General features: G+C 34.5%; 57 protein-coding genes and 1 pseudogene. 42 read left to right on the top strand and 16 right to left on the bottom strand.

Going from position 1 to position 54,427, the window contains the following annotated elements:
* Window positions 1-566: 566 nt before the first annotated feature.
* The 8 genes and pseudogenes from AC23MB_RS12800 (at window position 567) to AC23MB_RS12765 (ending at window position 5,300) form a co-directional block, all read left to right on the top strand.
* The gene (locus tag AC23MB_RS12800) at window positions 567-875 is read left to right on the top strand and encodes a cyclic nucleotide-binding domain-containing protein (RefSeq protein ID WP_312324396.1); all 309 of its coding nucleotides are present in this window, start codon (window positions 567-569) and stop codon (window positions 873-875) included.
* A gap of 92 nt (window positions 876-967) precedes the next feature.
* Window positions 968-1,294 carry a DMT family transporter gene (locus AC23MB_RS12795; protein WP_312324399.1) on the top strand — a complete coding sequence of 109 codons (327 nt, stop codon included), beginning with the start codon at window positions 968-970 and terminating at the stop codon, window positions 1,292-1,294.
* 61 nt (window positions 1,295-1,355) lie between these two features.
* On the top strand, window positions 1,356-1,787 hold the full coding sequence (locus AC23MB_RS12790; RefSeq protein ID WP_312324400.1) for a PepSY-like domain-containing protein: 432 nt from the start codon (window positions 1,356-1,358) through the stop codon (window positions 1,785-1,787).
* A gap of 294 nt (window positions 1,788-2,081) precedes the next feature.
* Window positions 2,082-2,810, top strand: a complete 729-nt coding sequence (locus tag AC23MB_RS12785) for a hypothetical protein (protein ID WP_312324401.1) — start codon at window positions 2,082-2,084, stop codon at window positions 2,808-2,810.
* Window positions 2,811-3,248: 438 nt separating this feature from the next.
* Complete coding sequence (locus tag AC23MB_RS12780) at window positions 3,249-4,007, top strand: DUF2931 family protein (RefSeq protein WP_374329151.1); 759 nt, start codon at window positions 3,249-3,251, stop codon at window positions 4,005-4,007.
* Window positions 3,994-4,203, top strand: a complete 210-nt coding sequence (locus AC23MB_RS12775) for a hypothetical protein (protein WP_312324707.1) — start codon at window positions 3,994-3,996, stop codon at window positions 4,201-4,203. The genes AC23MB_RS12780 and AC23MB_RS12775 overlap by 14 nt, the downstream gene beginning before the upstream one ends.
* Before the next feature lie 185 nt (window positions 4,204-4,388).
* Window positions 4,389-4,724 carry a hypothetical protein gene (locus AC23MB_RS12770; protein ID WP_312324708.1) on the top strand — a complete coding sequence of 112 codons (336 nt, stop codon included), beginning with the start codon at window positions 4,389-4,391 and terminating at the stop codon, window positions 4,722-4,724.
* 12 nt (window positions 4,725-4,736) lie between these two features.
* Window positions 4,737-5,300: pseudogene (locus AC23MB_RS12765) on the top strand (LemA family protein).
* A 156-nt stretch (window positions 5,301-5,456) separates the two neighbouring features.
* Here the strand turns inward: AC23MB_RS12765 and uvrC are convergent.
* Window positions 5,457-7,253, bottom strand: coding sequence for an excinuclease ABC subunit UvrC (gene uvrC / locus AC23MB_RS12760; RefSeq protein WP_374329149.1), 1,797 nt, complete (start codon window positions 7,251-7,253; stop codon window positions 5,457-5,459).
* A gap of 73 nt (window positions 7,254-7,326) precedes the next feature.
* On the opposite strand from uvrC, the gene hutH reads away from it, so the two are divergent.
* Both hutH and AC23MB_RS12750 read left to right on the top strand, forming a co-directional pair.
* Window positions 7,327-8,817: a histidine ammonia-lyase gene (gene hutH, locus AC23MB_RS12755; protein ID WP_487787464.1), complete on the top strand. Its 1,491-nt coding sequence runs from the start codon at window positions 7,327-7,329 to the stop codon at window positions 8,815-8,817.
* A gap of 1 nt (window position 8,818) precedes the next feature.
* Complete coding sequence (locus AC23MB_RS12750; RefSeq protein WP_312323818.1) at window positions 8,819-9,271, top strand: DUF2059 domain-containing protein; 453 nt, start codon at window positions 8,819-8,821, stop codon at window positions 9,269-9,271.
* A 111-nt stretch (window positions 9,272-9,382) separates the two neighbouring features.
* Here AC23MB_RS12750 and ygiD read toward each other — a convergent pair whose 3' ends face one another.
* The 3 genes from ygiD to AC23MB_RS12735 all read right to left on the bottom strand — a co-directional run bounded on the left by ygiD (window position 9,383) and on the right by AC23MB_RS12735 (window position 12,187).
* Entirely contained in the window at window positions 9,383-10,210 is an 828-nt protein-coding gene (gene ygiD, locus AC23MB_RS12745; protein ID WP_312323817.1) for a 4,5-DOPA-extradiol-dioxygenase, read from the bottom strand.
* Window positions 10,211-10,282: 72 nt separating this feature from the next.
* Window positions 10,283-10,795 (bottom strand): YceI family protein, encoded by a 513-nt coding sequence (locus tag AC23MB_RS12740; protein ID WP_313029198.1) that lies wholly within the window; start codon window positions 10,793-10,795, stop codon window positions 10,283-10,285.
* Between the two features lie 216 nt (window positions 10,796-11,011).
* Window positions 11,012-12,187 carry an MFS transporter gene (locus tag AC23MB_RS12735; protein WP_487787463.1) on the bottom strand — a complete coding sequence of 392 codons (1,176 nt, stop codon included), beginning with the start codon at window positions 12,185-12,187 and terminating at the stop codon, window positions 11,012-11,014.
* Window positions 12,188-12,456: 269 nt separating this feature from the next.
* On the opposite strand from AC23MB_RS12735, the gene AC23MB_RS12730 reads away from it, so the two are divergent.
* The 6 genes from AC23MB_RS12730 to AC23MB_RS12705 all read left to right on the top strand — a co-directional run bounded on the left by AC23MB_RS12730 (window position 12,457) and on the right by AC23MB_RS12705 (window position 16,787).
* Window positions 12,457-13,788 carry a hydroxymethylglutaryl-CoA reductase, degradative gene (locus AC23MB_RS12730; protein WP_374329145.1) on the top strand — a complete coding sequence of 444 codons (1,332 nt, stop codon included), beginning with the start codon at window positions 12,457-12,459 and terminating at the stop codon, window positions 13,786-13,788.
* A 4-nt stretch (window positions 13,789-13,792) separates the two neighbouring features.
* Window positions 13,793-13,957, top strand: coding sequence for a hypothetical protein (locus AC23MB_RS12725; RefSeq protein ID WP_313215042.1), 165 nt, complete (start codon window positions 13,793-13,795; stop codon window positions 13,955-13,957).
* Window positions 13,958-13,964: 7 nt separating this feature from the next.
* Entirely contained in the window at window positions 13,965-14,351 is a 387-nt protein-coding gene (locus tag AC23MB_RS12720; RefSeq protein WP_409508754.1) for a DUF423 domain-containing protein, read from the top strand.
* A gap of 9 nt (window positions 14,352-14,360) precedes the next feature.
* On the top strand, window positions 14,361-14,621 hold the full coding sequence (locus AC23MB_RS12715) for a zinc ribbon domain-containing protein (protein WP_312323049.1): 261 nt from the start codon (window positions 14,361-14,363) through the stop codon (window positions 14,619-14,621).
* 108 nt (window positions 14,622-14,729) lie between these two features.
* Window positions 14,730-15,923, top strand: a complete 1,194-nt coding sequence (gene sucC, locus AC23MB_RS12710) for an ADP-forming succinate--CoA ligase subunit beta (RefSeq protein WP_312323046.1) — start codon at window positions 14,730-14,732, stop codon at window positions 15,921-15,923.
* Between the two features lie 798 nt (window positions 15,924-16,721).
* Window positions 16,722-16,787 (top strand): hypothetical protein, encoded by a 66-nt coding sequence (locus tag AC23MB_RS12705; RefSeq protein ID WP_374329154.1) that lies wholly within the window; start codon window positions 16,722-16,724, stop codon window positions 16,785-16,787.
* On the opposite strand, the gene AC23MB_RS12700 is transcribed toward AC23MB_RS12705, so the two are convergent.
* Window positions 16,777-17,652 (bottom strand): mechanosensitive ion channel family protein, encoded by an 876-nt coding sequence (locus tag AC23MB_RS12700; protein ID WP_487787462.1) that lies wholly within the window; start codon window positions 17,650-17,652, stop codon window positions 16,777-16,779. The two genes, AC23MB_RS12705 and AC23MB_RS12700, sit on opposite strands and share 11 nt — an antisense overlap.
* Before the next feature lie 148 nt (window positions 17,653-17,800).
* Here AC23MB_RS12700 and AC23MB_RS12695 point away from each other — a divergent pair, with 148 nt between their 5' ends.
* The 8 genes from AC23MB_RS12695 (at window position 17,801) to AC23MB_RS12660 (ending at window position 24,779) form a co-directional block, all read left to right on the top strand.
* Window positions 17,801-18,295, top strand: coding sequence for an RNA polymerase sigma factor (locus tag AC23MB_RS12695; RefSeq protein ID WP_079667442.1), 495 nt, complete (start codon window positions 17,801-17,803; stop codon window positions 18,293-18,295).
* Window positions 18,288-18,974 (top strand): beta-carotene 15,15'-monooxygenase, encoded by a 687-nt coding sequence (locus AC23MB_RS12690; protein WP_312323038.1) that lies wholly within the window; start codon window positions 18,288-18,290, stop codon window positions 18,972-18,974. Before AC23MB_RS12695 ends, AC23MB_RS12690 begins: the two co-directional genes overlap by 8 nt.
* Window positions 18,975-19,054: 80 nt before the next feature.
* Window positions 19,055-19,960, top strand: coding sequence for a transcription antitermination factor NusB (gene nusB, locus AC23MB_RS12685; protein ID WP_374329141.1), 906 nt, complete (start codon window positions 19,055-19,057; stop codon window positions 19,958-19,960).
* 19 nt (window positions 19,961-19,979) lie between these two features.
* Entirely contained in the window at window positions 19,980-20,498 is a 519-nt protein-coding gene (locus AC23MB_RS12680) for a DUF1573 domain-containing protein (protein WP_487787461.1), read from the top strand.
* A 12-nt stretch (window positions 20,499-20,510) separates the two neighbouring features.
* Window positions 20,511-20,843, top strand: a complete 333-nt coding sequence (gene yajC / locus AC23MB_RS12675) for a preprotein translocase subunit YajC (RefSeq protein ID WP_487787460.1) — start codon at window positions 20,511-20,513, stop codon at window positions 20,841-20,843.
* 154 nt (window positions 20,844-20,997) lie between these two features.
* Window positions 20,998-22,464, top strand: a complete 1,467-nt coding sequence (gene rpoN, locus AC23MB_RS12670; RefSeq protein WP_487787465.1) for an RNA polymerase factor sigma-54 — start codon at window positions 20,998-21,000, stop codon at window positions 22,462-22,464.
* A gap of 160 nt (window positions 22,465-22,624) precedes the next feature.
* Window positions 22,625-23,191 (top strand): NfeD family protein, encoded by a 567-nt coding sequence (locus tag AC23MB_RS12665; protein ID WP_079667436.1) that lies wholly within the window; start codon window positions 22,625-22,627, stop codon window positions 23,189-23,191.
* 13 nt (window positions 23,192-23,204) lie between these two features.
* Complete coding sequence (locus tag AC23MB_RS12660) at window positions 23,205-24,779, top strand: flotillin family protein (RefSeq protein WP_313029228.1); 1,575 nt, start codon at window positions 23,205-23,207, stop codon at window positions 24,777-24,779.
* A gap of 41 nt (window positions 24,780-24,820) precedes the next feature.
* On the opposite strand, the gene AC23MB_RS12655 is transcribed toward AC23MB_RS12660, so the two are convergent.
* The gene (locus AC23MB_RS12655) at window positions 24,821-25,840 is read right to left on the bottom strand and encodes an LLM class flavin-dependent oxidoreductase (protein ID WP_487787459.1); all 1,020 of its coding nucleotides are present in this window, start codon (window positions 25,838-25,840) and stop codon (window positions 24,821-24,823) included.
* Between the two features lie 120 nt (window positions 25,841-25,960).
* Between AC23MB_RS12655 and AC23MB_RS12650 the strand changes: the two genes are divergently transcribed.
* On the top strand, window positions 25,961-27,790 hold the full coding sequence (locus AC23MB_RS12650) for an alpha-L-fucosidase (protein ID WP_487787458.1): 1,830 nt from the start codon (window positions 25,961-25,963) through the stop codon (window positions 27,788-27,790).
* A gap of 102 nt (window positions 27,791-27,892) precedes the next feature.
* Here the strand turns inward: AC23MB_RS12650 and AC23MB_RS12645 are convergent, their stop codons facing one another.
* A complete protein-coding gene (locus AC23MB_RS12645) occupies window positions 27,893-28,774 on the bottom strand; it encodes a Ppx/GppA phosphatase family protein (protein WP_487787457.1) in 882 nt (293 codons plus the stop codon).
* Window positions 28,775-28,783: 9 nt separating this feature from the next.
* Window positions 28,784-30,847: a polyphosphate kinase 1 gene (gene ppk1 / locus AC23MB_RS12640; RefSeq protein WP_487787456.1), complete on the bottom strand. Its 2,064-nt coding sequence runs from the start codon at window positions 30,845-30,847 to the stop codon at window positions 28,784-28,786.
* A 187-nt stretch (window positions 30,848-31,034) separates the two neighbouring features.
* Here ppk1 and AC23MB_RS12635 point away from each other — a divergent pair, with 187 nt between their 5' ends.
* The 6 genes from AC23MB_RS12635 (at window position 31,035) to dnaK (ending at window position 35,636) form a co-directional block, all read left to right on the top strand.
* On the top strand, window positions 31,035-31,316 hold the full coding sequence (locus tag AC23MB_RS12635) for a choice-of-anchor J domain-containing protein (RefSeq protein WP_312324718.1): 282 nt from the start codon (window positions 31,035-31,037) through the stop codon (window positions 31,314-31,316).
* A 321-nt stretch (window positions 31,317-31,637) separates the two neighbouring features.
* A complete protein-coding gene (locus tag AC23MB_RS12630; RefSeq protein WP_312324719.1) occupies window positions 31,638-31,985 on the top strand; it encodes a T9SS type A sorting domain-containing protein in 348 nt (115 codons plus the stop codon).
* 222 nt (window positions 31,986-32,207) lie between these two features.
* Window positions 32,208-32,411, top strand: a complete 204-nt coding sequence (locus AC23MB_RS12625) for a hypothetical protein (RefSeq protein ID WP_313029236.1) — start codon at window positions 32,208-32,210, stop codon at window positions 32,409-32,411.
* A gap of 247 nt (window positions 32,412-32,658) precedes the next feature.
* The gene (locus AC23MB_RS12620; RefSeq protein ID WP_374329134.1) at window positions 32,659-32,817 is read left to right on the top strand and encodes a hypothetical protein; all 159 of its coding nucleotides are present in this window, start codon (window positions 32,659-32,661) and stop codon (window positions 32,815-32,817) included.
* 261 nt (window positions 32,818-33,078) lie between these two features.
* Window positions 33,079-33,636: a helix-turn-helix transcriptional regulator gene (locus AC23MB_RS12615; RefSeq protein WP_487787455.1), complete on the top strand. Its 558-nt coding sequence runs from the start codon at window positions 33,079-33,081 to the stop codon at window positions 33,634-33,636.
* A 104-nt stretch (window positions 33,637-33,740) separates the two neighbouring features.
* Window positions 33,741-35,636 carry a molecular chaperone DnaK gene (gene dnaK, locus AC23MB_RS12610; RefSeq protein ID WP_487787454.1) on the top strand — a complete coding sequence of 632 codons (1,896 nt, stop codon included), beginning with the start codon at window positions 33,741-33,743 and terminating at the stop codon, window positions 35,634-35,636.
* Between the two features lie 81 nt (window positions 35,637-35,717).
* Here dnaK and AC23MB_RS12605 read toward each other — a convergent pair whose 3' ends face one another.
* Window positions 35,718-36,041, bottom strand: a complete 324-nt coding sequence (locus tag AC23MB_RS12605; protein ID WP_313029306.1) for a hypothetical protein — start codon at window positions 36,039-36,041, stop codon at window positions 35,718-35,720.
* Complete coding sequence (locus AC23MB_RS12600) at window positions 36,029-36,226, bottom strand: hypothetical protein (RefSeq protein WP_312324787.1); 198 nt, start codon at window positions 36,224-36,226, stop codon at window positions 36,029-36,031. The genes AC23MB_RS12605 and AC23MB_RS12600 overlap by 13 nt, the downstream gene beginning before the upstream one ends.
* 167 nt (window positions 36,227-36,393) lie before the next feature.
* On the opposite strand from AC23MB_RS12600, the gene AC23MB_RS12595 reads away from it, so the two are divergent.
* The gene (locus tag AC23MB_RS12595; protein ID WP_312324789.1) at window positions 36,394-36,840 is read left to right on the top strand and encodes a KTSC domain-containing protein; all 447 of its coding nucleotides are present in this window, start codon (window positions 36,394-36,396) and stop codon (window positions 36,838-36,840) included.
* A 53-nt stretch (window positions 36,841-36,893) separates the two neighbouring features.
* Here the strand turns inward: AC23MB_RS12595 and AC23MB_RS12590 are convergent, their stop codons facing one another.
* Together AC23MB_RS12590 and AC23MB_RS12585 are read right to left on the bottom strand one after the other, a co-directional pair.
* Window positions 36,894-37,181, bottom strand: a complete 288-nt coding sequence (locus AC23MB_RS12590; protein WP_312324790.1) for a T9SS type A sorting domain-containing protein — start codon at window positions 37,179-37,181, stop codon at window positions 36,894-36,896.
* Between the two features lie 498 nt (window positions 37,182-37,679).
* Window positions 37,680-38,246: a DUF6759 domain-containing protein gene (locus AC23MB_RS12585; RefSeq protein ID WP_313029313.1), complete on the bottom strand. Its 567-nt coding sequence runs from the start codon at window positions 38,244-38,246 to the stop codon at window positions 37,680-37,682.
* 139 nt (window positions 38,247-38,385) lie between these two features.
* On the opposite strand from AC23MB_RS12585, the gene tsf reads away from it, so the two are divergent.
* Window positions 38,386-39,207, top strand: a complete 822-nt coding sequence (gene tsf / locus AC23MB_RS12580) for a translation elongation factor Ts (RefSeq protein ID WP_312322519.1) — start codon at window positions 38,386-38,388, stop codon at window positions 39,205-39,207.
* A gap of 57 nt (window positions 39,208-39,264) precedes the next feature.
* Here the strand turns inward: tsf and AC23MB_RS12575 are convergent, their stop codons facing one another.
* Window positions 39,265-39,726 (bottom strand): Lrp/AsnC family transcriptional regulator, encoded by a 462-nt coding sequence (locus tag AC23MB_RS12575; RefSeq protein WP_312322518.1) that lies wholly within the window; start codon window positions 39,724-39,726, stop codon window positions 39,265-39,267.
* Window positions 39,727-39,872: 146 nt separating this feature from the next.
* Between AC23MB_RS12575 and AC23MB_RS12570 the strand changes: the two genes are divergently transcribed.
* The 6 genes from AC23MB_RS12570 (at window position 39,873) to AC23MB_RS12545 (ending at window position 50,213) form a co-directional block, all read left to right on the top strand.
* Window positions 39,873-41,078 (top strand): aminotransferase class I/II-fold pyridoxal phosphate-dependent enzyme, encoded by a 1,206-nt coding sequence (locus AC23MB_RS12570; protein WP_312322516.1) that lies wholly within the window; start codon window positions 39,873-39,875, stop codon window positions 41,076-41,078.
* Between the two features lie 156 nt (window positions 41,079-41,234).
* Entirely contained in the window at window positions 41,235-43,607 is a 2,373-nt protein-coding gene (locus tag AC23MB_RS12565; RefSeq protein WP_487787453.1) for a choice-of-anchor L domain-containing protein, read from the top strand.
* A gap of 91 nt (window positions 43,608-43,698) precedes the next feature.
* Entirely contained in the window at window positions 43,699-47,955 is a 4,257-nt protein-coding gene (locus AC23MB_RS12560; protein ID WP_487787452.1) for a T9SS type B sorting domain-containing protein, read from the top strand.
* A gap of 131 nt (window positions 47,956-48,086) precedes the next feature.
* Window positions 48,087-48,878, top strand: coding sequence for a hypothetical protein (locus AC23MB_RS12555; protein ID WP_487787451.1), 792 nt, complete (start codon window positions 48,087-48,089; stop codon window positions 48,876-48,878).
* Window positions 48,879-48,942: 64 nt separating this feature from the next.
* On the top strand, window positions 48,943-49,623 hold the full coding sequence (gene trmB, locus AC23MB_RS12550) for a tRNA (guanosine(46)-N7)-methyltransferase TrmB (protein ID WP_313029334.1): 681 nt from the start codon (window positions 48,943-48,945) through the stop codon (window positions 49,621-49,623).
* Window positions 49,620-50,213, top strand: a complete 594-nt coding sequence (locus tag AC23MB_RS12545; RefSeq protein WP_313029337.1) for a DUF6759 domain-containing protein — start codon at window positions 49,620-49,622, stop codon at window positions 50,211-50,213. Before trmB ends, AC23MB_RS12545 begins: the two co-directional genes overlap by 4 nt.
* Window positions 50,214-50,294: 81 nt before the next feature.
* Here the strand turns inward: AC23MB_RS12545 and rpsB are convergent, their stop codons facing one another.
* The 3 genes from rpsB to rplM form a co-directional block, all read right to left on the bottom strand.
* A complete protein-coding gene (rpsB, locus tag AC23MB_RS12540) occupies window positions 50,295-51,053 on the bottom strand; it encodes a 30S ribosomal protein S2 (protein WP_079667344.1) in 759 nt (252 codons plus the stop codon).
* Window positions 51,054-51,236: 183 nt separating this feature from the next.
* A complete protein-coding gene (gene rpsI, locus AC23MB_RS12535) occupies window positions 51,237-51,623 on the bottom strand; it encodes a 30S ribosomal protein S9 (RefSeq protein ID WP_079667343.1) in 387 nt (128 codons plus the stop codon).
* A gap of 5 nt (window positions 51,624-51,628) precedes the next feature.
* Window positions 51,629-52,084, bottom strand: a complete 456-nt coding sequence (gene rplM / locus AC23MB_RS12530; protein ID WP_409507967.1) for a 50S ribosomal protein L13 — start codon at window positions 52,082-52,084, stop codon at window positions 51,629-51,631.
* Between the two features lie 223 nt (window positions 52,085-52,307).
* Between rplM and AC23MB_RS12525 the strand changes: the two genes are divergently transcribed.
* The 3 genes from AC23MB_RS12525 (at window position 52,308) to AC23MB_RS12515 (ending at window position 54,402) form a co-directional block, all read left to right on the top strand.
* Window positions 52,308-53,231 (top strand): DUF3667 domain-containing protein, encoded by a 924-nt coding sequence (locus tag AC23MB_RS12525; RefSeq protein WP_374329431.1) that lies wholly within the window; start codon window positions 52,308-52,310, stop codon window positions 53,229-53,231.
* 239 nt (window positions 53,232-53,470) lie between these two features.
* A complete protein-coding gene (locus tag AC23MB_RS12520; RefSeq protein ID WP_374329443.1) occupies window positions 53,471-53,761 on the top strand; it encodes a DUF3667 domain-containing protein in 291 nt (96 codons plus the stop codon).
* Window positions 53,762-53,976: 215 nt separating this feature from the next.
* Window positions 53,977-54,402: a hypothetical protein gene (locus AC23MB_RS12515; protein ID WP_374329430.1), complete on the top strand. Its 426-nt coding sequence runs from the start codon at window positions 53,977-53,979 to the stop codon at window positions 54,400-54,402.
* Window positions 54,403-54,427: the final 25 nt, after the last annotated feature.

Below are 54,427 nucleotides of genomic sequence, written 5' to 3'. Positions count from 1 at the left end.
TCTGCCTTTATACTTAATAATCAAAAGAGATTTTATCGCAAAGCGAAACTAAGGTTTTTAATTATCACTACTATTTTAAGGAAACTAAAGGCGCAAAGCTTAATTAGGAAAAACAAACTTCTTTTAGAAGCTTAACCACAAAAGAAAACATAAGATTTAACAACAACTTGTTTCTTATAATGCAAAACATAATTTATAATTCATAATTCATAATTCATAATTCATAATTCATAATTCATAATTCTAAATTAAAAATCGTAAATCTAAAATTGAAAATCGTAATTCAATAATTATCCCGAATCTGCAATAGGGATGGAAGCGACATCCTTGGAGCGGAGCAAGGCGACGGTGTTACGGCGCGACGAACGAGCAACGTAACATAGACGGCCGAGCGAAGCTCACAAGATGCAGCGGACAGCCCGACCGAGCTAGCAAGGACTTCAGAAAGGCGCGAGGATTGCCCGAAATAATTTTTATGCTTAGATTCGTATGTAGAATTAATAGACATAGTACTCTATAACATTATTAATAATGTATGCCCTCTGTCGGAAGACATCAATAAATTGATGTGCCAGCATTTTGAGCATTTAGACTTACAAAAAGGCATTATTATATTATCGGCTGATAAAACCGAAAAACATCTCTACTTTGTGAAAGATGGTTTGGTAAGGGCTTTTACAGATTTTGAGGGTCAGGAAGTTACTTTTTGGTTTGGTACAGAAGGTCAGCCTCTAATCCCGATGAACAACTACGTCTATAACAAGAAAAACTACGAAAACATTGAGCTGCTAGAAGATTGGGTGGTCCCAACTTGCTACAACGCGCTGCTCTTCGGCATATTGCTTCATATCTTGGGATTACACAAGTTAGCTTGAGTAGAATCAGGGCTCAAATAAAATAAGTTTTTATCATTTGTAAAATGTTTATCGCATATTTTTTTAAGAAATTTGCGCAAATTTTTTAAAAAATGAACTGGATTATATTAATTATTGCAGGATTCTTCGAGGTTGGCTTCGCATCATGTCTCGGCAAAGCTAAAGAAACATCAGGAACAGAATCTTATCTTTGGTACGCTGGATTTTTAATTTGTTTAACTATAAGTATGTTAGGACTTATAAAGGCGACACAAAGTCTGCCAATAGGAACCGCCTATGCAGTCTGGACGGGCATTGGCGCTGTTGGAACTGTATTGGTTGGAATTTTTGTTTTTAAAGAGCCTGTAACTTTTTGGCGTATATTTTTCATCAGTACATTAATTGGTTCGATTGTAGGTCTAAAGTCTGTGAGTCATTAATTCCATAAATTAAGTATATAGAAGGGATTTTTTTTCTTAGATTTGATTAAAACTAAATCTTATGAAAACTGTAATCTATCTATGTACGTTTTGTTGTACTTTGTTTGTCAATGCACAAGAAAAAGAAGTTGAAATCAACAAAACGCCTAAAACCATTACCAACTTTGTTAAAAAACATTTTCCTAACACGCCCATAGCCAAAGTAACACAGGAAGAAACAAAATTCGGGACAGAATATAATGTAACTCTCGGCAATAAAATGGAATTAGATTTTGATCATCAAAATATACTTGAAGACATTGAGAGTAACACTAAACAAGAAATCCCAATGTCGATTGTTCCTAAAAATGTCTGGGATTATACCAAAGCAAATTACCTAAAACAACAAATTGTAGGATGGGAAAAGGAAAATAATAAACAACGAATTGACCTAAGTAACGGCATGGTATTAGAGTTTAACGACAAGGGAGTTTTCCTAAATTCATCAAAATAATAAACACCTTTAACTTCAAAATAAAAACCTTTTCTAATTAAGAAAAGGTTTTTTCACATTTTTGATTTGGTAAATTTTAAATATGTGTGTGTGATTTGAATGTTCACCAAATGTAATATTAATTTTGAAATTTGCAAAATATTTTTAAACTTTTTGTAAAATAAACATGAAAATAGCTTTAAATCTTATCATAAAAAACTAATAATTAGTGAAATCATTTATTTTTCATGAATAGAGAAAACACGGCATATCAAACAAAAAGTATTTATATATTCGTATTCTAATTTTAAAAGCATGAAAAAACTATTTGTATCAATTTTAATAGGAACCTCATCAATTGTATTCTCTCAAAACATTTCTGATTACGAATATATCTACGTACCCAATTCTTTTGAAAAGAAGATGGATAAATTCAATCTTCGAAATACTCTTATTCAGCAATTAAAGTCAAAAAAATATAAAATCATCCAAGAGGATAATAATTCTTGCGCAGTTCTTAAAGCAGACCTCCTAGATGATAGTTCTTTTTTAAAAAATAAAGTAAAAATTACTTTTAAGGATTGTAATAATAAGATTATACAGGAGCTAAAAGGCAGTACTGATGATAAAGACTTTGAAACTGGTTATCCCGATGCATTAAAAAATGCAACAAAAACACTAACAATTTCTAACCCTAAAACCACAACAAGTTTAGAAAGTAATAAAGAAACTACTCCAGTTGCAACGATTAGTGAGAATGTTAACACAACTTCGATTGCAACTTCGCAAGAGAAATCCTTAAATTTCACGAATGGACAACTCAACTATCAACTTATTAAGTTAGGACAAAATCAATTGATATTAGTCTCGTCACAAAGTTCAACACCTTTTGCGAAATTAACAGAAAGTAGCAAACCTGGGATCTTCCATGTCGTTTTGGAGAACAATCAAAAAACTTTAGCTTATACAGAAAACGGTAATATTGTTATTGAATTTCCGCAGTCCGATGGAAGTTTTTCTAAACAAGTTTTTCAGAAAAAATAAAATCTCTAAAAGCAGCGAATCTCTCGCTGCTTTTTTGTTTTAAAACATTTTACTTAAATTTTGAAATTAATATTAAAAATATTTTTTAATTTCAGAACTTATAAATGCTTTGTTAGCTCTTCAAAATGGAAAACAAAGTACAAAACACAAATCTTAACAAACCAATTTCTGTCGCATTGGTTGTAATGATATGTATTTTGACAGCCATTTTCATTTTGCAAGGTCCCACGGAAGAATCGTTTTTTTTTACAGTTTTAACATGTTGGATCTTCACAATCACTATTTTCCAAATTATTTATGTGATCTCTTATAAAACCTCAAAAAAATCATTAGCGTTTTGGTTGATGATCATATTAACAGTTATATCGCTATTATTTTTTTTTTGGAGTTTTATGGTATGCGAGTCAATTAGCTAAAGGCTTTAATCATTAACCTCTGTTGAAAAGACTAAATACTTTTAATAAATGCCTTTCAGCGATTGTTGTCCGTATGATTATCGCTAATATTGGTTACTTGTTTTTCTACAAAAGTTGGGATCGTTACAATTTTGACTCAAGTGTTACAGTACCACTCTCCTACCCGATGTATATTGAACAAGTCAGTTTTAATTATCCTCACGACGATCTTGGTATCAGTTTTTATCAAAGTCAAGACGAAGTCAACCGTTTTGGAAACACCTGGGGACATACCTACTACTTCCCAGAAGCACGAGAACCAATGCGATTACCAATTGAGCTGGTTTTATCATATTTTGATTATCGTGCTAACAAATTTTATAAAACAAAAATCCAGTTACCAACCAAAGACATAGAGCAATGTTTTGAAGAAGCGCAAGAACAAAAGCGGTTTACTAAATTATATAACGTCCATGGTGACGTCCATGGTTTGGTATTTTTGCTAGGTGTGGCTAATAACGGAAATATGATGCTTTGGCTAAAAGGTGATAATTATGCAAAGCTTCTGTTCAAAAAACATCTGGAGCCAGTTTCAATTTCTAAATCTCTGAATTATGATGATTTTAAAACCGAAGAACTATACAAAGCAAAATTTTTTGAGTATTTACCAGATTCAACAAAACAGAAAATAAATTCTGGTTGGGAAGCAAAAGCCAGCTTTGTCACTATATTTCTTTGGACAAGGCGGAATAATCCTAGTATTCATAGCAATCTTTGTTGCAGCCATCATGGCATCGACTAACAACAAACGTTTTCTAAAAACCCAAGCTAGTCTACCAAATTCCAAAATACGATCTGTCGCAATGGGATTGGCAGAATTACAAGGCAAATGTCATCAAATAAAACCGAGCATTTCACCAATTGGAAGCAAAAATTGTATCGGTTTTCGATATACCATAGAAGACGAAAGCACAAATAAAGAAGGGAAAACTTCATAAACAACAAGACTTGATAGAACGGTTTGCGAAGATTTTACATTGACCGATGACACCGGCTCAATCTTGGTTAAAGGTGCAAACATTTCGTTTCTTTGGTTAGAAGAAGATTAGCAATATTATGATAACAACCAGCGTTTTACTCAATATTTATTAAAAGATAAAAAAAAATACTTCTAATAGGGAATGTGAGTTTACAAGACAACAAAGCGATTGTCGCTTATGATGATTATAACAAAACCTTTGGAGTTGGCGATATTGACAAAATTAATTTGTATAATGATTCTGTCCCTTTATTGAATCAAGCAAAAGCCTACTCCGCAGTATTTGCAATTTTAATGGCCATTATCATAGTGACGCCAATGTCCATGGATGGTCGTAAATTGGTCATTGCAAAACCTAATTTTTCACTTTTTAAAACTAAAAAACCAAAAGAAAAACAATTTAAAATAGAAGTCATCAACCATTCTTCTGATGACGATGAGCATGCAGACGAAGCAATACAAGCCGAGTCTGGCGAATAATTTTTAAAAAACATGAACGAACAAATATTATTTTATTTCATCATTGGCGTTGTAATTCTTTTGATAATTGGCTTTGTTATTAGCGTTTTTAATAAAATTATTTTCTTAAAAAACAATATTGAAAAATCATTTACTAATATTGATCTTGTCCTAAAACAACGTGCCGACGAAATCCCAAATCTTATCGCTGTCGTAAAAGAATCAAAAAATTACGAAGCCAAAACGCTTGAGCAACTTACAAAACTGCGGGCAAAATATTACAATGCAGCATCTGCTGATGAAAAAGTAAATATTACCAATCAACTTGATAAAAGCCTAAAATCTGTTATGCTAGTTGCCGAAAACTATCCTATTTTGCGAGCAAACAATAACTTTATGGCATTTTAACAACGGATTACTCAACTTGAGGATATTATTGCTGGCCAACGAGAGTTTCTTAATGATAGCGTCAATTTGTACAACACCGGAATACAAGAATTCCCGAATCTTATTATGGCGAAATTGTTTTCTTTTAAACAAAAACAAATGTTACAAGTAACCGACAACGAAAAAAAATACGATGGAGGTAAATTCTAGTTTTGCAAGACTACTTCGTTCCAATAAGGACGCACCACAAATAATGGTGTTTTGTGCGCTCTTAATTTCCAAAGTATAGACAGCAATATCACGAGATTAGGTGAAGAAAAAAAGAAACAAAAATCTAACAAGAACTAATTTTAATCATTCAAAAAACTATTCTCCAAAATTAAAATATTCCCAAACCACTTTTGCTTTGGACTTTCCGAGGATTTCTTCTAAAGTTTCGAGGCTCGATTCTTTTATTCTTTTTACAGATTTTAGTTTAGACAAAAGTAATTCGATTGATTTTGGACCGACACCAGGTATTTCTTCCAACTCCGATTTTATTGTTGAATTTTTACGTCGTGTTCTATGATGTCTTACGCCAAATCGGTGCGCTTCATCTCGTACTCTTTGTAAAATTTTTAAAGTTTCGGACTTTTTATCCAAATACAACGGAATAGGATCATTCGGGAAGAAGATTTCTTCTAAACGTTTTGCAATACCAACAATTGTAATTTTACCGTAAAGACCGAGTAGTTTAAGACTCTTCACCGAAGAAGACAGTTGACCTTTACCACCATCTATCAAAATTAACTGTGGTAATTCTTCACCTTCGTCCAACATTCTTTTGTAACGACGATAGATAACTTCTTCCATCGTTGCAAAGTCGTTTGCTCCTTCCACCGTTTTGGGATGAAAAATTCTGTAATCTGCTTTGCTTGGTTTTCCATCTTTAAAAACAACACAAGCCGAAACCGGATTAGTCCCCTGAATATTCGAGTTATCAAATCCTTCGATATGTCGTGGTTCCACAGGCATTCTGAGTAAAGATTTCATCTCAGCCATGATTCGGTTGGTGTGGCGATCGGGATCAACAATTTGTACTGCTTTTAATTTTTCTAAACGATATTCTCGGGCATTTTTCTCCGACAATTCTACGATACGCTTTTTATCACCGACTTTTGGAACAATCAATTTAACATTCGGAATCTCAACACTCAAATGAAACGGAATTAAAATCTCTTTAGAATCCGAACCAAATTTTTGTCGAATTTCGATTAAAGCTTCTTCCAAAATATCTTCATCGGTTTCATCCAAAATCTTTTTAATTTCTGTGGTAAAACTTTGGATAATGTTTCCGTTTCTAATTTTAAAGAAATTAACATAAGCCGCCGTCTCATCGCTCGTCATCCCAAATACATCAACATCATCAATATTAGGATTGACAATCGTATTTCTGGTTTGATAATCTTCCAAAGCGTCGATTCTTTCCTTAATCATTTGTGCATTTTCAAATTTTAAATCGACAGCATAACGCATCATTTGAGTCGTCAAATAATCTTTAGCTTTCCGGAAATCACCTTTAATAATACCTCGTATCGCATCAATTTTTTCGTTGTATTCTTCCTCGGATTCCAAACCTTCGCAAGGTCCTTCACAATTTTTAATATGATATTCTAGACAAACTTTATATTTTCCAGTTTCTATTTTGTCCGCCGAAAGATTTAGGTTGCAAGTTCGAAGTTTATAAATATGCTTGATTGTATCCAAAAGAATCTTCGCAGGCCGAATCTTGGCATAAGGACCAAAATATTCCGAACCATCTTTAATGACATTTCGAGTCATAAAAATTCGTGGAAAAGGCTCATTTTTAATACAAATCCAAGGATAAGTTTTGTCATCCTTTAACATCACATTATAAAACGGCTGATGTTCTTTTATCAAATTATTTTCTAATAAAAGCGCCTCATATTCGCTGTTGACAATGGTCGTCTCTAATCGAAAAATTTTCCCAACCATAATTTTGGTTCGGTAGCTCGACAAGTTTTTATTAAAATAAGATAAAACTCTTTTTTTCAGATTTTTAGCCTTACCAACATATAACAACTGATTATTCTTGTCATAGTATCTGTAAACGCCTGGATCCGAGGCCAAGGTTTTTAGCTGAAGTTCTAAATCGGAATTCATACAACAAAAATACTAAATAACTCACTTTGAAAAGCTCAGTAAATTTCATTATTTTTAACCAAAATTTACGATAATGATATACGGTATTGACCAATTCTCTTATAAAGATGTTTTAGAAATTTGTAAAGACACTGCTAAAGCAAAACTTAATAAAACGGCAAAAGATCAAATTCTTAAGTCTCAAAAAAATGTTGCAAAAATTGTTGCGTCGGATGATACAGTATATGGCATCAACACTGGTTTTGGACCACTTTGCGATGTGAAGATTTCAGAAGAAGAAACAGCACAACTTCAACACAATCTCATCATTTCTCATGCTGTCGGTGTTGGAAAACCGATTGATAAAGAACTTTCGAAAATTATGATTATTTCTAAAGTTCATGCGTTGTCAAAAGGATTTTCGGGTGTTTCTTTAGACGTTATCGAGCGTTTGATTTTAATGCTGGAAAAAGATATTATCCCTGTTGTGCCTGAGCAAGGTTCTGTTGGCGCGTCGGGAGATTTGGCGCCTTTGTCACATTTGGTTCTTCCACTGCTTGGTCTTGGTCAAGTTTGGGACGGTGATAAAATTGTTGACACAGAAATTGCCCTTAAAAAACATAAATTAAAAGCCTTGAAACTTGGACCAAAAGAAGGTTTGGGTTTAATTAACGGAACACAATTTATTCTAGCACATGCCATCAAAGGTTTAGAAAAAATGGAATATCTTCTTGACCTTGCTGATATGACTGCCGCGATGAGTCTTGAAGCTTACAGAGGTTCGGCAAGTCCTTTTAAGAAAGAGTTGCATGAGATTCGTCCATTTGCTGGAAGTAAAAAAGTGGCGGCTAGAATGCTGAAATTCTTAAAAGGTTCTGACAACCTAAAATCGCATGAATTCTGTGATCGTGTACAAGATCCATACTCTATGCGTTGCGTTCCACAAGTACATGGCGCGAGTCGCAATGCTTTTGAACATCTTAAAATGATGGCGGAAACAGAACTAAATTCTGTAACCGATAATCCAATCGTGTTAAGCGCCGAAGAATCAATCTCTGGTGGAAACTTCCATGGACAATTGATGGCTTTACCGCTTGACTACGCAACTTTAGCCGCTGCAGAATTAGGAAATATTTCCGACCGAAGAAGTTATCTTTTATTAGAAGGAAAATTTGGGCTTCCAAGATTATTGACAGAAAGTTCTGGGCTTAATTCAGGATTTATGATTCCACAATATACCTCAGCAGCTTTAGTAACAGAAAACAAAACACTTTGTTTCCCAGCTTCCGCGGATTCTATACCAACAAGTTTAGGTCAAGAAGATCACGTATCAATGGGAAGTATTTCAGGAAGAAAGTTCAATCAAGTTTTGGATAATTTGGTGAATATTCTTTCAGTAGAATTGATGTTTGCAGCGCAAGGATTAGAATTCCGTAGACCTGCAAAATGTTCAAAAATAATTGAAGAAAACTTTAGCATTATTAGAAGTGTTGTTCCAAAATTAGAAGAAGACAGACTTATCGGAAGAGATATGTTGGCGATTGCAGATTTAATTAGAAATAAAAAACTAAACGTAACCGTTTAACATGAAAAAAATATTTTTAGTATCGGCATTTTTGGTTTCAGCATTATCTTCCGCACAAACAAAAGAACAAAAGGTTGAAAAACTAATGGAAGTTATGGGTATGACAAAAAATGTAGAATTGATGTTTACCCAGATGATGAATCACTATGCGGAAACGAATCCAACTGTCCCAACTATTTTTTGGACAAAAATCCGAGAAAAAATAAATTATAATGATTTGCTTGAAAAAATGGTTGGTATTTATTCAAAATATTATACTTCCGAAGACATTGATCAGCTAATCAAATTTTATAATACACCTGTTGGTAAAAAAAGTATGAGCATACTTCCGCAAATTATGCAGGAAAGCATGAAGGCAGGAGAAGAATGGGGTGTAAAAACTGCCGAAAAGGTCATCGCAGACCTTGAAAAAGAAGGCTACTTCCAAGATCCTCCAATGGAATCTGAAGAATAAAATAAAAATCCCGAAATTCTCGGGATTTTTATTTTTTGCGAGTCGCCCTACAAAAAAAAGGTTTTGCTCTTTTGGAACAAAACCTAAAAAAATAAAACTATGAAAACTAAATTAATGAACCAGAACACTGGTCATACTAAGACTGCCGCCGATTAATGCATCGTTAAAAAGCGAAAGATTTTCTGATTTGTCCTTTAATCCCAAAGTGTAGATTAATGGTAAAAAATGATCTGGCGACGGGACTGCATATTGCAAACTCGTACCTTGTTTTTGATAATCGATTAACTTTTGGAAGTCACCATCCATCAACCAATGATTTATTTTTTCGCGGGCTTCAATTGCCCAATCCCAGCCAGAACCTACCGTGTTAATATTCTGCCAATCGATCATTCTCAAGTTATGGACAATGTTACCACTACCAATTATTAAAATTCCTTTTTCACGCAATTTGTTAAGACGTTGCGCCAATTCAAAATGATATTGCGGCGACTTCGTATAGTCGATGCTTAGCTGTATCACCGGAATATTAGCCTCTGGAAACATATGTCGAACCACCGACCATGCACCGTGGTCCAATCCCCAATTATGATCTTCTTCCACCAAAGCCGGAGATAGAAGTTCAACGGTTTTGTGCGCCAATTCGGGACTGCCAGGCGCAGGATATTCTACATCGAATAATTCTTTTGGAAAACCATAAAAATCATGAATGGTCTTCGGATGTTGCATCGCTGTTACAAAAGTTCCCTCTGTAAACCAGTGTGCGGAAACGCACAAAATTGCGTTAGGCGTTGGGATTTCTTTCGAAATATTTCTAAAGCCTTGCACAAAAACATTATCCTCAATCGCATTCATCGGAGAGCCATGTCCCAAAAAAAGAACGGGCATTTTTGGTGTCTTCTGAAAGCCTTCGGATATTTGATTTAGATCGTTTAAGTTCATATTTAAAAACGAAAAATTTAAGAAGCGAATGAACACTTCTTAAATCTTTCTGTGATATATAGATTGATAAGTTTAAGCTTGTTTTACAAACTGTAGGTCACCCGAGATTTTTACATCATCGCCAACCATAACACCACCAGCTTCTAGTGCTGCATTCCAGTTAAGACCGAAATCATTTCTGCTAATTTTTCCCTCGAAAGTGAAACCTGCTTTTGTATTTCCCCAAGGGTCAACATTAATACCACCGAATTCTACTTCCAATTTCACTGGTTTTGTAACACCGTTAATTGTTAAGTTACCAGTAATATCTTGGTTAAGTGAATCTGATTCGAAAGTGATTTTTGGGTTAAGTTCTGCGTTAAAGAATTCAGCAGACTTAAGGTGATTATCACGATCTGTATTGTTTGTATAAATTGAATCTACATCGATAAAAGCAGTTGTTTTTGCATTTTGGAATGTGTCATCGTTAGCTTCGATTTCTGCATTAAAGTTTCTGAATTCTCCTTTAACATTAGAAATCATCATGTGTCTAACTTTAAAATTTACTTCGCTGTGCGTTGGGTCTAATAACCATTTAGTTGCCATAATATTTGTTTTATTTGTTTGTTTAAATTTCTATTGCAAATATAGCACCGCAACTGCTTAGTAAACATTGATTTATGATAACTTTATAGCTTGATCTATGTTAAGAAAAATACACTTTTTGGGAGCCGTATAACTCAAAAAGATTTATTAATGAAGAACTTAGAAAAATTTAATCCAAAAATTTAAAAATGGAGCAAAGTCTGACTTAACAGAAATTTATGATTTTTTGAAGTAAGAACTCACAAACATCATCACAACCATTGCCAGTCCAAACATCGAAAATAAAGTGAAACTCCAACGCAAACTTGACAACTCAGCAATGTAGCCAATTAATGGAGGTCCCATCAAAAATCCTAAAAAACTGATACTCGACACCAAAGCAATTGCCATACTTGGCGGAATACTCGGATGCGTCCCCGCCAAACTATACACCGTCGGCACACAACAAGCAACACCCAAACCAACCAACATAAAGCCAATGGTTGAAGTCACCACAAATGGAAACAACACAGACATCATCATTCCGATAAACATAAGCAAACCACTAATCATTAAAACTTTTCTGTTTCCTAGTTTTGTAATGAGAATTCCGCCAAGAAAACGTCCCGTCGCCATCATAATCATAAATGATGTATAGCCTAAAATCACTAAAGATGCTGGAGATTTAATAACATCCTTAAAGTAAACGCCCGTCCAGTCGAACATCGCGCCTTCTGTTGCCATACTAAAGAAACCGACAATTCCTAATTGTATTAAAATAGAATCTGGTCGGAATTTCACTTTTTTACCAGCAGAACTTGCATGTTCTATTTTTGGAACAAGATATTTAACATTCCAAATCGTATTAATAATGATTAAACCAAATATGATTAAAAAATGATAAGTCGTATTAATATGAAAGTTAATGGTTAAAAGTCCGATTAATGCGCCGAAGAATCCTGCTAAACTCCATCCACCATGGAAAACCGTCATTATCGATTTGCCATACATTTTCTCTACAGCGACGGCTTGCGTGTTAACCGCAACGCTCGCCATATTTCCTGCAACACCGAAGAGTAATAAAGAGGCTGCCAACATATAAACATTGGTTGCGAAAGAAATACTTACCAAAATCAAGGCGTATAATATAGATACGATCGTGATAACTTTTGCGCTTCCGTATTTTGTATTGATTTTGCCAGAAAGTGCCATCGTGAAAAGTTGCCCCATCGGCAACATCAAAAGCATTGTTCCCAATTGTCCTTCGCTAAGGTGAAGATTTTCTTTAATTGTGGGAATGCGGCTTGCCCACGATGCAAAGCAAATCCCTTGACAAAAGAAATAGCCAAAAACTGCTCTACGATATTCTGATAATTTGATGAGTTGCGACGACATTTTAGAAACTTCCGACATGATATTTTGCTTAAAAAAGAGTGCAAAAATACGGCTATTTATTAAAAAAGTTTTTGTTCTTTAATTAAATTTAAAATTGATTTCTATTGAGAAAAACAATTATTGAGCTTATTATTTTCTGTTTTAAAATAAATTGTGAGAAAAATTTAAGATTCAAAATCAATATTGAAAAAATGTCAAAAAAATGACAATTTTCAGACTTTCAAAAGCTTATTACTTGACTTTAGCTGAAACGAATTCCTTATCTTTGAAACTTAAAGTCGTATTAAATGAATCATCAACCGGTAGAAGGATTTTCAAAATTATCCAAGCAAAGAAAGATAGATTGGCTTATCAGCGAGTATCTATCGAATGACAGAAGTTACGAACAAATTTTACAACAATATTGGAACAACGATTCCGATTTACAAAAACTACACGAAGAGTTTTCGGAAAACACGATTTCCAACTTTTATATGCCTTATGGGATTGCCCCAAATTTTTTAATCGATGGCAAACTTTTGGCGCTACCAATGGCGGTTGAAGAAAGTTCTGTTGTTGCAGCAGCTTCCAAAGCGGCAAAATTCTGGCTGGATAAAGGTGGTTTTAAAACAACGATTATCAATACCAAAAAGCTTGGGCACACACATTTTATTTTAAACGTTGAACCTCACAAACTTCAACATTTTTTCAATTTTAAATTGAAGAAAAAATTATTCGACGCAACCGAAGATATTACCGCCAACATGAGAAAACGTGGTGGTGGAATTCTTAACATTCGTTTGATTGACAAGACGGAGGAAATGCCAAATTACTTCCAACTGAAAGCAAGTTTTGACACTGTAGATTCGATGGGTGCTAACTTCATCAACTCTTGTCTGGAGCAATTCGGAAAAACTTTGAAAGAAGAAGTAGCTAACGAAGCGGACTTTACACAAGCGGAAAAAGATTCGCTACAAGTTGTGATGAATATCTTGTCCAACTTTACACCAGATTGTATAGTTCGTGCAGAAGTTTCTTGCCCGATTGATGAGCTGAAGGACGACAGCGGCATTTCTAACGAAGAATTTGCATGGAAATTTAAACAAGCTGTTAACATCGCCGAGATCGAACCTTATCGTGCAACAACACACAACAAAGGCATTATGAACGGCGTCGACGCTGTGGTTATCGCAACTGGAAACGACTTCCGTGCAACTGAAGCTTGTGCACACGCTTATGCATCTCGCAACGGAAAATATTCGTCGCTGACACATTGTACGACAGACAATGGTATTTTTAGATTTTGGATCGATCTGCCAATTTCGGTTGGTGTTGTTGGAGGTCTGACCAATCTTCATCCTTTGGTAAAATTCTCTTTGGCACTTCTAGGAAAACCATCTGCTCAAGAATTGATGAGTATTTTGGCAGTTTCGGGATTGGCGCAAAACTTTGGTGCTTTACGTTCTTTAGTCACTACAGGAATCCAAAAAGGTCACATGAAGATGCACTTGTTTAACATCCTTAATCAGTTTGGCGCAACCGAAGAAGAGAAACAACATTTCGTAACTTACTTTAAAGATAAAACCGTTAGCCATCATGAGGTTATCGCAGAGTTAGAAAATTTAAGATCAAAAAAATAAGAATATGTTCGGACTCGGATTATCCATCTTTATTTTAGGCTTCGGAATCTTTTTAAAAGTGACCAAAAATCCTGGATTTGCACCTAGCAAAAGATTTGCATGGCTTTTTATCATCCTCGGCATTTTGACAACAGCGGGGAAAATATTTTTATTAATGACTCAAAAATAAATTTAAAATGAAAACATTTACATTAGTATTTGGAGCATTTTACGGAATGCTTTCAGTGATATTAGGTGCTTTTGGCGCACACGCTTTTAAGAAAATACTTTCTGTAGAACGTCTAGAAAGTTTTGAAACTGGTGTTAGATACCAAATGTACGCTGCGTTTTTTCTTTTAATTGTTGGTTATATTTTAAAATTCGATACTGGGAGTCACAAATGGATTTCGTTAGCGATGATTATCGGGACATTTTTGTTTTCATTCAGTATTTATTTTTTGAGTTTCCAAGATTATTGGGGTCTTAACTTAAAATTTTTAGGACCAATTACGCCGCTTGGTGGACTTTTTATGATCATCAGTTGGGCAATGCTGATTTGGTATTTTGCAAAGAATAAAATTTAATTAATAATAATGTTCTTTTTCATTTTCGGAATTAACTCCAAACCTGTAGCTAAAGAGGAGCGAAAAATCACGAAAAATGGATTTCCCGTTAATGCGATAATCACGGTTTACAAAAAGTATATTGAGTTATTTTTTATTCCGATTATCCCAATTGGAAAGGATTATACTATGTATATTCCGCACCCGGATGAGTATTTTGAAACGGGAACATTTTCGAAAATGCCTAACGAATATTTGCAAATTTGTAAAGAAGTTGGCGCAAAGTATTAATCCTATGTTAAATGTCAAATTAAAAATTTGAGTTTAAATTATTTTATTCCCTCAATTTTATTAAATTTGTAAATCTTAAAAAATAGTAAATAAAACAATAAAAATATTATGAATCTTCACGAATACCAATCTAAAGAGATTTTATCAAAATACGGTGTTGCGATCCAACGCGGTATTGTTGCGAATAATGTTGATGAAGCTGTAGCTGCTGCTGAAAAATTAACTTCTGAGACAGGCGCACAAGCTTGGGTAGTTAAAGCTCAAATCCACGCAGGTGGTCGTGGTAAAGGTGGTGGTGTTAAGTTCTCTCCTAACATGGATAAGCTTAAAGAAAACGCTAACAACATCCTTGGTATGCAATTGGTAACGCCTCAGACGTCTGCAGAAGGTAAAAAAGTACACTCTGTATTAATCGCTGAAGATGTATATTATCCAGGTGAGTCAGAAACTAAAGAATTTTATGTTTCTGTATTACTAGACAGAGCGCAAGGGAAAAACATGATTGTATATTCTACGGAAGGAGGTATGGATATCGAGCACGTTGCTGAAGTTACACCACACTTAATCCACAACGAAGTTGTAGATCCAGCTGTAGGTCTTCAAGGTTTCCAAGCGAGAAAAATTGCTTTCAACTTAGGATTAGAAGGTACTGCTTTCAAAGAGTTTGTTAAGTTTATCACGTCGCTTTATAACGCGTATGTTGGTATCGACGCTTCTCTTTTCGAAATCAACCCTGTTCTTAAGACTTCAGATAACAAAATTATCGCAGTTGATGCAAAGGTATCTTTGGATGACAATGCATTGTTCCGTCACAAAGATTTAGCAGAACTTAGAGATAAGAGAGAAGAAGATCCAACAGATGTAGAAGCTGGTGACGCTGGTCTTAACTTCGTAAAGCTAGATGGTAACGTTGCTTGTATGGTAAACGGTGCTGGTCTTGCAATGGCAACTATGGACATCATCAAATTATCAGGTGGTAACCCTGCTAACTTCCTAGACGTTGGTGGTACTGCAGATGCGCAAAGAGTTGAGACGGCTTTCAATATCATCTTGAAAGATCCAAACGTAAAAGCTATCCTTATCAATATCTTCGGTGGTATCGTAAGATGTGATAGAGTTGCACAAGGTGTTATCGACGCTTACAACAGCATCGGAAACATCCCAGTTCCATTAATCGTAAGATTACAAGGTACTAACGCTGAAATCGCTAAGAAAATGATTGACGATTCTGGACTTAACGTTCACTCTGCAATTACTCTAGAAGAAGCAGCTAACAAAGTAAAAGAAGTTTTAGGAGCATAATTCTAGAATTTTTAAAATAAATGAAAGCCTCCAGATGTTAATAATCTTGGAGGTTTTTTATTTATTAAATATTTTCTAACTTTAAAACAAAGTTTAGTTATGAAATATTTTTACCTATTATTAAGTTTATTTTCTGTCTATGCAATTGCTCAAAAACACCAAGTTATGGCATTAAAGATTTCAACTTCATAACAGAGCATGTTGAAGACACTTATAACAACGACACATGACTTAAGGCTAGGATGTAATCGCTTTTGATAATACGGGAGAATTTAATTTCAAGCGCTTTCCATACGGTGGAATTACAAATCTTGATGGTTCTATCAGCCTTGATAATTGGGATATGAAATATTTAAGAATTAAATCTAATGACGGATCAGCATTTAAGTTTAATTCGATATACCTAAAACCTGACACCAATCTTTATGCTACATTCAAAGGATTTTTAAAAGGTGTTGAAGTTGCAACCGCAAATTTATCATTTAGAAACCCTGAACGTTGGTCAAGTTTTTCTGTTGAAGAATATCCCACATTTGGAAATTTTGACGAAATAAGAATTATTTTAAATGTAACAACTTACTTCGTTGGAATTGATAGCATTGATATCTCTGCACAAATTTTATCAACAACTGAAATCAAGAAAACACCAATATTAGTAGTTTCTAAAAATATTGAAATGATTATCAACTCTACTCTTGAAACAAAAATCAAAATTTATAGTTCAACAGGAAAGTTAATAATGAATCAAAATCTACAAATTGGAAAAAAACCTTTAAAACAGAACACCTTCCAAAAGGAATGTATTTCTTACACTACATAGAAGACAGCAAAATCTACAATCAGAAATTTATAATTAAGAATTAGTAGCGTCTGTAGAAGGCGCATGGTTTTCCAAGCTAATGCTTGTAGGACTAGTAAATCTAATGCCGCGTTTTGTCATTTCATTTTTAATAGAAACAATGGCATTGCTTTTAAGAACATTTGGACTAGAACCAAGCTCCACCAAAAACTTTGCTTGCACCGTAATAAGACCGCCATTCAGATTTGTGAATAAAACTTCTGGATGAATTTCCTTTGCTTTATCAAGATTAGAAATTACAGTTTCTATACCTTCTTTAACTTGGTCTAAATCTTCCTTCATTGGGATTTCAAAATTAAGAATAACCTTACGTTGAGGCGAAGCTGTAATATTGTAAAATGGCGCATTAAAAATCACCTGATTCGGCACATAGACTTTTTTACCTTCGTCATTTATTAATTTAGTTGTTAAAAAACCAATCTCTTGCACCGTCCCAGAATGATTACCAATAGTAATATAATCGCCAACTACAAAGGCCTTATCGATACCAACCAACATCCCAGAAAATATACTCGACACCAAATCTTTTAGTGCAACCCCAGCGATAACCCCAGCAACACCCAAACTTCCTAAAAACTTAACAAAGAAACCGCTAAAGCCCATAATCTCTAGGGAAATAAAAGTTCCCATGATCATAATCAAAAAGCGAAATACACCGACTAAAGTCGTTACAGATTCTACCTTACTTTTCGGAAAAGCTTTATGGAACAATCTTACTGCGACTTTGCTTAAGTATTTACTAGTACTAAAAAAGAAAAAGAATACGAGCAGACCAACAATCAAATTTGGTGTAATCTCTGCAAGACGCACATACCAACCTTTTAGCACACCATAGACCAACTCTATATACGAAACAGTTTGTTCTCCCATAAAATAATTTTGAATTTTGGTAACAAATAAAATACCATTTTTTGATCAAATAAGATTTAACAATTATATCTGAGCAAACTCGCACAAAATAAGCTCAAAAACTATTATCTTTATCAAAAATAATTCAAAAAATATCGCTTTCTAAAAATTGGACTCAAAACAGAAAGAATTTTCTCAACTTATCAAAGGCAACCAAGGTCTTATCATAAAGGTATCGAGGTTGTACACCAATTCTTTAGAAGACGAACAAGATCTCTTCCAAGAGATTGTTTTGCAATTATGGCGTTCTTACGACAGCTTCAAAGGAAATTCTAAAATATCAACTTGGATGTATCGTGTAGCGCTTAACACTGCCATAACTTTATTCAGAAAAAAAACGAAATCACCATTAACCAGCGAGCTAGATGAAGTCCACTTCGAGTATGAGCAAGAACAAGATGACGAAAAGCAAGCGCAAATTTCGTTACTCTATAAAGTCATAAAACTTCTCCCAAATGTAGAACGCGCCATTGTTATGATGTATCTGGACGACGTTTCTTACAAAGAAATCGCCGAGACATTAGGGATTACAGAAGTTAATGCCCGTGTAAAAATGAATAGATTAAAAAAGACGCTAAAAGAATTAATGACGCAACATGCCTAACAACGACTTTAACATAGATGACCTAAAATCGGTTTGGCAGAACCAAAAAGTAGAAGAAGCCTATCAGCAATCTGACATCGAAGCCATGCTTAACACAAAATCTAGAAATTATGTGAAGTATCTTCTTTGGATAAGTTTGTTAGAGTTTTTTATATTTATCACATTGCTTATATATTCTTTAGTCTCCAAAGACGATCATGTTAACTTCCGCGAAATATTATCAAGATTACACCTACAGAATCAAAACGAGATTCTTCATACGATGGACAAAATCTATTTAGTAATCAAAATTTTGAGTCTTAGTTTAACCGGTATTTTTGTCTATCTATTTTATAAAAGTTATAGAAGGATCAGCGTTGAGGATAATCTCAAACAATTTATCTTACGTATTATCAGTTTTAAAAGAAAAGTTAATGCATTCATTATCATCAATGTAATACTATTAGTGGTCTACATTGTTTCGTTCAGTATTTATCTAAGTATTGTTATGGGAGAACAAAGCGTACAACTCAGCGAAACAACCAAACTAGGCTTCATCATTGGGATCATTGTCGCATTACTTCTTAGTATCTTATTAATAATACTTTACTACAAAATTTTCTACGGAATATTATTAAAACGTCTTAGCAAAAATCTAGAACAATTACGACTTATCGAAACTGAAAAAGAAAACCAATGATCAGCTTCTATAAACTACAAAAGTCAGATTATTAGAAAAATTAAAATGCTTATCTTTGTAGCCAAATAAAGTTCTTTGAAATGCTTGGAAGACGACAAATCCGTGAAAAAGTAATAGAAAATCTCTATTCATACTACCAAAACCCTATTAGACAGGAGACTGTAGAAAAAAATCTCATCAACGAAATGAGCAAAATCTACAACCTGTACATCTATCAACTTAATTTTTTAGTAGCATTAAAACATGTTGCCGAAAATCAAATTGAAATTGGTAAAAACAAATTTATTAAAAACGATAGCGACATCAATCCGAATCAGAAATTTGTTAGAAACCAAGTTTTAGAAAGCCTAGAAAACAATGAAGAACGTAGAAGCTTCACGGACAAACACAAAGAACTAATCTGGGACTTTAACGACGAAGTTCTTGTTAAAACTTTCCAAAGAATAAAAGCCGGAAAACGTTACCACGAGTACATGACCAGTGACGAAATTTCTTTTGAAGATGATCAAAAATTCATTGGAAAATTATTTCTAAGATATGTTGCCGAAAACAACGATCTACACGATAGATTCGAAGAAATGGAAATGAGCTGGGCAGATGATTATCACATCTCTAACTCGATGATCCAGAAGACTATCGGTTTCCTAAAAGAAGACACACCTAGCCATACTTTAGTAAAAGCAATCAAGGATGATGAAGATGAAGAATTTGCAAAAAAACTTCTTCGTCAAAGTCTTAACAATTGGGAAGATTCAGAAAAGAAATTAGAAGAAAGATTGGTTAATTGGGAGCTAGACAGAGTTTCTTTAATGGATAAAATCATATTGGTAGCAGCCATTACAGAGATGGATTATTTCCCACAAACGCCTTCCAAAGTTATCATTAACGAATATATTGACATTGCAAAAGTCTATGCAACCGAGAAGTCAAACATCTTTATTAATGGTATTCTGGACAAGTATAGCAAAGACAAAAACAGAGCATAATTCTTAATACGAATATATTATGAAAAGATCATTTAAGTATCTAACCATCGCAGCAATGGCAATCAGCATTGTTTCTTGTAATAAAAAGGACGAAACTACAGTTGTAGAAGACAATAGTTCGGCGGTTGTAGAAAACCAAACAACACCAGTTGGCGTTGATGACCACGCTGGACACGAGCATGCAACACAAGAAGATGCAATGTTGGAAGAAGCTCAAAAAAACCCTTTAACGACAGTAGCTCTTAAAGAATCTGATTTTTCTTTTGGTAAAATTAAAAAAGGAGATGTTGTTAGCCACGTTTACGAAATCACAAATACTGGGACAAAACCTTTAATTATTTCTTCTGTTAAACCAGGTTGCGGATGTACTGCTCCAGACTTTACAAAAGAACCAATTCTTCCAGGGAAATCAGGAAAAATTACACTTAAGTTTGACTCTGGAGATTTTGATGGCAATGTTGCAAAAGCAGCTGACGTCTATGCTAACGTAGAAAAAGCGCCAATCAGAATCGGCTTCACAGCAGAAATAACTAACTAAAATTAAGAACAGATGAACATGATGACAATATTTTTGCAAGCTCCAGCAGGACAATCTATGACACCAACATTAATTATGATGGGTCTTATGTTCGTAGGATTTTATTTCCTAATGATTCGTCCGCAAATGCGTAAGCAAAAGCAAGAAAAAACTTTCCAAGAAGCTCTAAAACCAGGAGCAAAAGTGGTAACAACTTCGGGTATGCAGGGGACAATCTTTAGCATCAATGATGATGGTGTAGTATTGGAAACATTATCTGGAAAACTAAAATTCGAGAAGGCTGCAATCTCTAGAGACTTTACAGCTGCACGTTTCCCAGAAACTCTTGGTATTACTAAAAAGTAAGATTTAACTTATTTAAAATACAAAAAAGCCTTTCAAAATTGAAAGGCTTTTTTGTTATCAACAATTAGTATCAAAAATCGTGCAAACTTTGTTGCATTCAAGAAAAAAAATTGTAAATTCGTAACGCTGATGTATGCCATTAGCAAAAAAAGATATGCTGAAACAAAATTTACAACTTAAACTAGGTCAAAAATTAGCCCCGCAACAGATTCAATTGATGAAGTTGATTCAGCTTCATACCTTAGAGTTTGAAGAAGAGTTAGAGCGCGAATTAGAAGAAAATCCTGCTTTAGAAAAAGTTTCGGATAGCGATAGCGAAGACGACTATCAAGATTCTGGAGAAAGTGATTTTGATGATGAAGGCAACGAAAGCATCGAAACAGATTTTGATGTTGACGAATATCTTTATGATGACGAACCAAGTTACAAAACAGCGTCTAGCAACTATTCTGCTGACGATGAAGAGTTCGATAATCAGTCTTTATTAACAGAAGGACAAAGTCTTTACGACTATCTTTTAGAGCAAATTAGATTAGCTAAGATAGATGGAGAAGATCTGCAAATTGCTGAATATCTTATCGGAAACCTTGACAACGACGGGTATCTTCGTCGTGAAATCAAATCGATTGTTGACGATTTAGCTTTCTCACAAGGCATCTACACAACAGCAGAAAATGTCACCGAAATTCTTGAAAATTATGTTCAAAAACTAGATCCAGCTGGTGTTGGCGCACGCGATCTTCGCGAATGTCTTTTATTACAAATTGAGAAAAAGGTAAGTGCAGATCCTGCGGTTAGTTTGGCTGCTAATATTTTAAGAAATCAGTTTGATGCGTTAAGTAACAAGCATTACAACAAGATTATTCAGAAATACGACATCGAAGAAGAAGATCTTAAGGATGCTTTAGAAGTTATTTCAAAATTATCACCAAGAATCGGCGGCAACTTTGACACGCAATCGATTACGATTAACCAAGAGATTATTCCGGACTTTGTTATACAGATTAAGGACAACCAAGTTATCCCAATGCTGAATAGCAAAAATGCTCCTACACTGCGTGTTTCGGAAGAATACAAAGAAATTTTAACAACCTATTCTCACGATAAAAAATCTGCGGAGCACAAACAAGCAGCTCTATTTATAAAACAAAAATTAGACGCTGCAAAATGGTATATCGACGCGATTAATCAGCGTCAAAATACACTATTGCAAACAATAACTGCCATTGTCAAACTTCAGAAAGAATACTTCTTAACTGGCGACGAAAAGAACATCAAACCAATGATTTTGAAGGATGTTGCCGACATTACAGGTTTTGACATTTCGACGATTTCTCGTGTTGTTAAAAGCAAATACGCGGACACGCCTAACGGAATTGTCTATCTTAAAAATCTATTCTCTGATAGTTTGACAAACGATGATGGCGAAGAGGTTTCGACTAAAGAAATTAAAAATCACTTACAAGAAGTTGTCGACAACGAGGACAAGAGAAAACCTTTGACAGACGATGCTTTGGTTGGCATCTTAAAAGAAAAAGGTTACAACATTGCACGTCGTACGATTGCGAAATATCGTGAGCAACTCAATATCCCAGTTGCTAGACTTAGAAAAGAATTATAAAATAAAGCGCTTCATTTTTGGAGCGCTTTTTTTTGTCATATTACATTTATTTAAAACCTAAGCATTTAAGAAAAAGTTTACAAAAACTTAAAAGCATTCTCTAAAAAAGCTTTCATTTCTGTATTTTTTTTACTATTTTTAAACAATACTAAATAAAACTATGTTAGACTTTTTACAAGGAATGGACTCTTTGCAGCAAGCCTTTTGGTGGATTGCAATTGCAGCGAGTTTAATTTTTCTAGTTCAGACCATTTTAACGCTAATCGGCAGTGATGCCTCCGACGGAATCAATGCAGATTTTGACGGAAATCTTGACCATGCCGATGCGCCTTTCCAATTATTCTCGTTCAGAAACTTGGTTAATTTTTTACTTGGTTTTGGTTGGGCTGGTGTCGCATTTTATCAAACAATTGCAAACAAAACATTTTTGGTCATTGTCGCAGCTTTGGTTGGTTTGGTTTTCATTGCGTTATATTTTGTCATTATTAAACAAATCCTAAAACTGTCCGAAGACAATACTTTTGACATCAGCAAATTGATTGGCAAAAGTGGTGAAGTGTATTTAACAATACCGTCTGAAAAATCAGGTCAAGGAAAAGTTTTAATTTCACTTAACGGGACTAACCACGAGTTGACCGCAGTTTCGGAAACCGAAGCGATCCAATCTGGAAAACTTGTAAAAGTTATTCGTATCGAGGATAAAATTCTTATTGTTGAAAAAATTTAAATAAAACTATAAAATGATTGATGGAATTAATGGGACTTTTATCCTAATTGTAGTACTCGTATTTGTACTATTCGTAACCTTTATGGCGCTTATCTCGCGGTACAAACGTTGTCCGTCGGATAAAATTTTGGTAATCTATGGTAAGACTGGCGGCAGTTCTGCGAAATGTATCCACGGTGGTGGTGCTTTCGTTTGGCCTGTCATTCAGGATTTTGCTTATTTGGATTTAAAACCAATTTCTATTGAAGCCAATTTGACCAACGCCCTTTCTCGACAAAATATTCGTGTCGATGTGCCTTGTCGTTTCACCATTGCGATTTCTACAGAGCCAGATAGCATGGGAAATGCAGCGGAAAGATTGTTAGGTCTTTCTCCGGAGCAAATTCAGGAACTTTCTAAAGATATCCTATTTGGTCAGTTGCGTTTGGTTATTGCAACAATGACGATTGAGGAAATTAACTCTGACAGAGATAAATTCTTAGATAACATTTCTAAAAACGTCGATACCGAATTAAAGAAAATCGGTCTAAAACTTATCAACGTTAACGTTACCGACATCCGTGATGAGTCTGGCTACATCGAGGCTCTTGGTAAAGAAGCTGCTGCTAAAGCGATTAACGAAGCGATTATCTCGGTTGCTGAACAAACTAAAATTGGTGAAACTGGTAAAGCAATCGCAGACAGAGAAAAAGACACACAAATTGCTGAAACACAAAGAGATCGTGATGTAAAAATTGCGATTACTCAAAAAGATAGAGAAATTAGTATTGCATCGGCTGGCAAAGATGAAGCGATTGGTAAAGCAGAAGCTGAAAGAGACGCACGTATTGCGACTTCGGAAGCTAACTCATTAGCGATTAAAGGGGAAAACGAAGCGAAAATTACGATTGCAAATTCTGATGCTGAAAGAAGACAGCGTGAAGCTGAAGCTTTGAAAATTGCAATTGCAGCAGAAAAAGTACAGGCAGCGAAAGCTTTGGAAGAATCCTATTTAGCGGAACAAAAAGCAGAAACTGCGAGAGCAGAAAGAGAGCGTTCTACACAACAAGCCAACATCGTTGTACCTGCGGAGATTTCGAAACAAAAAGCCATCATCGATGCAGAAGCAGAAGCAGAAAAAATTAGACTTCAAGCGAAAGGTGAGGCAGATGCAATCTTCGCAAAAATGGAAGCTGAAGCGAAAGGTCTTTACGAAATTTTGACTAAGCAGGCAGAAGGTTACGACCAAGTTGTTAAAGCAGCTGGTGGCGACACCAATAGTGCATTCCAATTATTGTTGATTGAAAAACTTCCTGAATTGGTTAGAACGCAAGTTGAAGCGGTTAAAAATATCAAAATTGATAAAGTTACTGTTTGGGATGGCGGCAACAATCCTGAAGGAACAACCTCAACAGCGAACTTCGTTTCTGGTATGATGAAAACTGTTCCACCACTTAATGATCTATTCAATATGGCTGGACTTAATCTTCCATCCTATCTAAAAGGTGAAGACGAAAAAACAAAAACTATCGAGACAAAATCGGTTAAAGTGGTAAAAAAAGAAGAGCCACCAAAACCAGATGATTCTTCAGAAGAAAATAAAGCATAACAAAATCGCCTTTCAAATAGTTTTGAAAGGCGATTTTTATTTTAACGAACTTGGTCAGAAATTTTAGTTCCGAAAAGTTCAATAGACTTTAACATAATATCGTGTGATGGATCACCAATATCCATGTGTCCAATGAATCTTGTTAAACCAAAAGCTTCTTTAACACGGTTAATTTTCTCAGCAACCTCATCAGCATTTCCGATAAATAAAGCACCATCGGCACTGCGTCCACCGTCATATTGCATTTTAGTGTAAGGCGCCCAACCACGACTCGCTCCTATCCTATCCATTTGCGCTTTATAGTTTCCAAAATAATCCTCGATTACTTGTGGATCTTCACTAACGAAAGTGTGCGAATGTATTGCGATTTGCATTTCACTTTCAGGATGTCCAGCTTTCAGATATTCCTGTTTGTAAAAATCAATTAGTGGTTTGAACTGCATTGGCATTCCTCCGATAATTGCAACAATTAAAGGTAAGCCCAAAGTCGCGGCTCTCAACACGGATTCTGGGGTCCCGCCAACGGCAACCCAAATTGGTAATTTACCATTATTTGTAGCTCTAGGATAGACAGTTTGATTGTTCATTGGTGCTCTTAATCGACCTTTCCAACTTACGTTTTCTCCAGAATTTATTTTTAAGAGTAAACCCAATTTTTCTTCAAAAAGCTCATTATAATCGGACAAATCATAACCATAAAGCGGAAAAGACTCGATGAAACTTCCACGTCCTACGACAATCTCAGCACGCCCATCCGAAATTTGATCAATCGTTGCAAAATCTTCATAAACCTTTACTGGTTCTGAAGAGCTTAAAACGGTTACCCCACTTGCTAATTTTATATTTTTAGTAATACTAGACGCCGCAGCCAAAATGATTTCTGGTGAAGAAACCGCATAATCTTCGCGGTGATGCTCGCCCATTGCAAAAACATCGATTCCGACTTCGTCCATTAATTTTATTTGGTCCAAAATTTCACGCATTTTGACACCAGCATTTCTATATTTTCCAGTGGTTGGGTCTATTGATAAATCCCCAAGCATCCCTATTCCTAATTCCATTGGTAATAATTTTTATCAAAAATACAAAGCTTTTGTAAGATTAATATTGACGTAGGTTAAGAACGAACAAAAGGAAAATTGACGAAAATTTCATATACTTAAAAATAACAAAGCTCCGACATGAAAAAACTATTTTGTTCAGGATTCGTAAGTGTTTCTCTACTTTTTTCGGCGCAGAAAAATGAGCAACCAACTTCCAAAATGGAATGGTTTCAGAATGCTAAACTTGGGATTTTTATACATTGGGGCATTTATTCGGTAAAAGGAATATCCGAGTCGTGGGCGTTTTTTAACAACTACATCAACCACGACAATTATATGAAACAATTAGATGGTTTCACAGCTTCTAATTATCAACCAGAAACTTGGGCTAAATTGATTAAAAATTCAGGCGCGAAATATTCAGTCATAACGACGAGACATCACGATGGCGTTTCGTTGTGGGATTCTAAAGCGGACAAAGCCATTACGACGATTAGAGATTCAAAAGCTAAAAAAGATGTTTTGACACCATTTGTTTCAGCATTGAAAAAAACAGGTCTTAAAACTGGTTTGTATTACTCGCTTCCCGATTGGAGCCACGACAATTACGATGTTGCAACGCGAACTAAAAAGCGTTACGACATTACCAAAGAACCTCAGCGTTGGAACAATTTTGTCAAATATTATCAACACCAACTTGACGAATTATCGCAACAATATCAACCAGATTTAATTTGGTTTGATGGTGATTGGGAACATACTTCCGAAGAATGGAAAGCGCCGCAAACCTTGACAAATCTTAGAAAATTTAACAAAGATATTATCATCAATTCTAGGCTCAACCAACATGGTGATTATGCGACAGCAGAACAAGGCGTTCCTGTTGTTGCACCCGACGGCGACTATTGGGAATTATGTTACACAATGAACGATTCTTGGGGTTACCAACCTTTTGACACGCATTATAAAACACCGAATATGATTGTCAGAACTCTCGCAGACGTCATCAGTATGGGCGGAAATCTTCTAATTGATATTGGTCCAAAAGCCGATGGAACGATTGTGAAAGAACAGCAAGATGTTTTGGAAAATCTTGGTCGTTGGACTAAAAAATATCCTGAAGCAATCTACGGAACGCGACGAGGTTTAGATTCTAAAAACTATTTAGGGAAATCCGCTTTTTCAAAAGATGGAAAAAAACTATTTCTTTATCTCGATCGCAACAAAGAACATCTTAGTCTTCATGGTTTGCAAACTGAAGTTTTAAGTCTTAAAATGTTAAATGATAATGCTGCGAAACTAAATTTTAAAACCGATAAAAAAGGAAATCTCGACATCGATATTACGAATGCAAATTACGATCAAGATGTTAGCGTTATCGAAATTAGTTTTAAGGAAAAACCAAAATTCGTGGAACCGACTTTGGAAAGCAATTTTGATTTTAACCAAATTATCAATTCTAAAAATACAAAGCAAGCAGTTTATCGACTTGCAGAAGAAGTTAGTAAAACTAAAGATGTCGGCTTATTTCAAAAATATGGATTTACGGAAGATGGTCAGAATATGAATGTTAAAACTCAGAATTCTGAAATTAAAAACTGGCTCAGCAAACATGCTGAAGCTTTTTACAATACTGGCGACAGTCTTCTGAGTGGACATTTTGATGGTTTGACAACGCTAAGCAAGGACCGACAAACTTTATATCTTTTTGTCGATGGAAAACCAAATGGTCCAATCGCCATCAAAGGTTTGAAAAATCAAATTTCGCGGGTGAGAATTGTTGGTGAAGGCTCGGTGATTAATCATCAAGTTTTCAACAAATTATATTGGAGCAAAATCCCTGGGATCGTGTACATCGACATTCCCGAAGATCGACTGGATAACAACCTCACAGTTATTGCTGTTTTACTAGATAAACCCGTGGAGCTTTTCCGAGAAAACATCAGCGTTGTCGACAGTAATTTATAAATGAAAAACCTCCGTAATTGGAGGTTTGTGTATTTTAATTTAATCATAAAAGATTAAAACACTAGGTTTTACAAGGTCAAAAAAGCAGTAATTGCAAAGTAATTATTTCTTTTTTACTTTAGAATAAATGCTTTTAATTAAACCATCTGCCACGGAAATTTTCGGAACAAAAATATGGTTAATATCCGCCCAATTCATCACATTATTAAAAATCTGAAGCGCAGGCACCAAAACATCCGCGCGATCCTCACGAATCTGATAAAAAGACATACGTTCGACAATGCTCATTTCTTTCATCGTTTTATAATATTTTTTAAGCGTCGCTGCAGACATCGCTTTCCCGTCTTTAGTCTTACTTAAAGAGAAAATTTTATTGATATTCCCGCCCGAACCAATCGCCACAACATTATTTTTAGAAAGAATATTTTTCTTGATTTCGGACTTCATTTCGAACCACATATCATCGGTCACCAAACCTTGCAACAATCGGATTGTCCCAATATTAAATGACTTTTCGTAAAGCATTTTTCCGTTTTCGTAGAAAGTCAATTCGGTAGAACCGCCACCGACATCTATATAAAGATAGGCTGATTTTTTATCAAGATTTTCTTCAACATGATTTTCATAAATCAAGGTTGCTTCTTCGTCACCTGTAATAATTTCGATGTTGATTTGTGCTTCTTTTTTTGCTAGTTCAATAAGTTCTGCGCCATTTTTAGCATCGCGCATCGCACTAGTTGCACAAGCTCTGTAATGTTCGACATTGTAAACCTCCATCAACTGATGAAAAATCTTCATAGAATTGATGAACATCTTCTGACGTTCTGCCCCAATTTCGCCCAAATTAAAAACATCCATCCCCAAACGAAGCGGAATTCTCAATAAATTAAGTTTTGTAAATTCTGGCTTGCCGTTAACTTCTTGTACATCATTTATCAACAGTCGAGCTGCATTACTTCCTATATCTATAGCTGCAATTTTCATAGTATAAATCTACAGATTTTTTAGATAATGATAAATTTCTATTTGCGAACGAATTGGTTTTCCATCTTCATTTTTAACATATTCGTTACGGATATTTTTGTCCAAAATTCTAGCTTTTACATTGTCACTCAATTGGATATCCAACATATCTTTGAGTTGTTTTTTAAGATCTTTTTGTAAAATTGGCGTTGCTGCTTCTATTCGAAAATCGAGGTTACGAGCCATCCAATCGGCAGAAGACAGATAAAAATCTTCTTTTCCTTTGTTATAGAAATACATAATCCTCGCATGTTCTAGATACTCATCAACAATGCTAATGGCACGGATTTTCTTTTTAAAATCTTTTTGATTAACAGCACAATAGATGCCGCGGACAATCATTTTGATATCGACTCCTGCGTTGGCTGCATCGTACATTTTGTTTATTAAAATCTTATCACTCAAAGAGTTAACCTTAATAATCATCTCCGCTTTGCGACCAGCTTTAGCTTCTTCAATTTCTTTATCGATATGCCAAATGATTTTATCTCTCATAAACTGTGGACAAACCAACAAAGATTTACAAGTTTTAAGCACTGGCATTGGATCTTCTTTTGGCTTTCGTAAAACATTGAACACTTTATTAATATCTGCCATTATCGAACGATTGGCTGTCATCAACAAGCTATCACCGTAGATTCTTGCTGTTTTTTCATTAAAATTCCCAGTGCTAATAAAACCGTATTGAATCGTCTTATTATTCACTCGTTTTTTTATAACACAAAGTTTAGCGTGGACTTTTTTATTCGGGATTCCGACCAAAACTTTAACACCTTCGAGTTCTAACTTTTCTTTCCATTCAAGATTAGCTTCTTCATCGAATCTGGCACGCAATTCTAACATCACAGTCACCTCCTTACCATTACGAACGGCATTCACTAAAGCATTGACGATTTTGGAACTGCTCGATAAACGATAAGCCGTTATTTGGATCGACTTAACATGCGGATCCATAGCCGCCTCGCGCAACAAATCGATAACAGGAACATAGTTATGATACGGAAACGTCAACAAGACATCGTTCTGCACAATAACATCGGTAACTCTCTCCTTTTGCGCAAATGCTGGATGGGTGAATTGTGTCCGTTCGACAGGTTTTTCATAAGCTTTAAAAACATCTGGAAAATCCATAAAATGTCTAAAGTTGTGAATCTTCTGCCCCGGAATGATGCTATCTTTTTTGGAAAGGTTTAATTTTTTAATTAAAAATTCTAATAGCGCTTTGTCCATTTCTTTATCAAAAACGAAACGCGTCGGCTTGCCCTTTCTTCGGCTCTTGATACCTTTTTCGATTTTGTCAGCAAGAGTGGTTTTGATATCGTTATCCAAATCAAACTCTGCATCTTTTGTTACTTTAAAACAATTGGCTTCGAACTCATCATATCCAAAATACGAGAAAATATGCGGTAAATTGTAGATAATGACATCTTCTAAAAGCATGACATTCTTCTCCAACTTATCCTCAGTTGGCAGAATTACAAAACGATTATTGGTCCTTGTTGGGACTTCGATCATCGCAAATTTACTTTCGTATTTCCATTCTTTACGGCGCATCGCAATCCCAATATACAAGCTTTTATCACGCATATAAGGCATCGGAACGTTATCATGCAACAGAATCGGAATAACATTACTTTCTACCTCTTCATCAAAATATCTAACAACAAAATCTTTCTGCGCGGCAGTCAAGTTTTTAGAATCTTTAATAAAAACATTCTGCTTGCCCATTTCTTTTTGAATCTCGCGCCAAGTTTTGTCAAAATCTTCTTGTTGCGTAATTACAATTTTATTGATTTTTTCTAAAATTTTGGAAGGCGCTTCATAGAAAGATTCTTGGATGATTTTAGTTTTAAAATCCATAGCACGTTTTAGCCCTGCAACTCTCACTCGAAAAAACTCATCGAGATTATTAGAGAAAATTCCTAAAAAGCGAATTCGTAATGGTAGCGGAACAGTTTCGTCTTTTGCTTCCTGCAATACTCTTGCATTAAAACCTAACCACGTAATATCTCTCGGATTGTATTGTTGCGCCATAATTGAATTTGATATGTCTCAAATTTACGCTTTAATACGCATTTTTATTCGGATTTAATATTAATTATTGATTATAAAATGAAACAAACAGCGAATTTACTAAACATGTAATAATCAATTGGTTAACATTATTGCCTATCCGATGTCTATAAAAAATACAATTGAATTTGATTTTTTTTGCTAAAATTTGAGAACCAAAATTAAACGATATGAAAAAACTTTCTTTTTACTTTTGATGTTTTGCATACAGATTAGCTATGCACAATATCTTTTCGAAGATTTTTCGGGTGGAGCAATTCCTTCTACCTGGACAATAGTAAAAACCAATCCAACTAATAACTGGCAGATATCTGAGGAGCAACCAGACGGCCATTACGAAGCTGTTTGTAGTGCCCCACCTGACAGCGGACCAATTGACGAATGGCTAATAAGCCCTACATTTAGTTTAGAAAATAGTACAAAACCTTAGATGGAGATGTTTACTAATTTTAGCTCCGTTGACGCAGAGTTAGAATTAATGAGTTTTGAGGTACTATCGTCGATTGACAATGGTACAACATAGTAAACAATATGGACAACTAATGATTTTTCTTACTGAAATGACTATTCGACAATTTTAGTTAATTCGACGCTAGATAATCTTAAAGGTATTCAAATTGATTTCCCAACACTTTATGATTTCCCAACTGATGTTTTAACTAAAAAATATTGGTTAAGTGTTACAACAAATGACGATGGTTACCCTATCCGTTGGGTCGGATACAACATCGATGATGATAGCTTATCATCTATGGGATCAACTAATAATGGTGCAACATGGTCTCCAAAAATTTATGACAATGGTAAAGGTGTAGATAATATATTTCAAATTTTAGGTGCATGTACACCAACTCTTGCAACTGCAGAAGTAAATAGAAAAACAATAAAAGTGTATCCTAATCCTGTTAAAAATACTCTTTATATCAGTTCGAAAGAAAAAATTGTAGAGGCGCAAATCTATGATATGCAAGGTAAGGGTTTGAAAACAAGCTTTAATCAATCAAGCATTTCATTCGCAAATCTGCCTAAAGGTGTATACATTGTAAAAATGAAAGATCTAAACTCGAATGTTACAACAGAAAAAGTTGTTAAAGAATAATCTTTAAGTTTTTCTAAATTTTGAACAGCTGTCTTCATCGGAGACAGCTTTTTCTTATTTAATAATTTAATACATTTGCTTGTTTAAGATAAAAAAAACTTTTCTAGGTATATGTTCAACAAGCTAAATAAATATCTACTAAGCTTTATCATTGTATTAGCCAGCTTCAGCTTAATACCTGCCCAACTTTAAGAAAGTGATAGTCTAAAAAAAGTCATTACAATGGTTTATCAAGAAAATGCCATCCTCGAAGTCAATAGAATTGTTAATAAAAATAATTTTACAGATACCAATTATCCGCTTTCATTACTTAACAAGAATCTAGAAATTTCGCTGAAGCAAAATAATAAAGAATGGTTAGCAGACACTTATCTTAGTCTTGGTGTTTTTTGGGGACAAAAGGGAAATCTCAAAAAAGCTTATTAATATTTTCTAGATGCTGAAGTTGCAGCAAAGCAGACCAACAATATAAAAAAACAAGGTCAAGCCATACTTAAGCAAGCCAATGTATAAACCAGTCTTGGCCGAAAAATCAGAAAATTTCATCAATCTACTCCACTTTTAGAAAGCCAAAAAGACACGCTCAATCTTATAAAAATTTATCAAAATGTCGGCTATGTCTACTACGAAAAATATAGAAGTGCTAAAATAATATAAGATAGATGATAATCTTGTGACCATCTATGGCGATTATAAAGAATATTACGCAGAGATTGGAAACCCGTACAAAGCTTTAGAACACACAAAAAAATACTACGACCTCCTATTTCGCAAGCCGAAAAAAGCAGCAGGTGATAAAATTAAACTGGTTGAGCTAGAAAACGATGTCTAAACCAAAGAGCTTTCTTTATCACAATTAAACCCGTTGTGCATTTTGAGGTGTTTTCGTCACTTCGAGTAGATTTTTTTAAAAAAATCGTATCGAGAAGTTTGTAATTTTGAAGATAAATCTATTCTCGATACATTTTTTCTTCACTCTGTTACGAAAAAACACTCGAATTGACGAATCAAATATTAAAATGTTTCAAAATGCACAACGGGTCACAATTAAAATCTAAGCAACGTAATTATTATATTTATAATTTCGGCTCTGTTGCTGGTCATTCCTGCCTTCAGTATTTATTTATTACGTAAAAACAACAAGCGCAAACTTATTAGCATCGAAAAAGACAAAAAAATTATCGAAATCGAACTTCAAAACAATCCTCTTAAAGAAATAATCCTCCAAGAACAAGACACGCTTAATCAACAATATTTATCATCTTTTGTAAAACAGTCAGAAAGCCTGAACAACTTTTTTGGAAGATCTTTCTACAAGATTAAAAAGACGGAAACCCTTACTGAAAGCGATTTTAACCAGATCAAATTAGAGTTTGCAAATCTTACCAATCAAAGCTCGGTAATTAAGAATATTTCTAAATCTAATCTTCAAGAACTTATTGTTAAATTAAAACAGCAATTTCCAGAAATAACTACAGCTGATATTAATTTGATTTCGTTATTTTATGAAGGTTTTAACTCAAAAGAAATCGCTTCGGCACTCAACATCTCCGCAAATAGTGTCAATAACACACGTTATCGTCTTCGTAAAAAATTAAAACTCGAAAATGATGACTCTTTTTACGTCTATTTTAAACGAACTATTGTCTAAAACTGACAATATGTCATTGTTTACAACAAATTATGTCAGCAATTCTCAATGGCACAAAGATTGAGAAATGTTTAACAACAATTTAAAACTAAAAAAATAAAAATATGAGCAAAATAATCGGAATTGACTTAGGAACTACCAACTCTTGCGTAGCAGTAATGGAAGGTAAAGACCCTGTAGTTATCCCTAACGCAGAAGGGAAAAGAACAACACCATCTATTGTAGCATTTACAGAAGATGGCGAGCGAAAAGTAGGTGATCCTGCAAAAAGACAAGCGGTAACTAACCCAACAAAAACGGTTTACTCTATCAAAAGATTTATTGGAACGCACTTTAAAGATGACGCTTCAGAAATCACAAGAGTACCTTACAAAGTAGTTGCTGGACCAAACGATACTGTAAAAGTAAAAATCGACGATAGAGAATATACACCTCAAGAAATCTCTGCTATGATTCTTCAAAAAATGAAGAAAACAGCTGAAGATTATTTAGGTCAAGAAGTTACAAGAGCGGTAATTACCGTTCCTGCATACTTTAACGATGCACAAAGACAAGCTACTAAAGAAGCTGGAGAAATCGCAGGTCTTAAAGTCGAAAGAATTATCAATGAACCTACAGCTGCAGCGTTGGCTTACGGTCTTGATAAAGCCCATAAAGATCAAAAGATTGCAGTGTATGACCTTGGTGGTGGTACTTTCGACATCTCAATCCTTGATTTAGGTGATGGTGTATTCGAAGTATTGTCAACAAATGGAGATACACACCTTGGTGGTGACGACTTTGATGATGTTATCATCAACTGGTTGGCTGAAGAATTTAAAGCTGAAGAAGGAGTAGATCTTAAAGCGGATCCTATCGCACTTCAACGTTTAAAAGAAGCGGCTGAAAAAGCAAAAGTTGAGTTATCTTCTTCAACTCAAACAGAAGTCAACTTGCCATATATCACAGCAACAGCTTCTGGACCTAAACACTTGGTTAAATCTTTAACAAGAGCGAAGTTCGAGCAATTATCTGCTGATTTGGTAAGAAGATCAATGGAGCCTTGTAAAAAAGCTTTATCTGATGCAGGTTTATCAACATCTGATATCGACGAGGTGATTTTGGTTGGTGGTTCTACAAGAATCCCAATCATCCAAGAAGAAGTAGAAAAATTCTTTGGTAAAAAACCTTCAAAAGGTGTAAACCCAGACGAAGTAGTAGCAATTGGTGCTGCAATCCAAGGAGGAGTTTTAACAGGTGATGTAAAAGATGTACTTCTATTAGATGTTACTCCGCTTTCTTTAGGTATCGAAACTATGGGTTCTGTTTTCACTAAATTAATTGAAGCAAACACTACGATCCCAACTAAGAAATCTGAAGTATTCTCTACTGCTTCTGATAATCAACCTGCGGTAAGCATCAGAGTAGGACAAGGTGAAAGACCAATGTTTAACGATAACAAAGAGATTGGTAAATTTGATTTAACAGATATTCCACCAGCGCCAAGAGGAGTTCCTCAAATCGAAGTAACTTTCGATATCGACGCTAACGGTATCTTGAGCGTTTCTGCAAAAGATAAAGGAACTGGTAAAGAGCAATCGATTAAAATCCAAGCTTCTTCAGGTCTTTCTGATGAAGAAATCGAAAGAATGAAGCGTGAAGCTGAAGAAAATGCTTCTGCTGATGCTAAGAAAAAAGAAGAGGTCGAGGTTTACAACAAAGCAGACGGATTAATCTTCCAAACTGAAAAGCAATTGAAAGAGTTTGGTGACAAACTTTCAGCTGACAAAAAAGCGGCTATCGAATCTGCAGCAGCAGAATTGAAAGTTGCATTCGATGCTAAAGATTTTGATGCTACAAAAACTAAAACTGAAGCATTAGATGCTGCTTGGATGGCAGCTTCAGAAGAAATGTACGCTCAAGGTCAACAAGCAGGACCAGATGCTGGACAACAACAAGGAGGTGCTGCTAACGGTGGTGCTGACGATGTTCAGGATGCTGACTTCGAAGAAGTAAAATAAACTCAGTGAGTTTGGCAATAAATAATCCCTTCACGAAAGTGAGGGGATTTTTCTTTTTAGATCAATATTAATGGAAAAAAATTACAAATATTTCTTCAATTCAGAATGGCTATAGGTGATGAAAGTAACGAGGTAGCGATTTCCAAAATTCTCAAAAAAAATATACCAAGTCGTATTTGTATTTGCTTTGTAGAAAATATATTTAGATCCTAATTCTAATAAATTTTCGAGTGTGCTATTAAATGGAAAAATGGGTAAATTGTATTCAATGAAATCATATATTCTTTGTACATATTTTTGCGCATCTTCCTCAAATCCAAAATATTCATTTTGAAACAAGGTCAATACCAATTCTTCCAAATAGTCTATAACATTGCTTTGAAGAATAATATTTATTTCTTCCAAGGTAAAGTTTTTATATAATCAGAAGTTCTTTTTCGAGCTTCCGCAACCGAAATCCCTCTTTCCCATTCCTTTTCGAAATCGAAAGATTTTCTTTTTCGGATTTTGTTGATTTCTTCAATCAATGCTGGATTTTCTAATGATTGAATCCATTTGATGATTTCAATTTTCTCGGCACACAGATTCATTTTTTGAAGTTTTATATTAAAAAAGATAAGCAATTAACTCAAAAAATGATTAAATGCCAATTATCACATTATCAATTTTTTAACATTAAAATTCAAAATTTAATTTGTACTTTTGCACTCCAAAATTCAGAACGTAATTGTATCTGAATTCATTAAAATTTAGAACAATGAAAAGAATTGGTGAGCACAGAAAACTTCTTGGAGTAGATAAAGATGTAACTCTTAAAGAGTTGAAAACCATTTACAGAAACACGATGAAGGATTCGCATCCTGATAAATTCGTCAATGATGAAGTTGGGAAATTGGAAGCTGAAGAAAAAAGCAAGACAGTTATTGAAGCCTATCATTTTTTGGTGAGCATCAATAAAGAAACTCAAGAAAAATATAAAGAAGAATACAGGGAAACAATTTCTAAAAGTAATATTGAAGATTTTGATTACGAAAAATCAATCTTGAAAATTCAACATTTGAATGGTAAAATGTACGAATACATCGGTGTTCCAAGAAATACATTTATCAAAATGGTGAACGCAGATTCACCAAGTCGTTTTGCAAGAAGACACATCTACGGAAATTTCATTTACAGAAAATCTGGAGAAGCCATGGTTGATTAATTCAAATTCTAATATAAAAAATCCCCTAATAGAAGTTGAGGGGATTTTTTTTACTATTTTTTAATAAAGGTTTTTGTGATTTTTTCTAATTTTTCATTATATCCAATCAATGTATAAACGCCATTACTAAGTTTTGAAACATTTACACTCAAATTATTTTGATCGAAGACTTTTACAGCTCTCCCACCCGACTCAAATATTTTAAGATCTGAAAGTGCTTCAGTAAAATACAATATTGAAGTTGCTGGATTTGGATAAACTTCAACTTTAATTTTGTGAAGCGATTCTACTGGATAATACTTTTGTAAAAAACGTAGCGCTTGTCCGTGTTCCTGATGCACAACTTGGTTTAATAAAAACTTTATACATTGTATTTGGTTGCAAATTGATAAGATTATATGTCTTCGAATTAACATTAGAATTAGCAACCATCTGTCTATCAGCTAGCCTATAGTAAAAATACAGTAAAAGCTAGTCTAAAACCATACCTAATAATAGGTATATTAAAAAAAAGAATTCCATCGACATAGCAGCAAGCAATCTCTAACCAATAACCTTCATTTGTCTTTATTATAGCATCAATCCGAATTAACAACATCCATCGCTCCTTTTGTATTATGAAATATTTTCTATCACTAAAACCCAACATTTTAATGATAAAAATACAAATGCATTGGAACTTCAAAAAATGTCGAAAGCAGATTTGCTAAGTCGTTTTGCAAAAAGACACATCTACAAAAAATTTGGAGAAGGCAAGATTGACTAGAATAGTTTATATCAAATAAAAACGCTTCAAAAATTTGAAGCGTTTTTGTATCGGTTTTTATAATTAATTTTAGTTATTTATTACCAAGTGTAATGATTGTACTTGCAGTAATACTTTTATTAGAAGTATACGAGGCACCGCAAATAGAAGTTGTTAAGTTATAATTCCCTTTCTCAATAAGGATATAATTTTGGTTTTTGGACGGTACATTCAGATTGTAATATTTCTTTTTTCCTGCAACTTTTACAACTAACTCACAAGAAGATCTGTTTACGATTTGTAAAACCGCTTCCTTAGAGTTTCTGTTATCGTTAAATAAGTTCGTTAAAATAGCCGCTGTTTTCTCAGCACTTTCTGATGTTTTTGATTTGTTGATATTTTTTTCAAGCTTTTCAGGTGTCAATTTAGAAACTTTGGGCTTTGCTTCTGCATCGTTACCAGAGCCCGAACTACTCACAACTGTATATCGCATACCTTGAAGTTTCTTTTCTAATTCCGGAACTTTTGGATGCTTGGGATTTGCCGTTATAAAAGATTGCACCACGTTAGGGTCATTAGAATTCATTGCTGTAAACACACTTACTTGCGCATAATACATCCCTGAAACCGCAATCATAACAAGTAAAACTATTTTCTTCATGGATCACAAAATTACATTTACAATTTTTAACGTAGAATCTATCTTTTTAGTTTGTGGATATTTTAGTATATTTGCCACGCAAAAAAAAATCGATTAAATATATCACTTTTTTTTAAAATTTATAAAAATCATTACAAATATGTATACACCAGTAGCAGCAGACGTAGCAAAGCTAAGAAACACAACAGGTGCAGGTATGATGGACTGCAAAAAAGCATTAGTAGAAGCAGAAGGTGACTTCGAAAAAGCTATCGAAATCTTAAGAAAAAAAGGACAAAAAGTTGCCGCTAATAGAGCTGACAGAGAGTCAACAGAAGGTGCTGTAATCGCTAGAGTTAACGAAGATAACACGTTAGGTGCTATTATCTCTCTTAACTGTGAGACTGACTTCGTTGCTAAAAATGAAGCTTTCGTAGAGTTAGCTTACGAATTAGCTGAAATGGCTATCACAGCTGCTTCTAAAGAAGAATTATTAGCTACTGATTTCCACGGTATTACTGTTGCTGATAAATTAATCGAGCAAACTGGTGTTATCGGAGAAAAAATCGAAATCGGTGCTTTCGAAAGAATCGAAGGTCCTTTCGTAGGTGCTTATATCCACGCTGGTAACAAAATCGCTGCTATCACTGCGCTTTCTGCAAACGTAGATGGCGCTGAAGAAGCTGCAAAAGCTGTATCTATGCAAGCTGCTGCGATGAATCCTATCGCACTTGACGAGACTCAAGTTTCTCAAGAAACTATCGACAAAGAATTAGAAATAGAAAGAGATATCTTAACTAAAGAAGGTAAGCCTGCTAACATTATCGATAACATCCTTAAAGGTAAAATGCAGAAATTCTACAAAGACAACACTTTGGTACACCAAGCATTCATCAAAGATGGTGGTATGTCAGTAGCTGATTATGTAAAGTCAGTTAACGGTGATCTTAAAGTTGTAGGATTCGTAAGAGTTAGCCTATAATCTTAGATTAAGTCTTTAAAAACATAAAAACCAGTCAATTAAAATTGACTGGTTTTTTTATATGATAGAAACCGCTGTTGTGGATTTGACCTCACCAATAACAAAAGCACTGTGAGAACTTCCGATATGTTTTACGACCGTCAACTTGTTAACTATAAAACTTCGATATTCTTTAATATTAGCAACACCGATTTTTAGAATGTAATCAAAGTCTCCACTCACATGGAAGCAATCCATGACTTCTTGCAGTTCTGAAATTTCTTTTTCAAACTCTTGCAAATACTCTTTTTTGTGCTGCGTAAGTTTGATGTGACACAAAACGACAAAATCTCGATTAACCAATTGTTTATCGATTAATGCAACATATTTTTTGATAACTTTGTTTTTTTCAAGCTTCCTAATCCTTTCGTATACTGCAGTTGCCGAAAGATTAAGCTGATTAGCGATTTCTTTAGTTGTCATTTTTGAATCTTCCTGTAGAAGCATCAAAAGTTTTTTGTCAGTATCGTCGAGATTCATAAAATATTCTATTAAGCAGATAGTTTTAAATCAAATTTACGCAATAAAATCTAACAAACAATATAAACATTGTAATATTATCCAAATATTAATCAACAGCTTGTAAAAATTAATACTTTCTGCAATATTTGTATAAAATAATCAACGTGAACACATTCGATCCAGCTAACAACATTCAAGATTTACAATACTTCGGGGAATTTGGAGGCGTTAATCCTTCCATTTCTGATAGTTCGACTTATACATTTTTATCAGCCAAAACGATGTTTGACACCTTCGAAGGGAATACAGATGGCTGCTATCTATATTCTCGCCACTCCTCGCCTAGCAATTTGTACTTGGGTGAAGCTCTTGCACAAATGGAAGCTACAGAAGCTGCGAATGTAACCGCTTCGGGAATGGGTGCGATAACGTCGGTATTAATGCAACTTTGCAAATCAAACGATCATATTGTATCTAGTAGAACAATCTACGGCGGGACTTATGCATTCATGAAGAATTTTCTTCCAGACTATAACATCAACACGAGTTTTGTTGATATTACAAAATTGGATTTGGTGGAGGCAGCCATCACGCAAAATACAAAAGTATTGTACTGCGAATCTGTTAGCAATCCACTTTTGGAAGTTGCTGACATTGCAGCTTTATCGCAAATCGCAAAAAAACACAATCTAAAACTGGTTGTTGACAACACGTTTTCTCCGTTATGTATTTCTCCTAAAGAATTAGGCGCTGATGTGGTTATCCATAGTTTAACAAAATTCATTAACGGAAGCAGCGATACAGTTGGCGGTGTCATCTGTGGAACGCAAGATTTCATTAACGATCTTAAAAATGTAAACACTGGTGCTTGTATGCTTCTTGGTCCGACAATGGATAGTTTGCGCGCTGCCAATATTCTTAAAAACCTAAGAACACTTCACATCCGAATGAAGCAACATAGCCACAATGCGCTTTATCTTGCAGAAATGTTCGAAAAAGATGGCTTGGTTGTTAAATATCCAGGTCTACAATCTCACAAAGATCATCAGCTTTACAAATCGATGATGCGCGAAGAATATGGCTATGGCGGCCTGTTGACTTTAGACGTAGGCACAACCCAAAAAGCCAACGAAGTCATGGAAATGATGCAATACGAAAACCTTGGTTATCTTGCTGTAAGTCTTGGATTTTACAAAACATTATTTTCTGCATCCGGAAGTTCAACCTCGTCAGAGATACCGGAAGAGGAAAGAAAAAGCATGGGACTGTCGGACGGACTTATCCGCTTTTCTATTGGACTGGACAACGACATCAAACGGACTTACGAAAAAATGCGCTCTTGCCTAGTTTCGACACAAATTTTACGCTAAATCATTTTCATATTTTCATTTAGAATCCCAAGTTTTTACGAGCTTGGGATTTTTATTTTGTTTAAAATTATTTTAATAACATTAAAGAATTTAACAATATTAAATATTGTAATTTTGTTGCCCCGAATTCTCAACAAGAAAATAGGAAAGCAAAAAATGTGTAAAAATCTACTCCATAAACTTTTACTTTTTAATCTAATAATATTTGGATATTTTTCATCAAATGCCCAAAGTATTAGTATTAATACAACTTCATATACAGCAGACCAACTTGTTAAAGATATTTTTGTAGGGAACAATCAAAGTTGTATCGCTGTTGATAATATTAATATTTATGGGAAAGAATTTGGAGGAGGTAAAAAAAGCTGGGGATATTTCAATAAAAATAATTCCAGCTTAGCTTTTAACGAAGGTATCATTCTTTCAACAGGAATGGCGAATCTTGCAGTTGGACCAAATTCTAGTCTACAAGACGAGAAGGATTCGTCTTGGAAATCTGATCCAGACTTGTTTGATGCACTAAAAAATGCAGGACTACCAACAGATAATTTATTAAACGCAACGGTTTTAGAATTTGATTTCATATCTAAAAATAAAAACAGTATTGCATTTGAGTATATGTTTTTGTCAGAAGAATATCGACCAGATAATTGTAATTATTCTGATGCTTTTGCTTTTTTAATCAAAAAAGCTGACAATACAGAGCCTTTCAAAAACATAGCTGTCGTACCAGGAACAAATATCCCTGTAACGTCTCTAACAATAAATGGTGCTGAAACATGTCCAAGCAATATTCAATATTTTGGTTCTTTTAATGATTCTAGGTATCCAACTCATAATTTTAATGGAGAAACAAAAGTGTTAAAAGCAATTGCAAATATTGAAGTTGGCGTTAAATACCGAATGAAATTAGTAATTTCCGACCATGGTGATATACAAGGAAGATACGATTCAGCGGTTTTTTTAAAAGGTAGAAGTTTTGGAAATAAAGATTTAGGGCGTGACTGGACAGAAAATAATGGTAATGCACTTTGTCCAGGCGAAAACAGACAAATTGACGCGACGGAAATTGGAGCAACCAAATATACATGGTACAAAGATGGGGTTCAGATTTTGTCAGGTAACTTTCCCACCTATCTTGTTAAATATGAAGATGCTGGATATTACGAGGTAGAAATTGAACTTAATGGCGCTTGCAGTATTAAAGGGCAAATTAACATTGAAGGGCAAACGATGCCTAATTTCATGAATACAACTTTTAAAGTTTGTGATGAAGACTTTGATAACATCTATAATGTGAATTTGGATGATGAGAACACGAAACAAATTCTTGACAGCCATCCCAATTTTCAAATTAGGTATTATGAAAATGAGCCAATAAACACGAACAATCCGAATGAAGTTCCAATTAATAAAATAAGTTTTACTACGAATTCGAAAAGTGTCTGGATTTGGGTGAAACCTGGAAATTGTGATCCAGTTACGAAAGAGATAACATTCTCTAAAAATTCAAACAGCACACCGAAGCCTCATTCGGATATTGCGATTTGTGATGATAAACTTGAAGGCTATAAAGAAATTGACCTTTTGGATTATTATAAAGACATCGCTGATAACATAGAAGGAATACCTCAATTTTATAAAACCGAAGAAGATGCAAAAAAGCAAAATAATGTACTTAATAGTACTAAAGTCCTATTAACATCTACCTCACAGAATAAGTATTACATCCGTTATAACCAACCTAACAAGTGTGATGATATTGAAGAAATAACATTCATTCTAAAGCAACCAGCAAAATCTAATATGCCAAAAGAAGTTAAAATCTGTAAAAATACAACGACAACTTTAGATGCTGGCGAAGGCCCGAGCCCAAGCACTTTCTTTACATCGTACGAATGGAGTTTTAAAGACCCCATAACACAAACCAATGCTACCACTCAAAAAATTGAAAATGTACCCGTTGGCGTATACACCGTAAAACTTGGTTATAATGCTTGCTTTTATACACAAACTGTCGAAGTCAAGCAAGCGCCAACTGCTATTATAGATGCTATCGAGATTAATGGATCAACCGTGACTATTAAAGCAATTGGTGGCACAGCGCCTTACAAATATTCATTGGATGACAACACATTTCCTGGTAGCTTCCAAGATTCTTCGATTTTCAAAAATGTGTCGCTTGGTAACCATACGATCTACGTCAAATCCAGTGATGATTGTGGGCTTGTATCTAGAGATTTTTCGGTAGTCAATATTGCCAATGTCATCAGCCCAAATGCCGATGGCAAAAACGATGTAATCAATCTTTCTGAATTATTAAATAAAACCGAAGCTCGTTTTAAAGTTTATAATCGAAACGGTGTTTTAGTGTTTGAAGGTAATTCTGCCAACCAATTTATTTGGGATGGTAAACAAAACGGCCGCGTTTTGCCGACAGGTACCTATTGGTATGTTGCTGATTGGATAGAGCCAACATCTGGAAAATCACAACAATTAAAAAGCTGGATTCTATTGAAAAATTATTAATAAAACACGAATAATTTTTAGTTAAAAAGCCTTTTATCCATAATACTTTTGCCATTTTATCGTTACATTTGTTAGCATAAGTATTATTTTAATGAAAAGGTTTTTATCGGCGTTTATACTTCTATTTTTTTTCACACAGTTTTCCGCACAATTTGATAAAGAGCATTGGTTCGCACCGATGTTCGATGATCAAGGTAACACAAGTCCGCTAACTCAGTTTTTACATTTATCAACAAATTCTGCAACAGAATTTACGGTATATGTCTACAACAACAATAAGATAATCTATCAAGCCAATATCAAAAAAGGTAGTCCTGCGGCTATTGGCATCGATCGTCAATACATGATTACAAAAGATGCTACAGCTTTGGGAAAAGCTAGCACCATGGGACTTTATGTTAGAGCTGACTTTCCTTTTTTTGCAAACTTTAGATTTGGTGTTGATGCACATGCTGAGATTTTAACTTCAAAAGGTGAAGCAGCTTTAGGTCGTGTTTTTTACACTGTTGTATCACCAAATAACTTTAGTCACAAAGATCTCAATTTTATGACGAGTGTTATTGCAACGCAAGACAATACGCTCGTAAAAATAGATGGATTCAAAAAACCTTTAGTTTTTAATAATGTTCCTACACAGGCTTCATACACAGTAACGCTCAACAGAGGACAATCTTATATTTTGCAAGGGAAAAGTCTTAGTAATCTTAGTAACTTAGATGCCTTTACAGGAGCGCATATAACTGCTGATAAACCAATTTCGGTGACTAATGGTAACTTCAATGGGCAACAGTCAAAAATTGCATTTAGTGGAGACGGATCAGATATATTGATGGATCAATCAGTACCAACCGATAAACTAGGCGACGAATTTATTATCGTTAAAGGTTATGGTAAAATTGGCAACGATATGGAAGGCGCTATTGTAGTCGCTACCCAGCCAAATACCGATATCTACGTTAATAATGAAACATCACCAATTGCGACACTTGCTAATCCAGGAGACCACTTCAGAATAGACGATACGAAATACAAACCTCAAGGTAGCGATCATTACAATCTATACATCAAAACGAAAGATAAAAAGAAAATATATGTCTACCAATTAATGGCTGGCGTAGAAAATGACACTAAAAATGGTATAGAAACCATTAAAGCCGTCTCTACTGGAGGTATGAATTTTATTCCACCTATCAGTTGCTATCTTCCAAAAGTTATTGATGAAATTTCTGATATTGACAAGATTGGTCCAAAATCTTATACTACCAAACTAAACATCATTACGCAACAAGGCGCTACGGTTATAGTAAAAAATGGCTCTACTATTATTCAAACTATTAATCCTTCAGATTTAAAACCTGTTTCTGGTGCCACTGATTGGGGCACTTATTCGATACTAAATGTAACTGGCAATATCTCAGTTGAGTCGACCAAAGCGGTTACTGCTGGTATTTCGGCAGGAGATTCTAATGTTGGTTACGGTGGTTTTTTTGCAGGTTTCACTAGAATACCTTTAATTGTAAATGTAGATGAAAATGCTTGCATTCCATACGCGATTTTAGAGCTACCGCAAGGTTACACCAAGTATGAATGGTTCAACGTTGACGATCCTACAACTATCCTAACAGAGGCTGCAAGTCCTCACATTTTTAAACCAACAAAACCCGGAACATATAAATGTCGTATAACAGAAGGTTCTTGTGATCCCGAAGAAACTTTGCCTTATAAATTTGAAAATTGCAAAAAAGAGGTCACAGACAGCATCTGTGGCGTGAAAACTTTTACACCAAGTTTTAAATACAATACAGGCGAAGCCGTTGCAAGTATTAACATTACAAAACAACCAACCAAAGGAACTGTAGTTGTTAGTGGTGCCACTTTTACTTATACTCCTAATCAAGATATTACCAACCAAACCGATGAGATAGAATACAATATTTCCAACGCTTCCGGAACAGTGACAGAAAAGGTTAAACATACAATTATTATTAACCAAATTATTGCAACAGACACGACCGTTGGAGAATGCTCGACTACAAATTCTGCGAGTTTTGATTTAACAAAAACCAAGTACACAACAGTACCAAATTTCAAAAGTGTTAGATACTATACATCGCCAACTGGAGCAGAAAACCAAGTTGCATTAGAAGAAATTTCAAGCCCCTATCCTGCAATAGATGGCACAATTGTCTATGCAAGAATTGAAAATACTTTAGGTTGTCATGCTGTCAGAAAAGTGACTTTAAAAATTATGTCAGCTCCTGATGTTAAACCCGAAAACTACACAAAGCTCCATTGCGACGAGGAAGATGGCAAACTAGATGGCAATTATCAAGCGATTCTTAATGATGTTATTGGTGGTATTATGACAAACTCTGCTGGTTTTACAATTAATTTTTTTAAATCAAAACCTGATGCTGAAGCACCTACTAATGCATTACCACAAAACACGCCATATATCTTCACGCCTAGCAATAATAAAATTTGGGTTCGTGTAGAATCTGACTGCGATCTTGTCATCAAAGAAGTTGAATTAAAAATTGGCAACGCAATTCCCGATGCAACTGGCGGAACAGAAACCTATAAAGAAAATGTTTGTAATGATGTTAACGCTTACGATTATCTAAGTAAATTCACTCACGAAACAGGATTAAGCGGAACTTATTACAAATCCCTTTCTGATGCTCAAAATAATATAGATGGCATAACAGTTAACAATCCGACAACGCTTAATATCGCAGATGGCGTTAGCACCTTTTACTTTAGAGTTTGGAATGCGACGTATTGTGCAAGAATTTTTAAGTTAGAATTATCACGTCAAAGTCCTCCTAAGCCAACTTTCGCAGGTGCGCCTTACAGCATTTGCGATGATGGCACTTCAACTTATACTCTAGATGCAGGAGCTGGCCACACATCATGGGAATGGTATAATGACAATGATCCTAGCACAATGATTACTAACAGTAGAACAATCACTGTTAAACCTGGTAAATATTTTGTCATTGTTAAATCTGCAAGTGCGCCTTGTCCAACAAAATCTGACGTCGTGGAAGTTATCGGCGAACCAAAACCTGATTTGGATACAACTAGACTGACTAGAACTTTTTGTGATAACGACCTTGATGGCAAAGCAGATGTAACATTCTCGACAGATGTGACACCCTATATCCTTACAAACAGTTCGCATTTTGATGATATTAAATATTATACAAATGCAGCAATGACTTCTTCATATCTAATCACAACAGACAAGTGGTCTTTTGCAACTGACACAGCAGATGTTTGGGTAAAAGTAAAACCAAAGCATTGCGCAGAAGCTTCAGCAAAAATCACATTAAAAGTCGGCCCTAAAATTTCGTTATTAAAAGATAAAGAAACGATTCCAGAATGTGGCGATCTGGAAGGAAAATACACAGTTAGCAATCTTGATAATTACAGAACTAACTTCACAACTGATCAAAGTTTAAATTTTACTTATCACAACTCAAAATCTGGTGCTCAAAATAACAACGATATTGTAACAAGTTCAGATTTGACATTTACAAATACAAAAACTTATTATTTGCGTATTTCGTCATCAACTGGCTTATGCCCTATTTTAGCAGAATTAACAATCAACATCAATCGTCCAGAAGCTTCAACAGAACTTAAAGACGAATCGATTTGTAGCGGTACAACCATCGATTTAAAAGTTGGTTCGGGTTTCAGAAGTCATGTTTGGTACAAAGCGGAAGATCTTAATACGCCAATTTGGGATAAAGAAACTTATAATGCTTCAATAGGAAATTATGTTGTCGTCCTTGAAGCACAAAATGGCTGCAAATATTCTCAACCAGTTAAAGTAACTCAAGCTGAATCGGCAAAAATTACAGCTATAATTATTGATGGTACAACGGTTACAGTAAAAGCAGAAGGTGGTGTTCCTCCATACGAATATGCACTCGAAGGGCCGTCATATTACAGCCCGTTTAGTATCAAAAATGTTTTTCCGGATGTTAGCACACCTGGCCTCTATACGGTATCGGTAAAAACGTCTAGTAATTGCGCCCCAACAACGGCAAACTTTAGCATTCTCAAAATACAGAATACCATTACGCCAAATGGCGACGGTCGAAATGATTATGTTGATTATTCTGAATTAAAATCAAAAACGGATGCTAAGTTTATCATTATCGATAGATATGGTAAAAAAGTATATGATTCTGCAGAGAAAAAAGATTACATCTGGGACGGAAAACTCAATGGTAAACCGCTGCCAAATGACACCTATTGGTACATTTTGGAATGGACAGATCTTGGCGCACCTTCGCCAACTCAGCAAAAAGGTTGGATTTTACTTAAAAACAATTAAAAAATCTATCACTAAAAATTTAATTATAACAAATTAACAATTCTGGGTTAAAGTTTAATATAACTTTAACCCTTTTTATTTATCATAAACACAACAAATAGGGAAAATTCTCAATACTTTTGCTTCTCGAAATGAAACAACTTTTACTACTTTTTATCACGATATTTAGCTTTTCTCTAAAAGCTCAAACTTACAATGGGGAAATCTATTTGAGAGATCATTCCAATCTTTTTCTTAATCAGTTTTATGTAACCAATCTTAATACACAAAACACGGTTTTAGCAGATTATAACGGAAATTTTAGTATTCCTGCAAAAAGTGGCGACGTTATTAGATTCACCTCAATTATCACCGATCGAAAAGACATTACTTTAACCAACGAATTATTAGCATTAAATAAAAACTTCGTTGAGTTGAGCATCGCCTACTACGAAATACAAGAAGTTGTTGTATCAGCCTTTAAAGCTAGCGGAAATTTGAGAAAAGATGTAACCAGTCTTAAAAGTACGGACACATCTTACGAACTCCGAAAAGTTATTGGACTGCCTGCGCCGAAGGGTGATGGCACCTCGCCTCAAGAGTCGTTGTTAGGCTTTCGCGATGGCGGATACAGTCTTAGCATAAGCAGTCTTTACGACATGTTATCTGGGGAAGCGAAAAAGAAAAAGCGCCTTTATGAATATGAAAAGATGGAAAAAAGCATTAGTGGTATTCAAAAGTATTTTGGCGACGACTATTTTACACGTTTAAAAATCCCTAAAGAATTCATCCCAAATTTCTTGCAATTCATCTATAGTTCAGATAATATTTCTTATTTGACAGAAGCTGGTAATTACGAAGCGGTGAAGCCTTATATCGAACGTTATCTTCCAATTTATCAAAGACGTCTACGAAATTCACATTTGACCGATTCTGCCTTGTAATTTAACATAATAATTGTTAAAGCTAAGTTAAATTTTCTTATTTTTGAATTCATTAAAATTCAAAATGGGCAAGAATAAAATAGCAAGATTCGAAGAGAATAAAGTATTACCTAACGTCTTTCAACCAACCCGCGAGGAAGCACTTAACAATTATCCCTTAAAAGGAAATTGGAGAAAGGACGTGTTTAAAAATGATAATCCTATTGTCCTAGAACTCGGCTGCGGAAAAGGTGAATACAGTGTTGGATTAGCCAAAGCTTTTCCCCAAAAAAACTTTATTGGTATTGACATCAAAGGCGCTCGTTTTTGGTTTGGGGCAAAAGAAGCTCATACATCTGAAATGAATAATGTCGCTTTTTTAAGAACTCAAATCGAATTGATTGAACACTTCTTTGCAGAAAATGAAGTCGACGAAATTTGGATTACTTTCCCAGATCCACAGATAAAATACAGACGTACAAAACATCGTCTTACCCATCCTGACTTCCTTGATCGTTATAAAAAAATCATGAAGAAAGAAGGTGTTGTTCATCTAAAAACAGATTCAGAATTTTTACATGGATATACATTAGGTTATTTGCAAGGCGCAGGACACAATATTATCACAGCTCATCACGATATTTATGGTGCACCAGAGTACGAACCAGGAACACCACTTCTAAGAGAAATACAGACTTATTACGAGCAATTATTCTCAGCAAAAGGAAAAACTATAACCTATATCAGATTTCAAATTAAATCATGAAAAACTTGCTTTTATCAGCATTTTCCGGACTCTTGCTAAGTCAATGTACTATCAATAATTCTAAAAATCATATCACAAAAAGTAATAATATATCAGAAATACAACAATATATTAGTAAAGCTCATAGTGATGATCAGTACTTGACTTTTCTAAAAAAACGTCTTACTACATTAAAAAATCAATCTTGGATGAAAAGTGATCTCGGCCCTGCAATGTCAGCACGAGCAGTTCATCCTACTCCAAATTTCAACCAACCTATTTATACGATGAATCAAGCATTGTATGATAAACTGTTACTAGAGAATAAAGCTAAACAACTACAACATTTTGTTGATTTAATTAATGACATTATTAATGGTAAAGATCCGGAAGAAAATGATGTTATTATTGTATTTGAAAATAATTCTGCATGTAATCTTATTCTTAACGTAAGAGGATCTTCTCATAAAGACATTGCTGTTCCGTCAAAAAGCAACATGTACTTTACATTAGACAAAGGTGAATATAATTTCAGTTGTAATGTTTGTGATAAGATTTATGCTTCAAAAAAAACAATCTCAAAAAATATAATTTTAAGTATTGGTACTTAAGTTTTTTGTATTTACAATTAATAAAACAAAAAAGGTTCAGAATAAATTCTGAACCTTTTTTTATTTCAATTAATCTGTTGATTAAGCTTCGAAGTCAGCATCTTTTTCTGCTGTAGCCTTCTCCCCTTCTTCTTTAGATTTTTCTTTCTCAGCTTTTCTTTGAGATTGTCCTTCTTTGATAGATTCTGATACTACAGAAAGTACCATATCGATAGCTTTAGAAGCATCATCGTTTCCTGGGATAACGAAGTCAACTTTTCTAGGATCAGAGTTAGTATCAACGATACCGAAAACTGGAATACCTAATTTTTTAGCTTCTGTAACAGCGATGTGTTCTCTCATAATATCTACTACAAAGATAGCAGACGGAAGACGCACCATATCAGAGATAGAACCTAAGTTCTTTTCTAAGTTAGCTCTTTGACGATCAACTTGTAATCTTTCTTTTTTAGATAAAGTTTCGAAAGTACCATCTTTCTTCATTTTATCGATAGCGTTCATTTTCTTAACCGCTTTTCTGATAGTTACGAAGTTCGTCAACATACCACCTGGCCATCTTTCTGTGATGTAAGGCATGTTAAGTTCTGCTGCATGTTTAGCAACAACTTCTTTCGCTTGCTTTTTAGTCGCTACGAAAAGAACTTTTTTACCTGCAGAAGTTATTTTTTCTAAAGCGTTACAAGCTTCGTCCAATTTAACTGCAGTTTTATGTAAATCTACGATGTGAATACCGTTTTTCTCCATGAAAATGTATGGAGCCATATTTGGATTCCACTTTCTAGTCATGTGACCGAAGTGTACGCCAGCCTCTAGAAGGTCTTTTACATTTGCTTTTGCCATGTTTTCTTTTTTTGTTAGTTTACTTTCCGTTTCTTAAACAATCAACAACTTCTATAGATGGGAGAAGCGTTTGGATGCTAAACGTAACGGGCAATTTTTAAAGTTAGATTAATAGATTTTAGATATGAGACAGCAGACAAAAAATCTGAAATCTGACATCTCCAATCTGATGTCTGAAAAAAATTAACGTTTTGAGAATTGGAATCTCTTTCTTGCTTTTTTCTGACCTGGTTTCTTTCTTTCAACCATTCTAGAATCTCTAGTAAGAACACCGTGAGGTTTTAACATCCCTCTGAATTCTTCGTTGATTTCGCAAAGAGCTCTTGAAACGCCTAATCTGATAGCTTCAGCTTGACCTGTGATACCACCACCGAAAACATTAACTGTTACGTCATACTGACCTACAGTTTCTGTTAATAAAAATGGTTGGTTTGTTTTATATACTAAAACATCTGTACCGAAGTATTCTTTAACGTCTTTACCATTAATAGTGATGTTACCAGCACCTGGTTTTACGTATACTCTAGCTACAGAAGTTTTTCTTCTTCCGATTTTGTGTACTGTAGACATACTTATTATTTAAATTCGTTAAGGTTGATTACTTTTGGCTGTTGAGCTTCGTGCTTATGCTCAGTCCCTTCATATACATGAAGATTTTTAAGGATAGCGCTACCCAATCTGTTTTTTGGAAGCATACCTTTAACTGCTTTTTGAACAACTTTAAGGTTGTCTTTTTTCATAAGTTCTGCAGCAGTCATCGACTTTTGTCCACCTGGATACCCTGTATGCCAGATATAAGTCTTATCATCCCACTTGTTTCCAGAAAGTTCTACTTTCTCTGCATTCAAAACGATTACGTTATCACCACAATCTGCATGTGGCGTGTAATTCGTTTTGTGCTTACCTCTCAAAATCTTTGCAACTTTAGAAGCCATACGTCCTAATGGTTGCCCAGCAGCGTCTACTACAACCCATTCTTTATTTGCAGTAGCTTTGTTTGCCGATACGGTTTTGTAACTTAATGTATTCACAATTTATCGTTTACGATTAAACATAATTTTTCCCTATAAAAGGTGTGCAAAGGTAAGTAATATTTTTGGAATAAAAAATCCTTTTCAATATTTCTAATAAAAATCTAAATTAAATCTCATTCTTTTAATTATTTAACTTAACTACACTAAACGTCTAAAATTGTCAAAACAATATAATAAGATATACTACTGAAAAACTTAGTATATTTGTTAAAACTAACCCATGAAAACCAAAAACTTACGCAGTGAGAATAATTGCCTCAACTGTGGCAATATAGTTGAAGTAAGATTCTGTTCGCATTGTGGACAAGAAAACTTAATCTTGGATTTGCCTTTCTATTTTGCTTTTCTTTCATATTTTCAAACTAAGGCTAAATATGACAAAAACCTTATAAAAAGCACTAAAACTTTAATAAAAGAGCCTGGATTTTTAACCAAAGAATACACAAAAGGACGACGTGCAAGCCATCTAGAACCCGTTAGGTTTTATATAGCTGTAAGTTTTATTGTGTTTTTTGTAACTTCATTTTTATACAGCCTGCATCATACACAAAGCTTTAGATTCTATTACGAACCAGAAGATGATATGCAAATATTAACAGAAGATGTTGTTTCGAAAATGGATCAAAATACATTACAAGAGCATCCAAATGTATATTTTTTGTATCATCCTTTTTATGAAAAATTACTTTCTTTAAAAAAAGAAGGTTGGTCGGACGATCTTATCAGCGAAAAATTATTATCCAAATTCGTCAACAACATTCCGACAGCATTATTCCTTTACCTTCCCGTGTTTGCACTTGTGCTATGGATATTTTCTGACAGGAAAAATTACACTTATTTCATCAACAGTATTTTCTCGATACATTACTTTACTTTATTAATTATAAGTTTTTTTGTTTGGTACCTATTAGAAAGCTTACAAATTATTTCAAAAATTGATTTTATAGACCAAGTTATTATGTTCTTACAATATGGAATTATCATATTTGTAATTTTTCATTTCGTAATAGCTTACCAAAAGTTCTTTGATGAAAAAAGCATCATTGGTGTTATTACAGCAGTTGGCTTACTAAGTTTTAATCTTCTGTTCTTTTCAGTGTTACTTATCAGCTTATTATATTATACATTTATCACGATGGAATAAAAGCCAATTACAAACATTTTTTGCATTCATTTACCGTTAATCATTTTTTCTAAATATCATTTGAACAGAAAAATTTTATTTGTGCTTGAAAACATCATCACATTATGAGCCACGGAAAAATCAGGCATGAGAAAGATTGTCTTAATTGCGGAGATTATGTAGAAGAAAGATTTTGTACACATTGTGGTTAAGAAAATACAGAAACAAGACAGCCATTTCGTTTTTTATTCACCCATTTCATAGAGGATTTAACACACTATAACGGACAATTCTGGGGAACAATTAAAAATCGTCTTTTCAAGCTAGGAAAGCTTACCAACACCTATATAGAAGGCAAACGTCAAATATTTGTCCCTCCAGTTAAGTTATACATTTTGGTCAGGTTTGTCACTTTTTTTTTATTTGCGTTTTTCTCAACTATTCATTTTGATAGTACACATAATCCGTACAAAACACAAAATGAAGCCACCGCTGCAAAGAAAGAATCACAAGCAAAACGCGAAATATTACTGGAAGTGCTGAAGGATTAAAAAAACCTAGCAATAAGCAGCTCTCCGACTCTATTGTTAATAACAAAATTGATTCTCTAAGAACAATCATTAATAAAAATAGTACAGATGAAGAGGTTAGTTTTAGCTGGAAAGAATTAATTGATGCTGATAATGGCATTAGCGAAGATGGTAATTTTCTTGATTACAAAACACAAGAGGATTATGACAAAAGCACAAAAAATAAAATCGCAGGTTTGACATGGCTCCAAGATGCATTCGCTCACAAATATTTTGAACTAAAAGAACAAGGTGTCAAAAAAGGTGAAATCTACACCAAAATTTCACAAACCTCTTTCCACAATCTACCGAAGGCATTGTTCATCTATCTTCCGATTTTTGCATTCTTTTTATGGATTTTCCACAACAAGAAAAAATGGTGGTATTTCGATCATGGTATTTTTACACTGCATTATTTTTCGTTTTTACTACTAACGATTTTAATTGCTGGATTAGGTATAAAACTTAGCAACGCTGTGGGAACCAACGAATTTTTAGCACAGATCGTTAATTTCTTCCTAGTTCTATTAATGATCTATAGCGGTATCTATTTCTTTATCGCACATCATCGTGTAAGTCTCCCCAAACGTTGGACAGAATTATACCCTCATTTTGTATTGTAAAACTATAAAATATTTCATTCTGTTG

The sequence above is a fragment of the Soonwooa sp. T0.1_25 genome (genome assembly GCF_057652215.1).
The sequence above is the reverse complement of the archived record's forward strand: the minus strand, read 5'-3'. Positions and strand labels throughout refer to the sequence as shown.

Bases quoted from the DNA above. Each gene is read 5' to 3' on its own strand.
- AC23MB_RS12720 (WP_409508754.1), top strand. From the start codon at position 13,965: ATGAAAACATTTACATTAGTATTTGGAGCATTTTACGGAATGCTTTCA.
- AC23MB_RS12730 (WP_374329145.1), top strand. From the start codon at position 12,457: ATGAATCATCAACCGGTAGAAGGATTTTCAAAATTATCCAAGCAAAGA.
- rpoN (WP_487787465.1), top strand. From the start codon at position 20,998: ATGCTGAAACAAAATTTACAACTTAAACTAGGTCAAAAATTAGCCCCG.
- AC23MB_RS12565 (WP_487787453.1), top strand. From the start codon at position 41,235: ATGTGTAAAAATCTACTCCATAAACTTTTACTTTTTAATCTAATAATA.
- AC23MB_RS12555 (WP_487787451.1), top strand. From the start codon at position 48,087: ATGAAACAACTTTTACTACTTTTTATCACGATATTTAGCTTTTCTCTA.
- AC23MB_RS12665 (WP_079667436.1), top strand. From the start codon at position 22,625: ATGTTAGACTTTTTACAAGGAATGGACTCTTTGCAGCAAGCCTTTTGG.
- hutH (WP_487787464.1), top strand. From the start codon at position 7,327: ATGATATACGGTATTGACCAATTCTCTTATAAAGATGTTTTAGAAATT.
- AC23MB_RS12735 (WP_487787463.1), bottom strand. From the start codon at position 12,187: ATGTCGGAAGTTTCTAAAATGTCGTCGCAACTCATCAAATTATCAGAA.
- AC23MB_RS12560 (WP_487787452.1), top strand. From the start codon at position 43,699: ATGAAAAGGTTTTTATCGGCGTTTATACTTCTATTTTTTTTCACACAG.
- ygiD (WP_312323817.1), bottom strand. From the start codon at position 10,210: ATGAACTTAAACGATCTAAATCAAATATCCGAAGGCTTTCAGAAGACA.
- AC23MB_RS12800 (WP_312324396.1), top strand. From the start codon at position 567: ATGTGCCAGCATTTTGAGCATTTAGACTTACAAAAAGGCATTATTATA.
- AC23MB_RS12680 (WP_487787461.1), top strand. From the start codon at position 19,980: ATGAAAAGATCATTTAAGTATCTAACCATCGCAGCAATGGCAATCAGC.
- AC23MB_RS12655 (WP_487787459.1), bottom strand. From the start codon at position 25,840: ATGGAATTAGGAATAGGGATGCTTGGGGATTTATCAATAGACCCAACC.
- AC23MB_RS12595 (WP_312324789.1), top strand. From the start codon at position 36,394: ATGAAAAGAATTGGTGAGCACAGAAAACTTCTTGGAGTAGATAAAGAT.
- AC23MB_RS12795 (WP_312324399.1), top strand. From the start codon at position 968: ATGAACTGGATTATATTAATTATTGCAGGATTCTTCGAGGTTGGCTTC.
- AC23MB_RS12600 (WP_312324787.1), bottom strand. From the start codon at position 36,226: ATGAATCTGTGTGCCGAGAAAATTGAAATCATCAAATGGATTCAATCA.
- AC23MB_RS12750 (WP_312323818.1), top strand. From the start codon at position 8,819: ATGAAAAAAATATTTTTAGTATCGGCATTTTTGGTTTCAGCATTATCT.
- dnaK (WP_487787454.1), top strand. From the start codon at position 33,741: ATGAGCAAAATAATCGGAATTGACTTAGGAACTACCAACTCTTGCGTA.
- uvrC (WP_374329149.1), bottom strand. From the start codon at position 7,253: ATGAATTCCGATTTAGAACTTCAGCTAAAAACCTTGGCCTCGGATCCA.
- AC23MB_RS12545 (WP_313029337.1), top strand. From the start codon at position 49,620: ATGAAAAACTTGCTTTTATCAGCATTTTCCGGACTCTTGCTAAGTCAA.
- AC23MB_RS12725 (WP_313215042.1), top strand. From the start codon at position 13,793: ATGTTCGGACTCGGATTATCCATCTTTATTTTAGGCTTCGGAATCTTT.
- sucC (WP_312323046.1), top strand. From the start codon at position 14,730: ATGAATCTTCACGAATACCAATCTAAAGAGATTTTATCAAAATACGGT.
- AC23MB_RS12625 (WP_313029236.1), top strand. From the start codon at position 32,208: ATGGTTTATCAAGAAAATGCCATCCTCGAAGTCAATAGAATTGTTAAT.
- AC23MB_RS12690 (WP_312323038.1), top strand. From the start codon at position 18,288: ATGCCTAACAACGACTTTAACATAGATGACCTAAAATCGGTTTGGCAG.
- AC23MB_RS12585 (WP_313029313.1), bottom strand. From the start codon at position 38,246: ATGAAGAAAATAGTTTTACTTGTTATGATTGCGGTTTCAGGGATGTAT.
- nusB (WP_374329141.1), top strand. From the start codon at position 19,055: ATGCTTGGAAGACGACAAATCCGTGAAAAAGTAATAGAAAATCTCTAT.
- AC23MB_RS12660 (WP_313029228.1), top strand. From the start codon at position 23,205: ATGATTGATGGAATTAATGGGACTTTTATCCTAATTGTAGTACTCGTA.
- AC23MB_RS12775 (WP_312324707.1), top strand. From the start codon at position 3,994: ATGGCATCGACTAACAACAAACGTTTTCTAAAAACCCAAGCTAGTCTA.
- rpsI (WP_079667343.1), bottom strand. From the start codon at position 51,623: ATGTCTACAGTACACAAAATCGGAAGAAGAAAAACTTCTGTAGCTAGA.
- AC23MB_RS12715 (WP_312323049.1), top strand. From the start codon at position 14,361: ATGTTCTTTTTCATTTTCGGAATTAACTCCAAACCTGTAGCTAAAGAG.
- AC23MB_RS12785 (WP_312324401.1), top strand. From the start codon at position 2,082: ATGAAAAAACTATTTGTATCAATTTTAATAGGAACCTCATCAATTGTA.
- yajC (WP_487787460.1), top strand. From the start codon at position 20,511: ATGAACATGATGACAATATTTTTGCAAGCTCCAGCAGGACAATCTATG.
- AC23MB_RS12630 (WP_312324719.1), top strand. From the start codon at position 31,638: ATGGGATCAACTAATAATGGTGCAACATGGTCTCCAAAAATTTATGAC.
- ppk1 (WP_487787456.1), bottom strand. From the start codon at position 30,847: ATGGCGCAACAATACAATCCGAGAGATATTACGTGGTTAGGTTTTAAT.
- trmB (WP_313029334.1), top strand. From the start codon at position 48,943: ATGGGCAAGAATAAAATAGCAAGATTCGAAGAGAATAAAGTATTACCT.
- AC23MB_RS12645 (WP_487787457.1), bottom strand. From the start codon at position 28,774: ATGAAAATTGCAGCTATAGATATAGGAAGTAATGCAGCTCGACTGTTG.
- AC23MB_RS12575 (WP_312322518.1), bottom strand. From the start codon at position 39,726: ATGAATCTCGACGATACTGACAAAAAACTTTTGATGCTTCTACAGGAA.
- rpsB (WP_079667344.1), bottom strand. From the start codon at position 51,053: ATGGCAAAAGCAAATGTAAAAGACCTTCTAGAGGCTGGCGTACACTTC.
- tsf (WP_312322519.1), top strand. From the start codon at position 38,386: ATGTATACACCAGTAGCAGCAGACGTAGCAAAGCTAAGAAACACAACA.
- AC23MB_RS12650 (WP_487787458.1), top strand. From the start codon at position 25,961: ATGAAAAAACTATTTTGTTCAGGATTCGTAAGTGTTTCTCTACTTTTT.
- AC23MB_RS12790 (WP_312324400.1), top strand. From the start codon at position 1,356: ATGAAAACTGTAATCTATCTATGTACGTTTTGTTGTACTTTGTTTGTC.
- AC23MB_RS12740 (WP_313029198.1), bottom strand. From the start codon at position 10,795: ATGGCAACTAAATGGTTATTAGACCCAACGCACAGCGAAGTAAATTTT.
- AC23MB_RS12700 (WP_487787462.1), bottom strand. From the start codon at position 17,652: ATGGGAGAACAAACTGTTTCGTATATAGAGTTGGTCTATGGTGTGCTA.
- AC23MB_RS12525 (WP_374329431.1), top strand. From the start codon at position 52,308: ATGAAAACCAAAAACTTACGCAGTGAGAATAATTGCCTCAACTGTGGC.